62 protein-coding genes and 1 pseudogene (2 of these 63 only partly in view) are annotated in these 55,099 nt (G+C 56.8%); 28 read left to right on the top strand and 35 right to left on the bottom strand.

Annotated features, from left to right (window positions below; genetic code table 11):
- The 7 genes from mrdA to lipA form a co-directional block, all read left to right on the top strand.
- Positions 1-1,652, top strand: partial view of a peptidoglycan DD-transpeptidase MrdA gene (mrdA, locus tag AC6I8I_RS05310; RefSeq protein WP_312053668.1) — the 3' portion only. The gene continues 253 nt to the left of window position 1, outside the view; only the last 1,652 of its 1,905 coding nucleotides appear in the window; its start codon lies off the left edge, out of view; its stop codon occupies positions 1,650-1,652.
- Positions 1,653-1,660: 8 nt separating this feature from the next.
- The gene (mrdB, locus tag AC6I8I_RS05305; RefSeq protein ID WP_046288546.1) at positions 1,661-2,773 is read left to right on the top strand and encodes a peptidoglycan glycosyltransferase MrdB; all 1,113 of its coding nucleotides are present in this window, start codon (positions 1,661-1,663) and stop codon (positions 2,771-2,773) included.
- Between the two features lie 10 nt (positions 2,774-2,783).
- Positions 2,784-3,863 (top strand): endolytic peptidoglycan transglycosylase RlpA, encoded by a 1,080-nt coding sequence (gene rlpA, locus AC6I8I_RS05300; RefSeq protein ID WP_497828403.1) that lies wholly within the window; start codon positions 2,784-2,786, stop codon positions 3,861-3,863.
- Positions 3,864-3,985: 122 nt separating this feature from the next.
- On the top strand, positions 3,986-5,197 hold the full coding sequence (dacA, locus tag AC6I8I_RS05295) for a D-alanyl-D-alanine carboxypeptidase DacA (protein ID WP_031377759.1): 1,212 nt from the start codon (positions 3,986-3,988) through the stop codon (positions 5,195-5,197).
- Positions 5,198-5,297: 100 nt separating this feature from the next.
- Positions 5,298-5,561, top strand: a complete 264-nt coding sequence (gene ybeD, locus AC6I8I_RS05290) for a DUF493 family protein YbeD (RefSeq protein WP_031377758.1) — start codon at positions 5,298-5,300, stop codon at positions 5,559-5,561.
- 81 nt (positions 5,562-5,642) lie between these two features.
- Positions 5,643-6,302, top strand: coding sequence for a lipoyl(octanoyl) transferase LipB (lipB, locus tag AC6I8I_RS05285; RefSeq protein WP_497819756.1), 660 nt, complete (start codon positions 5,643-5,645; stop codon positions 6,300-6,302).
- A 169-nt stretch (positions 6,303-6,471) separates the two neighbouring features.
- Positions 6,472-7,437: a lipoyl synthase gene (gene lipA / locus AC6I8I_RS05280; RefSeq protein ID WP_046288462.1), complete on the top strand. Its 966-nt coding sequence runs from the start codon at positions 6,472-6,474 to the stop codon at positions 7,435-7,437.
- 125 nt (positions 7,438-7,562) lie between these two features.
- Here lipA and tatE read toward each other — a convergent pair whose 3' ends face one another.
- From tatE to AC6I8I_RS05250, 6 genes are all read right to left on the bottom strand, one after another.
- Positions 7,563-7,766, bottom strand: a complete 204-nt coding sequence (tatE, locus tag AC6I8I_RS05275) for a twin-arginine translocase subunit TatE (RefSeq protein ID WP_031377756.1) — start codon at positions 7,764-7,766, stop codon at positions 7,563-7,565.
- Positions 7,767-7,873: 107 nt separating this feature from the next.
- A complete protein-coding gene (locus AC6I8I_RS05270; protein ID WP_497828402.1) occupies positions 7,874-8,644 on the bottom strand; it encodes an amino acid ABC transporter ATP-binding protein in 771 nt (256 codons plus the stop codon).
- On the bottom strand, positions 8,641-9,597 hold the full coding sequence (locus tag AC6I8I_RS05265; RefSeq protein WP_312053657.1) for an amino acid ABC transporter permease: 957 nt from the start codon (positions 9,595-9,597) through the stop codon (positions 8,641-8,643). The genes AC6I8I_RS05270 and AC6I8I_RS05265 overlap by 4 nt, the downstream gene beginning before the upstream one ends.
- A complete protein-coding gene (locus AC6I8I_RS05260; RefSeq protein ID WP_312053655.1) occupies positions 9,594-10,481 on the bottom strand; it encodes an ABC transporter substrate-binding protein in 888 nt (295 codons plus the stop codon). Before AC6I8I_RS05260 ends, AC6I8I_RS05265 begins: the two co-directional genes overlap by 4 nt.
- Before the next feature lie 24 nt (positions 10,482-10,505).
- Entirely contained in the window at positions 10,506-11,294 is a 789-nt protein-coding gene (locus AC6I8I_RS05255; protein WP_312053745.1) for a deaminated glutathione amidase, read from the bottom strand.
- On the bottom strand, positions 11,294-12,259 hold the full coding sequence (locus AC6I8I_RS05250) for an ABC transporter substrate-binding protein (protein WP_312053654.1): 966 nt from the start codon (positions 12,257-12,259) through the stop codon (positions 11,294-11,296). Before AC6I8I_RS05250 ends, AC6I8I_RS05255 begins: the two co-directional genes overlap by 1 nt.
- 129 nt (positions 12,260-12,388) lie before the next feature.
- On the opposite strand from AC6I8I_RS05250, the gene AC6I8I_RS05245 reads away from it, so the two are divergent.
- Positions 12,389-13,744 (top strand): aminotransferase-like domain-containing protein, encoded by a 1,356-nt coding sequence (locus tag AC6I8I_RS05245; protein WP_497828401.1) that lies wholly within the window; start codon positions 12,389-12,391, stop codon positions 13,742-13,744.
- On the opposite strand, the gene AC6I8I_RS05240 is transcribed toward AC6I8I_RS05245, so the two are convergent.
- Both AC6I8I_RS05240 and cspE read right to left on the bottom strand, forming a co-directional pair.
- Positions 13,722-14,153: a GNAT family N-acetyltransferase gene (locus tag AC6I8I_RS05240; RefSeq protein ID WP_312053651.1), complete on the bottom strand. Its 432-nt coding sequence runs from the start codon at positions 14,151-14,153 to the stop codon at positions 13,722-13,724. The genes AC6I8I_RS05245 and AC6I8I_RS05240 overlap by 23 nt on opposite strands.
- A gap of 237 nt (positions 14,154-14,390) precedes the next feature.
- Positions 14,391-14,600 carry a transcription antiterminator/RNA stability regulator CspE gene (gene cspE / locus AC6I8I_RS05235; protein WP_006118399.1) on the bottom strand — a complete coding sequence of 70 codons (210 nt, stop codon included), beginning with the start codon at positions 14,598-14,600 and terminating at the stop codon, positions 14,391-14,393.
- A gap of 752 nt (positions 14,601-15,352) precedes the next feature.
- Between cspE and AC6I8I_RS05230 the strand changes: the two genes are divergently transcribed.
- Positions 15,353-15,550 carry a hypothetical protein gene (locus AC6I8I_RS05230; RefSeq protein ID WP_312053649.1) on the top strand — a complete coding sequence of 66 codons (198 nt, stop codon included), beginning with the start codon at positions 15,353-15,355 and terminating at the stop codon, positions 15,548-15,550.
- 37 nt (positions 15,551-15,587) lie between these two features.
- On the opposite strand, the gene AC6I8I_RS05225 is transcribed toward AC6I8I_RS05230, so the two are convergent.
- A complete protein-coding gene (locus AC6I8I_RS05225; RefSeq protein WP_019105993.1) occupies positions 15,588-15,671 on the bottom strand; it encodes a small membrane protein YohP in 84 nt (27 codons plus the stop codon).
- A 256-nt stretch (positions 15,672-15,927) separates the two neighbouring features.
- Here AC6I8I_RS05225 and AC6I8I_RS05220 point away from each other — a divergent pair, with 256 nt between their 5' ends.
- Positions 15,928-16,173: a hypothetical protein gene (locus AC6I8I_RS05220; protein ID WP_031377748.1), complete on the top strand. Its 246-nt coding sequence runs from the start codon at positions 15,928-15,930 to the stop codon at positions 16,171-16,173.
- Between the two features lie 129 nt (positions 16,174-16,302).
- Positions 16,303-17,385 (top strand): malate/lactate/ureidoglycolate dehydrogenase, encoded by a 1,083-nt coding sequence (locus tag AC6I8I_RS05215; RefSeq protein WP_497819753.1) that lies wholly within the window; start codon positions 16,303-16,305, stop codon positions 17,383-17,385.
- Between the two features lie 51 nt (positions 17,386-17,436).
- Here the strand turns inward: AC6I8I_RS05215 and gntT are convergent, their stop codons facing one another.
- Positions 17,437-18,753 carry a gluconate transporter gene (gntT, locus tag AC6I8I_RS05210; RefSeq protein ID WP_233984943.1) on the bottom strand — a complete coding sequence of 439 codons (1,317 nt, stop codon included), beginning with the start codon at positions 18,751-18,753 and terminating at the stop codon, positions 17,437-17,439.
- A gap of 292 nt (positions 18,754-19,045) precedes the next feature.
- On the opposite strand from gntT, the gene AC6I8I_RS05205 reads away from it, so the two are divergent.
- Positions 19,046-20,194 carry an iron-containing alcohol dehydrogenase gene (locus AC6I8I_RS05205; protein WP_497828400.1) on the top strand — a complete coding sequence of 383 codons (1,149 nt, stop codon included), beginning with the start codon at positions 19,046-19,048 and terminating at the stop codon, positions 20,192-20,194.
- An 84-nt stretch (positions 20,195-20,278) separates the two neighbouring features.
- On the opposite strand, the gene AC6I8I_RS05200 is transcribed toward AC6I8I_RS05205, so the two are convergent.
- The 3 genes from AC6I8I_RS05200 to AC6I8I_RS05190 all read right to left on the bottom strand — a co-directional run bounded on the left by AC6I8I_RS05200 (position 20,279) and on the right by AC6I8I_RS05190 (position 23,594).
- Positions 20,279-21,115 (bottom strand): Cof-type HAD-IIB family hydrolase, encoded by an 837-nt coding sequence (locus tag AC6I8I_RS05200; RefSeq protein ID WP_312053743.1) that lies wholly within the window; start codon positions 21,113-21,115, stop codon positions 20,279-20,281.
- A 200-nt stretch (positions 21,116-21,315) separates the two neighbouring features.
- Positions 21,316-21,810 carry an RcnB family protein gene (locus tag AC6I8I_RS05195; protein WP_312053639.1) on the bottom strand — a complete coding sequence of 165 codons (495 nt, stop codon included), beginning with the start codon at positions 21,808-21,810 and terminating at the stop codon, positions 21,316-21,318.
- 686 nt (positions 21,811-22,496) lie between these two features.
- Positions 22,497-23,594 carry an ABC transporter substrate-binding protein gene (locus tag AC6I8I_RS05190; protein WP_497828399.1) on the bottom strand — a complete coding sequence of 366 codons (1,098 nt, stop codon included), beginning with the start codon at positions 23,592-23,594 and terminating at the stop codon, positions 22,497-22,499.
- A 114-nt stretch (positions 23,595-23,708) separates the two neighbouring features.
- Here AC6I8I_RS05190 and AC6I8I_RS05185 point away from each other — a divergent pair, with 114 nt between their 5' ends.
- Complete coding sequence (locus tag AC6I8I_RS05185; protein WP_497819750.1) at positions 23,709-24,224, top strand: 2-thiouracil desulfurase family protein; 516 nt, start codon at positions 23,709-23,711, stop codon at positions 24,222-24,224.
- A gap of 5 nt (positions 24,225-24,229) precedes the next feature.
- Here the strand turns inward: AC6I8I_RS05185 and AC6I8I_RS05180 are convergent, their stop codons facing one another.
- A complete protein-coding gene (locus tag AC6I8I_RS05180) occupies positions 24,230-25,519 on the bottom strand; it encodes an HAAAP family serine/threonine permease (protein ID WP_497828398.1) in 1,290 nt (429 codons plus the stop codon).
- Between the two features lie 378 nt (positions 25,520-25,897).
- Between AC6I8I_RS05180 and AC6I8I_RS05175 the strand changes: the two genes are divergently transcribed.
- The gene (locus AC6I8I_RS05175) at positions 25,898-26,425 is read left to right on the top strand and encodes a hypothetical protein (RefSeq protein WP_312053632.1); all 528 of its coding nucleotides are present in this window, start codon (positions 25,898-25,900) and stop codon (positions 26,423-26,425) included.
- 220 nt (positions 26,426-26,645) lie between these two features.
- On the top strand, positions 26,646-27,839 hold the full coding sequence (locus AC6I8I_RS05170) for a zinc-dependent alcohol dehydrogenase (RefSeq protein ID WP_497828397.1): 1,194 nt from the start codon (positions 26,646-26,648) through the stop codon (positions 27,837-27,839).
- 49 nt (positions 27,840-27,888) lie between these two features.
- On the opposite strand, the gene AC6I8I_RS05165 is transcribed toward AC6I8I_RS05170, so the two are convergent.
- Together AC6I8I_RS05165 and AC6I8I_RS05160 are read right to left on the bottom strand one after the other, a co-directional pair.
- Positions 27,889-28,101, bottom strand: a complete 213-nt coding sequence (locus tag AC6I8I_RS05165; protein ID WP_312758112.1) for a hypothetical protein — start codon at positions 28,099-28,101, stop codon at positions 27,889-27,891.
- Positions 28,102-28,274: 173 nt separating this feature from the next.
- Positions 28,275-28,751, bottom strand: a complete 477-nt coding sequence (locus tag AC6I8I_RS05160) for a DUF2938 domain-containing protein (protein ID WP_497828396.1) — start codon at positions 28,749-28,751, stop codon at positions 28,275-28,277.
- A 76-nt stretch (positions 28,752-28,827) separates the two neighbouring features.
- Here AC6I8I_RS05160 and AC6I8I_RS05155 point away from each other — a divergent pair, with 76 nt between their 5' ends.
- Positions 28,828-29,262 carry a helix-turn-helix domain-containing protein gene (locus tag AC6I8I_RS05155; RefSeq protein WP_497820654.1) on the top strand — a complete coding sequence of 145 codons (435 nt, stop codon included), beginning with the start codon at positions 28,828-28,830 and terminating at the stop codon, positions 29,260-29,262.
- 19 nt (positions 29,263-29,281) lie between these two features.
- Here the strand turns inward: AC6I8I_RS05155 and AC6I8I_RS05150 are convergent, their stop codons facing one another.
- A complete protein-coding gene (locus AC6I8I_RS05150; RefSeq protein ID WP_312053626.1) occupies positions 29,282-29,974 on the bottom strand; it encodes a DUF421 domain-containing protein in 693 nt (230 codons plus the stop codon).
- Between the two features lie 5 nt (positions 29,975-29,979).
- Here AC6I8I_RS05150 and AC6I8I_RS05145 point away from each other — a divergent pair, with 5 nt between their 5' ends.
- The gene (locus AC6I8I_RS05145) at positions 29,980-30,231 is read left to right on the top strand and encodes a hypothetical protein (protein ID WP_312758115.1); all 252 of its coding nucleotides are present in this window, start codon (positions 29,980-29,982) and stop codon (positions 30,229-30,231) included.
- Positions 30,232-30,586: 355 nt separating this feature from the next.
- Positions 30,587-34,357, top strand: a complete 3,771-nt coding sequence (locus tag AC6I8I_RS05140; RefSeq protein ID WP_497828395.1) for an FAD-dependent oxidoreductase — start codon at positions 30,587-30,589, stop codon at positions 34,355-34,357.
- Positions 34,358-34,377: 20 nt separating this feature from the next.
- On the opposite strand, the gene AC6I8I_RS05135 is transcribed toward AC6I8I_RS05140, so the two are convergent.
- Entirely contained in the window at positions 34,378-34,704 is a 327-nt protein-coding gene (locus AC6I8I_RS05135) for a hypothetical protein (protein ID WP_497819743.1), read from the bottom strand.
- A gap of 353 nt (positions 34,705-35,057) precedes the next feature.
- On the opposite strand from AC6I8I_RS05135, the gene AC6I8I_RS05130 reads away from it, so the two are divergent.
- Complete coding sequence (locus AC6I8I_RS05130; protein WP_312758121.1) at positions 35,058-36,287, top strand: AI-2E family transporter; 1,230 nt, start codon at positions 35,058-35,060, stop codon at positions 36,285-36,287.
- A 63-nt stretch (positions 36,288-36,350) separates the two neighbouring features.
- On the opposite strand, the gene AC6I8I_RS05125 is transcribed toward AC6I8I_RS05130, so the two are convergent.
- The 3 genes from AC6I8I_RS05125 to AC6I8I_RS05115 form a co-directional block, all read right to left on the bottom strand.
- The gene (locus AC6I8I_RS05125) at positions 36,351-36,668 is read right to left on the bottom strand and encodes a KPN_00521 family repetitive protein (protein ID WP_312053619.1); all 318 of its coding nucleotides are present in this window, start codon (positions 36,666-36,668) and stop codon (positions 36,351-36,353) included.
- Between the two features lie 140 nt (positions 36,669-36,808).
- A complete protein-coding gene (locus AC6I8I_RS05120) occupies positions 36,809-37,234 on the bottom strand; it encodes a DUF4186 domain-containing protein (protein ID WP_312053617.1) in 426 nt (141 codons plus the stop codon).
- Between the two features lie 18 nt (positions 37,235-37,252).
- On the bottom strand, positions 37,253-37,525 hold the full coding sequence (locus tag AC6I8I_RS05115; protein WP_312053615.1) for a cupin domain-containing protein: 273 nt from the start codon (positions 37,523-37,525) through the stop codon (positions 37,253-37,255).
- Between the two features lie 160 nt (positions 37,526-37,685).
- Here AC6I8I_RS05115 and AC6I8I_RS05110 point away from each other — a divergent pair, with 160 nt between their 5' ends.
- Positions 37,686-38,582 carry a lipid kinase gene (locus AC6I8I_RS05110; RefSeq protein WP_312053613.1) on the top strand — a complete coding sequence of 299 codons (897 nt, stop codon included), beginning with the start codon at positions 37,686-37,688 and terminating at the stop codon, positions 38,580-38,582.
- Between the two features lie 35 nt (positions 38,583-38,617).
- Here the strand turns inward: AC6I8I_RS05110 and AC6I8I_RS05105 are convergent, their stop codons facing one another.
- The 7 genes from AC6I8I_RS05105 to AC6I8I_RS05075 all read right to left on the bottom strand — a co-directional run bounded on the left by AC6I8I_RS05105 (position 38,618) and on the right by AC6I8I_RS05075 (position 44,925).
- On the bottom strand, positions 38,618-38,851 hold the full coding sequence (locus AC6I8I_RS05105; protein ID WP_031377290.1) for a hypothetical protein: 234 nt from the start codon (positions 38,849-38,851) through the stop codon (positions 38,618-38,620).
- A 235-nt stretch (positions 38,852-39,086) separates the two neighbouring features.
- Positions 39,087-39,536, bottom strand: a complete 450-nt coding sequence (locus AC6I8I_RS05100; RefSeq protein ID WP_312053610.1) for a DUF421 domain-containing protein — start codon at positions 39,534-39,536, stop codon at positions 39,087-39,089.
- A 12-nt stretch (positions 39,537-39,548) separates the two neighbouring features.
- Entirely contained in the window at positions 39,549-40,058 is a 510-nt protein-coding gene (locus tag AC6I8I_RS05095; RefSeq protein WP_312053608.1) for a hypothetical protein, read from the bottom strand.
- A gap of 68 nt (positions 40,059-40,126) precedes the next feature.
- On the bottom strand, positions 40,127-41,059 hold the full coding sequence (locus tag AC6I8I_RS05090; RefSeq protein WP_312053606.1) for a cytochrome d ubiquinol oxidase subunit II: 933 nt from the start codon (positions 41,057-41,059) through the stop codon (positions 40,127-40,129).
- Positions 41,060-41,068: 9 nt separating this feature from the next.
- Positions 41,069-42,433, bottom strand: coding sequence for a cytochrome ubiquinol oxidase subunit I (locus tag AC6I8I_RS05085; protein WP_312758130.1), 1,365 nt, complete (start codon positions 42,431-42,433; stop codon positions 41,069-41,071).
- A gap of 388 nt (positions 42,434-42,821) precedes the next feature.
- A complete protein-coding gene (locus AC6I8I_RS05080) occupies positions 42,822-43,787 on the bottom strand; it encodes a magnesium and cobalt transport protein CorA (protein ID WP_031377295.1) in 966 nt (321 codons plus the stop codon).
- Between the two features lie 103 nt (positions 43,788-43,890).
- On the bottom strand, positions 43,891-44,925 hold the full coding sequence (locus AC6I8I_RS05075; RefSeq protein WP_046288469.1) for a DUF481 domain-containing protein: 1,035 nt from the start codon (positions 44,923-44,925) through the stop codon (positions 43,891-43,893).
- A gap of 238 nt (positions 44,926-45,163) precedes the next feature.
- Between AC6I8I_RS05075 and AC6I8I_RS05070 the strand changes: the two genes are divergently transcribed.
- From AC6I8I_RS05070 to AC6I8I_RS05055, 4 genes are all read left to right on the top strand, one after another.
- Positions 45,164-45,490, top strand: a complete 327-nt coding sequence (locus AC6I8I_RS05070; RefSeq protein WP_031377297.1) for a four-helix bundle copper-binding protein — start codon at positions 45,164-45,166, stop codon at positions 45,488-45,490.
- A gap of 167 nt (positions 45,491-45,657) precedes the next feature.
- Positions 45,658-46,092, top strand: coding sequence for a MarR family winged helix-turn-helix transcriptional regulator (locus tag AC6I8I_RS05065; RefSeq protein WP_497828394.1), 435 nt, complete (start codon positions 45,658-45,660; stop codon positions 46,090-46,092).
- 24 nt (positions 46,093-46,116) lie between these two features.
- Entirely contained in the window at positions 46,117-46,848 is a 732-nt protein-coding gene (locus tag AC6I8I_RS05060) for an NADPH-dependent F420 reductase (protein WP_497828393.1), read from the top strand.
- Between the two features lie 107 nt (positions 46,849-46,955).
- Positions 46,956-47,081, top strand: coding sequence for a hypothetical protein (locus AC6I8I_RS05055; RefSeq protein ID WP_497828392.1), 126 nt, complete (start codon positions 46,956-46,958; stop codon positions 47,079-47,081).
- Positions 47,082-47,086: 5 nt separating this feature from the next.
- Here the strand turns inward: AC6I8I_RS05055 and AC6I8I_RS05050 are convergent, their stop codons facing one another.
- Entirely contained in the window at positions 47,087-47,683 is a 597-nt protein-coding gene (locus AC6I8I_RS05050; RefSeq protein WP_497828391.1) for a DUF1349 domain-containing protein, read from the bottom strand.
- 349 nt (positions 47,684-48,032) lie between these two features.
- Between AC6I8I_RS05050 and AC6I8I_RS05045 the strand changes: the two are divergent.
- From AC6I8I_RS05045 to AC6I8I_RS05035, 3 genes and pseudogenes are all read left to right on the top strand, one after another.
- Positions 48,033-48,422 (top strand): annotated as a pseudogene (locus AC6I8I_RS05045) (LysE family translocator); the annotation flags it as partial.
- A gap of 262 nt (positions 48,423-48,684) precedes the next feature.
- A complete protein-coding gene (locus tag AC6I8I_RS05040) occupies positions 48,685-48,921 on the top strand; it encodes a DUF2171 domain-containing protein (RefSeq protein WP_312053593.1) in 237 nt (78 codons plus the stop codon).
- 887 nt (positions 48,922-49,808) lie between these two features.
- Complete coding sequence (locus AC6I8I_RS05035) at positions 49,809-49,958, top strand: hypothetical protein (RefSeq protein ID WP_497828390.1); 150 nt, start codon at positions 49,809-49,811, stop codon at positions 49,956-49,958.
- A gap of 83 nt (positions 49,959-50,041) precedes the next feature.
- On the opposite strand, the gene AC6I8I_RS05030 is transcribed toward AC6I8I_RS05035, so the two are convergent.
- From AC6I8I_RS05030 to AC6I8I_RS05005, 6 genes are all read right to left on the bottom strand, one after another.
- The gene (locus AC6I8I_RS05030; RefSeq protein WP_312053591.1) at positions 50,042-50,323 is read right to left on the bottom strand and encodes a hypothetical protein; all 282 of its coding nucleotides are present in this window, start codon (positions 50,321-50,323) and stop codon (positions 50,042-50,044) included.
- Positions 50,324-50,449: 126 nt separating this feature from the next.
- On the bottom strand, positions 50,450-51,595 hold the full coding sequence (norW, locus tag AC6I8I_RS05025) for an NADH:flavorubredoxin reductase NorW (protein ID WP_312053590.1): 1,146 nt from the start codon (positions 51,593-51,595) through the stop codon (positions 50,450-50,452).
- Positions 51,596-51,599: 4 nt separating this feature from the next.
- Positions 51,600-53,075, bottom strand: coding sequence for an anaerobic nitric oxide reductase flavorubredoxin (gene norV / locus AC6I8I_RS05020; RefSeq protein ID WP_312053588.1), 1,476 nt, complete (start codon positions 53,073-53,075; stop codon positions 51,600-51,602).
- A gap of 199 nt (positions 53,076-53,274) precedes the next feature.
- Entirely contained in the window at positions 53,275-53,640 is a 366-nt protein-coding gene (locus tag AC6I8I_RS05015) for a TehB family protein (protein ID WP_312053586.1), read from the bottom strand.
- A gap of 13 nt (positions 53,641-53,653) precedes the next feature.
- Positions 53,654-53,887: a DUF2526 family protein gene (locus AC6I8I_RS05010; protein WP_312053584.1), complete on the bottom strand. Its 234-nt coding sequence runs from the start codon at positions 53,885-53,887 to the stop codon at positions 53,654-53,656.
- A gap of 4 nt (positions 53,888-53,891) precedes the next feature.
- Positions 53,892-54,149: a hypothetical protein gene (locus tag AC6I8I_RS05005; RefSeq protein ID WP_312053583.1), complete on the bottom strand. Its 258-nt coding sequence runs from the start codon at positions 54,147-54,149 to the stop codon at positions 53,892-53,894.
- A gap of 151 nt (positions 54,150-54,300) precedes the next feature.
- Between AC6I8I_RS05005 and norR the strand changes: the two genes are divergently transcribed.
- Positions 54,301-55,099, top strand: partial view of a nitric oxide reductase transcriptional regulator NorR gene (gene norR, locus AC6I8I_RS05000; protein ID WP_497828389.1) — the 5' portion only. 722 nt of this gene lie beyond the right edge of the window; 799 of the gene's 1,521 nt are visible here — the first part of the coding sequence; it begins with the start codon at positions 54,301-54,303; the stop codon falls past the right edge of the window.

Raw genomic sequence — 55,099 nt, 5'->3', positions numbered from 1 at the left:
CCATCTATCAGGCCGAACTGGTGCCGGAAAAAGTCGATAATCTGCAACAGACGCTGGATAATCTGCGTCCGATTCTCGAACTGACCGACGACGACCTCGAAAACTTTCAAAAAGAGCGTAAACGCTCGCGTCGCTTTACCTCTATTCCGGTAAAAACCGGCCTGAATGAAGTTCAGGTCGCGCGCTTTGCGGTGAATCAGTACCGCTTCCCCGGCGTCGAAGTCAAAGGGTATCAGCGCCGTTACTATCCGTATGGCCAGACCCTGACGCACGTGGTCGGTTACGTATCCAAAATTAACGATCGTGACGTTGCTCGCCTCGATAAAGAGGGAAAATGGCCTAACTACGCCGCGACCCACGATATCGGCAAACTCGGCATTGAAGCCTATTACGAAGATCTGCTGCATGGCAAAACCGGCTTTGAAGAGGTTGAAGTGAACAACCGTGGCCGGGTGATCCGTCAGCTGCATGAAGAGTCACCGCAGGCCGGTCGTGATATCTATCTGACCATCGATCTTAAGCTGCAACAGTATATCGAAACGCTGCTGACCGGCAGTCGCGCCGCGGTAGTGGTCAGCGATCCGCGTACCGGCGAAATTCTGGCGATGGTTTCAACGCCGAGCTACGACCCGAATCTGTTTGTCGACGGTATCTCCAGCAAGGATTATCGCGGCCTGCTCAGCGATGAAAACCGTCCGCTGTATAACCGCGCCATCCAGGCCGCTTATCCACCGGCCTCAACGGTCAAACCGTACGTTGCGGTCTCTGCCCTGAGCGCCGGCGTGATTAACCGCAATACCAGCCTGTTCGATCCCGGCTGGTGGCAGCTGCCCGGCTCTGAGAAGCGCTTTCGCGACTGGAAAAAATGGGGCCACGGCCGCCTGAACGTTACCAAAGCGCTGGAAGAGTCCGCCGATACCTTCTTCTATCAGGTCGCCTATGACATGGGCATCGACCGGCTGTCGGAGTGGATGAACAAATTTGGTTACGGCAGCCGCACCGGCATCGATTTGCCGCAGGAGAGCGCGGGCAACATGCCGACCCGTGACTGGAAGCTCAGACGTTTCAAAAAGCCGTGGTATCAGGGCGACACCATCCCGGTGGGCATCGGTCAGGGTTACTGGACCGCGACGCCGCTGCAGATGAACAAAGCGATGATGATCCTGATTAACGATGGCGTTATCCGGGTGCCGCATATGCTGCGCGCCACCCGTGAAGGACGCACCCTGGTGCCTTATCGCCAGCCGCCTGCGGCGCCGATTGGCGACATCCATTCCGGCTACTGGGAAATTGCCAAAGACGGCATGTATGGCGTGGCGAATCGCCCTAACGGAACCGCGCACAAGAGCTTTGCTGACGCGCCGTATAAAATCGCCGCCAAATCAGGGACGGCGCAGGTGTTTGGCCTGAAAGAGAATGAAACCTATAACGCACATAAAATTGCCGAACGATTACGCGACCATAAGCTGATGACCGCGTTTGCTCCTTATGACAAACCTCGGGTCGCGGTGACCATTATCCTGGAAAACGGCGGCGCCGGACCGGCTGTCGGCACCGTGATGCGCCAGATTCTGGATCACATCATGTTAGGTGATAACAATACAGTCCTGCCGGACGCAGCCCCGGTGCCGCCCGGCTACGAAGGTGAATAAACATGTCGATGAACGATAGTCCGCAGAAACGATCGATCTGGATGCGCATCCATATCGATCCGCTGTTTATGCTGGTGATTCTCGGCCTGCTGATTTACAGCGCCGTGGTGATCTGGAGCGCCAGTGGCCAGGACCCGGGCATGATGGAGCGTAAAATCGGCCAGATCGCCATGGGGCTGGTGATCATGATTGTGCTGGCGCAGGTGCCGCCGCGCGTCTACGAAGGCTGGGCGCCCTATCTCTATATCATCTGCGTCATTCTGCTGATTGCGGTAGATGCGTTCGGGCAGATCAGTAAAGGCGCTCAGCGCTGGCTTGACCTCGGTATCGTCCGCTTTCAGCCGTCAGAGATCGCAAAAATTGCCGTGCCGCTGATGGTGGCACGATTTATCAACCGCGATGTCTGTCCACCGACGCTGAAAAATACCGGCATCGCGCTGATCCTGATTTTTGTGCCCACCCTGCTGGTGGCGGCTCAGCCCGATCTCGGTACTTCGATTCTGATTGCCGCCTCCGGACTGTTTGTGCTGTTCCTGTCCGGCATGAGCTGGAAACTGATTGGCGTCGCAGTGCTGCTGGTGGCGGCGTTTATCCCGATCCTGTGGTTCTTTCTGATGCATGACTATCAGCGTGACCGCGTGATGATGCTGCTCGATCCGGAAAGCGACCCGCTGGGTGCCGGTTACCACATCATTCAGTCGAAGATTGCGATTGGTTCTGGCGGCCTGCGGGGTAAAGGCTGGCTGCAGGGCACCCAGTCACAGCTGGAGTTTTTGCCGGAACGCCACACTGACTTTATCTTCGCGGTTCTGGCGGAGGAGTTAGGGCTGGTTGGGGTACTGGTGCTGCTGGCGCTTTATCTGCTGCTGATCATGCGGGGGTTGATTGTTGCAGCCCGCGCCCAGACCACCTTTGGCCGGGTAATGGCGGGCGGTTTAATGCTGATTTTATTCGTTTATGTTTTCGTTAACATTGGTATGGTTAGTGGTATCTTACCGGTAGTTGGCGTGCCGCTGCCGCTGGTCAGTTATGGCGGCTCCGCGCTTATCGTGCTCATGGCGGGATTTGGCATTGTGATGTCGATCCATACTCACCGAAAAATGTTATCTAAAAGTGTTTAAGAGGCTGCAGATGCGTAAGGAATGGCTTGGCGTTGCACTGGCATCACTGGTTCTGGCGGCCTGTACCACGCCCGAACCCCAAAATACCGCGCCGCCGCAACCGGCCTATAATGGCCCGGTGGTAGAAATACCCGGCGTTGAGCCACGCTATGAGCCAATCAATCCCGGCACCAGTCAGGATTACAGCGTCAACGGCAAAAATTACCGCATCATTAAAGATCCGTCGAACTACAGCGAAGTCGGCCTCGCCACCTGGTACGGCGAAGAGGCGCAGGGCAACCGCACCGCCACCGGCGAAGCTTACGATCCTGATGCCCTGACCGCCGCCCATCCGACTTTGCCGCTGCCGAGCTACGTGCGCGTCACCAATATTGCCAATGGCCGCCAGATTGTGGTGCGGGTCAACGATCGTGGCCCGTACACGCCCGGCCGTATCATCGACCTGTCGCGCGCCGCCGGCGATCGTCTGAACATCTCCAATAATTCGCGGGTCCGGGTCGATTACATTAAGGTCGCCCCGGATGGTTCGCTCTCCGGTCCCGGCACCATCGGAACGGTGGTGGCGAAACAGAGCTATTCTCTGCCGGCCCGCCCGGATCTTAGCGGCGGCTCGGTGATGAGCGGCGGCAGCGCAGCCGCTTCTCAGCCGGTACCACAACAAAATGTTGAGGCGATCAGCAACAGCACCTTGCAGAGCAGTGACAACATGGGCGCGCCGGTGCAGAGCAGTGGTTTTCTCGGCGCACCCCAGCCGTTAGCCAGCGGCGTACTGGAAAGCAATGAAGCGGCGGCCAGCGCACCCGCCGTGACGGCCGCGCCTGCCAGCACCGCCCCCGCCGCTACCAGCCCGGCGCAGACGGCCACCGGCTATGTGGTGCAGGTCGGCGCGCTGAACGATCCGGCGCGCGCGCAGCAACTGATGGAAAGCCTGAGCCAGCGTTATGGCGTGCCCGGCAAAGTGGAGACGGCGGGCAATGTGTATCGTGTCCAGCTCGGCGGTTATCCGACCCGTGCCGAAGCGGCCGCGCTGCAACAGCGCCTGAGCAGTGACGGCCAGGCTGCCTCATTTATTACCAATACAGCTCGCTGATTGAACGGTTACCGTTACGTCTGCTAACAACCCAATCATCATGCCCGATGCCGGAAAACCAGCCATTGGGTATGATGAGTGACTTTTTAAACCTCAAAACCACGGATGTTGTAGTCCTACACATGAACACGCTGAAATCATCTCGTTTGCTGAAACGCCTGACAGTGGGATCACTGATCGCCTTCTCTCTCAGCCATGCCGCTATTGCTGATGACGTCAATCTCAAAACCATGATTCCGGGCGTACCGGACATTGATGCCGAAGCGTATGTCCTTATCGACTACAACTCGGGCAAAGTGCTGGCCGAGAAAAACGCTGATGCACGCCGCGATCCCGCCAGTCTGACCAAAATGATGACCAGCTACGTGATTGGTCAGGCGGTCAAAGCCGGCAAAATCCATCAGGACGATCTGGTCACCGTCGGTCCGGATGCCTGGGCTACCGGTAACCCGGTGTTTAAAGGTTCATCGCTGATGTTCCTCAAGCCAGGCGATCGGGTGCCGGTTTCTCAGCTGACGCGTGGGATTGTGCTGCAGTCGGGTAACGACGCCTGTGTCGCCATGGCGGACTATGTCGCCGGCAGTCAGGATGCATTCGTTAACCTGATGAACAACTACGTTAAAGCGATTGGCCTGCAGAACACTCATTTCCAGACGGTACACGGCCTGGATGCTGAAGGTCAGTACAGCTCGGCGCGCGACATGGCGCTGATTGGCCAGGCGCTGATCCGCGACGTACCGGAAGAGTACGCCGTCTATAAAGAGAAAGAGTTCACCTTCAACAACATCCGTCAGATGAACCGTAACGGTCTGCTGTGGGATACCAACCTGAACGTGGATGGGATTAAAACCGGTCATACCAATGCAGCAGGTTACAACCTGGTAGCATCGGCTACCGAAGGCCAGATGCGTCTGATCTCGGCGGTAATGGGTGGTCACACCTATAAAGGCCGCGAGACCGAAAGCAAAAAACTGCTGACCTGGGGCTTCCGTTTCTTTGAAACCGTGGCACCGCTGAAAGCGGGCAAAGAGTTCGCCTCTGAGCCGGTATGGTTTGGCGACAACGATCGCGTCCAGCTTGGCGTTGAAAAAGATGCCTACCTGACCATTCCACGCGGCCGGATGAAAGATCTGAAAGCCAGCTATGTGCTGAACAACACCGAACTGCACGCGCCGCTGAAGAAAAATCAGGTGGTCGGCAGCATTAACTTCCAGCTGGATGGCAAAACCATCGAACAGCGCCCACTGGTGGTGTTGAATGAGATCCAGGAAGGCGGATTCTTCAGCCGCATCGTTGACTACATCAAACTGATGTTCCATCACTGGTTCGGCTAAGCGTGGCGGGTGATTGAAAAGTCACCCCATCGCCCCCATTACAGGTTATTATGATGCTCCCGCTCAGGCGGGAGTCTGTTTTTTATGCACCGGAGTTAATATGAAAACCAAACTGAATGAACTGCTCGAATTTCCTACCCCGTTTACCTATAAGGTAATGGGTCTGGCGCAACCGGAGCTGGTTGATCAAGTGGTTGAAGTGGTGCAACGCCATGCGCCCGGCGACTACAGTCCTGAAGTTAAGCCGAGCAGCAAGGGCAACTATCACTCCGTCAATATCACCATCACCGCCACCCATATTGAACAGGTTGAACGCCTGTATGAAGAGCTGGGTAAAATCGAAATCGTACGCATGGTGCTCTGATTTGCCGGGTCGGCGAAGCGCCCTTTCCTGACGGTTTGCCGACATTATTCTCAGCTTACTTTGTTAAAGCGAGCCATCGTTTTGTCAGTTGATACCCTTCTCGTCCGCCGGTCAGGTTTACGCGACTGGCAAACCGTCTCCGATGCCATGCATCACTACACCGATCGGCGCGACAGCCTGAGCCGTGATGAAATCTGGCTGGTTGAGCATCCTCCGGTTTTTACCCAGGGCCAGGCGGGCAAGGCGGAACATCTGCTGATGCCCGGCGATATCCCGGTGGTGCAGAGCGACCGCGGCGGTCAGGTCACCTATCATGGGCCGGGTCAGCAGGTGATGTACGTGCTGATCGATATCAAACGACGCAAAATTGGCGTTCGCCAGCTGGTGACGGCGCTGGAAGAGACGGTGATTGCTACGCTGGCCGGTTTTGGTGTCAGCGCCCGGGCACGAGCCGACGCGCCAGGCGTTTATGTCGGCGAGCAAAAAATCTGCTCACTCGGGCTGCGGATCCGCAAAGGCTGCTCGTTTCACGGCCTGGCGCTGAATGTCGCCATGGATCTGGCCCCCTTCTCGCGCATTAATCCCTGTGGCTATGCCGGTATGAGCATGACCCAATTGCAGCATTTTCAGCCGGACGTACGGCTGGAACAGGTGCAGGCCCCGCTGGTAGCGGCGTTTGCCCGCCTGACAGGGTATGAAAATGTTCAATGGACAGACCAAGATTTGCCGCTTCAGCCTTAACGCTGAATGCGAATTTACAAATATGTAACCTATCCGCGCTGACGGTGGCTGCTTCCCGGGCGATGAGATGATATAATTTTTGCACTTTTTTCAAATAAAGTTGAAAGCACCCTTCTCGGGTTGAGTGAGAACGCTTTCAAATCGCAATCCGACCGGAACCTGCTGATTTATGAGTAAACCAATTCAGATGGAACGCGGCGTCAAATATCGTGACGCAGACAAAATGGCGCTGATCCCGGTGAAAACCGTGGCCGTTGAACGGCAAGAGATGTTGCGTAAGCCGGAATGGATGAAAATCAAGCTGCCTGCTGACTCCAGTCGTATTCAGGGCATTAAAGCCGCGATGCGAAAAAATGGACTTCACTCAGTCTGTGAAGAGGCCTCCTGTCCTAACCTGGCCGAATGCTTCAACCACGGCACCGCCACCTTTATGATCCTCGGCGCTATCTGTACCCGCCGTTGCCCATTCTGCGATGTGGCGCATGGCCGCCCTAACGCACCCGATGCGAATGAGCCCGGCAAACTGGCGCAAACCATCGCCGACATGGGCCTGCGTTATGTGGTGATCACCTCGGTTGACCGGGACGACCTGCGTGATGGCGGTGCTCAGCATTTTGCCGACTGTATCAGTGCGATCCGTGAAAAGAATCCGACCATCAAAATCGAAACGCTGGTGCCTGACTTCCGCGGCCGGATGGATCGGGCGCTGGACATTCTGACCGCCACCCCGCCGGATGTGTTTAACCACAACCTGGAAAACGTGCCGCGCGTTTACCGTCAGGTTCGTCCGGGTGCTAACTATGAGTGGTCACTGAAGCTGCTGGAGCGTTTCAAAGAAGCGCACCCGCATATTCCGACCAAATCAGGTCTGATGGTGGGTCTGGGCGAAACCAATGCGGAAATCGTCGAAGTGATGCGCGATCTGCGTCGTCACGGCGTCACCATGCTGACGCTCGGCCAGTATCTGCAGCCCAGCCGTCACCATCTGCCGGTTCAGCGCTACGTCAGTCCGGCGGAATTTGACGAGATGAAAGAAGAAGCCATGGCGATGGGCTTTACCCATGCGGCGTGCGGTCCGTTTGTCCGCTCTTCTTATCATGCGGATATGCAGGCCAAAGGGCTTGAAGTTAAATAAGCCGGCTGCGCTGTTATGTACGACAGCGCCAGTGCCTGAAGACAAAAAAACCAGACTGACAACAGTCTGGTTTTTTAATGTCGCTCTGACATAAAACGTAACAATTATTTTCAGCAAATAACTGATTAGTCTTTATGGACGACGCGTTCAGCCGGGACTTCTTCAGCCGGAGTGCGGGCTGCGCTGGTGTCTTCATCTTTCATGGCTTTCTTGAAGCCCTTGATTGCGGAGCCCAGATCGCCACCCAGAGAGCGTAACTTATTGGTGCCAAAAAGCAGTACGATAAGCGCACCGATGATCAGCAGTTTGGCAATACTGATACCTTCCATATTTAACCTTTCAACTTCAGCGAATAACGGTGACTGTTATTTACGCGCAGTTTGCGTGCTGCCACAACTGCAATCTGTAACAGAGTAAGATCGGAGCGGCGATCTTATCAGATAAAACGGCTGAGGAAAGCCTGAGTACGCGGATGCTGCGGATTAGCAATCACCTCATCCGGTGTCCCCTGCTCCACCACCACGCCGCCATCCATAAACACCACCCGGTCGGCCGCCTCACGGGCGAAGCTGATCTCATGGGTTACCACAATCATTGTCAGTCCCTGATCGGCCAGCGTCCGCATGGTCGCCAGCACTTCACCCACCAGTTCCGGGTCCAGCGCCGACGTTGGTTCATCAAACAACATCAACTGCGGCTTAATGGCTAAGGCGCGCGCAATCGCCACACGCTGCTGCTGGCCGCCCGACAGATGGCGTGGCCAGGCATCCGCCTTATCGCTCAATCCCACCGTTGCCAGCAGTGACCGGGCATGCGCCAGAGCCTGCTGACGCGGAAATTTATGCACGCCGATAGGTGCCTCAATAATATTTTGCAGTACCGTCATGTGGGGATAGAGGTTGAACTGCTGAAACACCATGCCAATCTTCTGGCGCTGGCGGGCGATCTGGCGCGAGGAGAGGCGATGCAGCAGGTTGCGTTTCAGCACGTAGCCGATCTGCTGATCGCCGACCCGTATCGATCCGCCATTCATCTCTTCGAGATGGTTGATGCAGCGCAGAAAGGTCGATTTACCCGAGCCTGAAGGTCCGAGGATCACCACCACCTCACCGGGCCAGACATCAAGATCGATCCCTTTCAACACCTGATTGTCGCCATAACGCTTCTGCACGTTACGGGCGCAGACTAACGGCTCAGCCTGGCTCATTGCTCCTCCTTCTGTTGCTGTGCGGTGGCCGCCAGCGCGCCTGGGCGCTTCGCCACGCTGGCCACCCGCCGGGTGCCACGCGCGTAATAGCGCTCAATGGCGGACTGACCGAGGTTGAGGATTGAGGTAATCAGCAGGTACCAGATTACCGCGACCATCAGCATTGGAATAATTTCAAAGGTGCGGTTGTAGATCGCCTGCACCGAGTAGAGCAGATCGCCCATGGCAATCACGCTCACCAGCGAGGTCGCCTTGATCATGCTGATCAGCTGATTACCGGTGGGCGGGATAATCGAACGCATCGCCTGCGGAATAATAATCCGCCGCAGCGCCCGCGCCCGGCTCATACCAAACGCCTGGGTGGTTTCAACCTGGCCGTTATCCACTGACAGCAGGCCGGCGCGGATAATTTCAGCCATATAGGCGGCTTCGTTGAGCGCCAGCCCGGCGATGGCGGCGGTCAGCGGGGTAATCAGATCGTTGGTATTCCAGCGCGCCAGCGTAATGTCGGTCCACGGCACCGTCAGGGATAACTCAGGAAACAGAGTTGAGAGGTTGTACCAGAAGATCAGCTGCACCAGCAGCGGCGTTCCGCGAAAGAACCAGATATAAAGCCCGGCAATACCGCGCAACAGTCGGTTGTCCGACAGCCGCCAGACGCCTAACAGCAGCCCCAGCAGCGTACCCAGTACCATCGAAACCAGCGTCAGCCCCAGCGTAACCTGCAACCCTTTCAGCACCGAGCCTTCGGTGAACCACTTCAGCACCACCTGCCATTCAAAATTGGGGTTGGTCATCACCAGCCATAGCAGGTCAGAGCCGACCACCAGCACCACAATCCAGCTGATCCAGCGTCCATAGGCCGGCGCGCTGCGGGCGAAAGCCACGTCGCGCAGTTGCGCCTCATCACGCTGCGGTTCCCCGATCGGCGAATCGTGGCGGCTCAGGCTCATTTAGCCTCCTGTTTTGCCAGGTTCAGCCCCGGCGCGGCGGTCATGTTGTCCTCCAGCTGCCATTTCTTCATGATGGCGGCATAGGTTCCGTTCTGATAGAGCACCTTATAAGCATCCAGCACCACGCCGCTTAACGGCGATCCTTTTGGCACCACGGTGCCCTGGAAAATGTCACCGAAGCCATTCTTATGCCCTTTGCCCGCCAGCTCGAGCTGGCCTTTGGCCTGATTAACAAACCAGGTCAGCGGCGCCTGGGAGGAGAAAAAAGCATCTGAGCGTTTCGAGCGCACCGCGAGGATCGACGAAGGCTGATCGGTAAATGCCTGCACCGTGACTGCCGGTTTGCCGGCGGCGGTACAGCGCGCCGATTGTTGACGGATTACCTGCTCCGCAGAGCCAGCCGCCATCACCGCGATCCGTTTGCCACAGGTATCATCAAGCTGGTTGATCTGCGCCGGGTTGCCCTTCTGGACGCCGAACACCACGAATTCCTGCACAAAATCGATGAAGTCCACCTTCTGCTGACGATCCGGATAGTCGCCTATCGGGCCAATCGCCAGCTGATAGCGGCCTGCGTTAATGCCGGTCAGCACGCCGGACAGGCCACTCACCGTGGCGTGATCGATCTTCACACCCAGCAGCTGCGCCAGTGCGGTCGTGAGATCCGCCGATGCGCCCTCCATCGAGTGCGGGCCATTGACGATCTCATACGGCGGGAAAGATCCATTGTTGACCGAAATCATCCGGCCCGCTTTTTTGATCTGATCGGGCAGACGGTCATGTAAAGCCTGATCGACAGTCTGGGTCGGCAGGGTGTCGGCAGCCTGCGCCAGACTGGCAGCCAGACTCAGCGCCAGCGTTAAGGCGGTTACGCGGTTAATCATGGTTCCTCCTCCAGGGTCAGGGTGTCAGTTCAGCTCGGGACGGGCGAAACGACGATTCTCCAGCACCGGCAGCACGCGGCGGGCGTAGGCGATGCGTTCAGGATCGATATCGGCAAACATCAGCGTCGGCGACTCTGCCGCATTAGCGATCACCACGCCCAGCGGATCGACCACCAGGCTGTTGCCGATATTGCGCGGACCACATTCCCCGACGGCCACCACGTAGCAGGTATTTTCCAGCGCCCGGGCGCGGTTCAGCAGCTCCCAGTGCATCTCTTTCAGCGGTCCTTTAACCCACGCGGCAGGCAGCACCAGCAGGTCTGCGCCATCCAGCACCAGCCGGCGCGCCAGCTCCGGGAAGCGCACGTCATAACAGGTCATCAGACCAACTTTTAACCCTGCCACCTCGACCAGCGGCGGGATGAGATGGCCCGGATTGACCCGCTGCGACTCCTGCATGGCGAAGGCGTCGTAGAGATGCAGTTTTTCATAGGCCGCAATGATTTCGCCGTTGCGAATAGCGATCAGCACGTTAAGCGCCTTTTGCTCTCCGGCGGGAACGTGCACGCTCATCATGGTGGTGAGCGCGTTATGCTGGCTGGCCGCCAGCAGCTGGCTGACAAACGGACCGTCCAGCGGTTGCGCCGCCTTGAGCACTAAATCGGGATCGGTAATATCACGCGCCAGTACCCCTTCCGGCAGCACCAGCAGATCGGCACCGCCCGCAGCGGCCCGCTGCATTAACGTCAGGCAGAGGGTGGCGTTCTCCTGCCATTCACGGCTGACGGCAAATTGTCCCATCGCAACTTTCATCATTTCTCTCCTCCTGCCAGCGGAAATATCGCTTCCGGCGTCAGTAATCTGTGGGTTAATCCCTGCTGGAACAGTTCACGGCCAAAATCCGCAATCATCTTTCTATTAGCGGCAAAACCATTCTGATTCCAGCTGGCCGGTAATTCCTGCGCGGTCCGTCGCAAATCGTCCAGCAGCCACGGCGTGGTGTCGGCATATTTCTCCCTTTTCTGCATCCACAAAGCATAGGAGCGATCGATCACTTCACTGAGTGCGGCAGGCAGCCACGGATGCTGCGCCGCCAGCGCCGGTTTTATCGCCAGAATATGAATGCCGGGCACATAGCCGACGCGGTTGAAGTAGGCCCGCTCAGCCTGATAGAAGTCAGGCTGGAGCTGACGCAGACCGGACGCCGGCAGGAAAAAGCCTTCCGGCATAAACGGGGTAAACACCGCATCCAGCTCACCCGCTTTCAGCAGCTCAATCAGGGGGCGCTCGTCTGGCGCAGGCTCAATCCGGCCCGGTCGGCCAAAGCCCGCCAGCCGGTCGACAATCGGATGATCGGCTGTCAGCCGCCCGGCAAACCAGCGGACGTCATCAATCCCGACTCCCGCTTCGCGCAGCACCGTACGCGTCCAGGTATTGCCCGAATCCTGCCAGCCGGTAACCCCGATTCTTTTGCCCTTCAGCTCTGCAGGCGTGGTGATGGGACTCTCCGCCGTGGTAATGATGCAGCGCTGACGAAAACCGCGCATCAGGAAGTGCGGCAAGCCCAGCAGTGACGCATCGTCTCTGGCCCGCGCCTGGGCGTAACGGCTGAATGACACCTCACCGGCGTCATAATCGGGGCTGCTGGCGAGGTCATTAACCAGCGTTCCGACCCGATCGATCTGCAGATCAAAGTCGTCCGGTGTGATATCGCCCAGCGCCAGGGGCGTAAAGTAGTCCCAGTCGCGCACTGCCAGTCGGATACTCAGCCTTGCCATGATCTCTCCGTTTACGCCGTGCCGCGAGGCCGGGCGGGTTAATGCATCAAATAGTGCTTGAATTTGATACTAGATCCGGAATACTGACCTGAACAATCATTAATTTGTTACTGAACAAAGTATTTTCTTATGACGCAAATGGTCGACCTGAACTGGTTTTGTAATCAGATAACGACGCCTTCGGTAAAAGGGATTGCTCAGGTGGCATCAGGCCTGATTCGTGACGGGCAGATTGCCGTCGGGATGCAGATGCCGGCGGTGCGGGAAATCGCGGAGCGGCTGGGGATCAGCCCGGCAACCGTTTCTGCTGCCTGGTCGCGGCTCAGGCAGCAGAAAGTTCTGGCGGGTAAAGGACGCAGTGGTGTCTGGGTCAGCGGCAATAGCGACATGCCGCGACCGATCCGCTTTGAAAAAATCGGCAATTATGGCGAGCACATTCGCGCCGATCTGGCGATGGCCTCTCCCGATCCCGCGCTGTTACCCGACCTGCAAAACGCGCTGCAGGCGGCGTTGCGATCGCCGCAGCTGAACAGCTACACCCGCGAAGCCATTTCAGCGCCGCTGCTGCAGGCGATAACGCCGCGCTGGCCTTATCCGGCGGAAGCCTTCCTGGCGACCGATGGCGGTTTCGATGCGATGAATTTGCTGGTGCAGACGCTGGTTTCGCCTGGCGATCGGGTGATCATTGAAGATCCCACCGCCACTCGCCTGCTGGATATGCTGGATAATGTCGGCGCTGAAATTTTGCCGCTGGCCTGTGATGACGAGGGGCCATTGCCTGAAGTGTTAAGCACCCTGCTGACTCGCGCGCCGGTGATGCTGATTTATCAGCCGCGCACCCATTCGGCCACCGGGCGGACCATCAGTGTGGCGCGGCGTCTGGCGCTGGCACAGGTACTGGCAAACAGCAGCACGCTGATTGTGGAGGATGATGGCATTGGTGATCTTTCGGCTGCGCCGAGCTGGAGCCTGGGGACGCAGTTTCCCGAACGTACCCTGCATGTCCGCTCCTTTTCCAAAGCCTACGGGCCCGATTTGCGGCTGGCGGTGTTATCCGCCACGGCGGAAATGGTAAAGCGTATTCAGGCGTGGCGAAACTTTGGCGTCAGCTGGACCAGCCGTATTTTGCAGGATGCGGTGGCGTGGCTGCTGGCAGACGAGGCGACCCAACAGCAGATTGCCACGGCGCGCGAAGTCTATCATCAGCGTCGCGATCAACTGCGCCAGGCGCTGGCGCAGCGCGGGCTGGTGCTACCGCCACGGGATGGACTGAGCCTCTATATTCCGGTGGTCTCAGAGCAATTCGCCATGATTACGCTGGCCGCGCGCGGTATCGCCGTGTTACCCGGTGAGCGTTGCCGGCTGGGGCCGACCCAGTTTATCCGGGTCAGTATTGCCAGCCTGAAAGATCAGCAGCGTGAGATGATCGCCGACGCGCTGGTCATCGCGTCCGGCCGGGAGGCTAGCGTGCGGGCAGATCTTTAACGTGATAGCGCGGCGATTCAACGTAACCCTCACGGGCATAAAACTGATTCGCCTTGAGGCGGGATTGATGGCAATGCACTTCCATCCGATCGCATCCGCGCGCTGCTGCCAGCGACTCGGCGTGCTGTAACAGCTGCTGGCCAACCCCTTTACTGCGCTCACCTTCCGCAATGCAGAAATAGCTGATGCGCGCGAAGTCCCCGGCCAGCGCCAGCTGCGGTATAAAATGCATCGATAAAAAGCCGAGCACCTGATTACCGAACTCGGCTACCAGTAATGCTTCGCTGGGATCGCTGCTTAACTGCGCCAGACGCTGCTCAATAAAATTTTCCGTGCCGCCGTAGCCTAACTCGCTCAGCAGTGCACTGAGCGCAAAACTGTCTTTTAAATCCGCCTGACGTATATTCATCCTGTTTCCTCAGTCGCCCGATGCCATTATGTTGTTATATAGCGTTGGACAACAAAAAGCTGTAAGTAAGGTTGTTAGAATTATGTTACGAGGATTTATTGTGAAGCGCCGCGCAGTTTGTGCGGCCAGCGCGCCAGCGCAGGGGCGTTTGCAAGAGGGTTGAATGCAGAGGTATCACGGATGACAGCCATAAAAAAACCCGCCATCAGGCGGGTTTTTAGAATTCTGACTGTTAACTTACAGACTGATAACGTTAGCAGCAGATGGGCCTTTCGCGCCGTCGGTGATTTCAAACTCAACGCGCTGACCTTCAGCCAGAGTTTTGAAGCCGTTGCTCTGGATTGCAGAGAAATGTACGAATACATCTTTGCTGCCATCTTCAGGAGTAATGAAACCGAATCCTTTGGATTCATTAAACCACTTAACGTTACCTTTGATCTTAGACATCTATATTACCTTTACATGAAAAATGGACACTAAACTGTGTCGCCATCTAGTACAGCAATTGCGGAGGGATTTGTCCAGTGCGATTTGATGAAAAAGTGATAAATTTCGACTTTCTGCTTACCCATCACACTTTCCTACTTTTAACCTTGCCAAAAAACCCTTTTTTGTTGCAGGGCAATTATCTGCAGGATAAAGGTAACCCGCTGGAAACTGGGTGCTTTTTAGCTCAGTCAGTCAGGCTGGCTTCAGGTTAAGCGATAAAATCTGATTTGCCGATAAGCCGGCTATCCTGCGCTAAAAATCGCATTTCATCGCCATTTTAGCGGATAGCAAGCTCGCCGCTCAGGACATTTTTGTCATTTTTATCCGTCGTTCAGCCCGTTTTTGCTCCCTATTCCGCCTGCGGCATACGCTACGCATCAGGCAAGCGCCTGATGCGTCGGCGTCACTGCCGGTTAAATCTGCTTTTTACCGGCTGCGAGTCGGGCTGCTTTAGCGCTTAAGGCGCGGCAGACCGCTCGCCTGCTCATATTTAAGGCTAAAGATAAAAAACATTGATTCAAATCAAAGAAATGCCTTTTTACCGTCAGATACGCATTTGGCAACAAACAATAGCGGAGATAAGTCACTATTTTTTTGTGCGCCCGAAAAGATAATATTGGCAGGCAATAAATAAGGAATATTTACCTGTCAGATTGATCAGCGGCTAAACCCATTTTCATGACTTACAGGGAGATAGCATCAGGATGGTAATGAAAATTCGTTGTAACCAATGCGGCAGTGCCCGGTTTATTTTTACCGAACGCGATGGTGAAGCTTTCACTTTCCACGGTGCCTGTTGTGCACACTGTAAAAAACGGCTGGAGGCCAAAGATCTGCTGCCTGAAACATCAATGGACCCGATCGCACATTGCCTGATCGATCAGAATAAAAATGCGTCGGGCACCTGAATAAGGTGCCCGCTGAAGCTGAAACCGACCAGCACGATCAGAAAATCAGTTTGAAGACCCCTGTCAGGGTGAGCAGACCTACGATAAAAATAATGGCAATAATCCACAGAATAATTTTCATTTCCTTCTCCCTCACCAATAAAAAAACCTTTCCCCTAAACAGTATAGCCAAAAAAAACGCCTATGCCGCTTCCCTTGCCGGCGAGGAAATCTGACCGCTGGTTATCGCTTCGCTAATTAAAATTCTGCGAACCGGATCGCATCCCGCAATTTTCGCCGCGGCTGATTTTCGATTTGCAGAAAATTCCTGGCTAAAATTTAACCGGCAAGGCAGGCCTCTTTGGTTATGACCTGAATATGCTTAGCTAGGAGATCTTATGACCACCATTAATACCAGCATGGGCCGCTACAGCCTTAAGGCAAAAAATAGCGGCGACCACATCAAAGGCTCTTTCGCCATCAATGATGAGGGCGGTACTCAACTCACGATGCAGGAGTTTGAGGAGCATTACCTTGATGATGTAGTGAATAACGTGATTTATCCGGTTACTGGCGGCAATCGCGAAATTGCGCGTGCGCTGCGGGAACAGATGATTAAAGCCGGTTTTGAACAGCCACATTAAGCTGTTCTGCCACATTCTGTCAGCGAAATTCCGGGCCGCGCACTGCGGCCCTTTTCCTGCTTAAAAACTGACTTGCCGTGCTTCCTTTTTCGCCGCAGGATGAGCTATCCCACTGAAAAGGAGTACAACGTGAGCAGCCTACTTCACATTAATGCTACGCGTCTGCATCAGTTCACCGAAGCAATCTGGCTTGCTGCCGGCAGTCAGCCGGAAGAAGCGCGTCTGGTGGCCGATCACCTGGTGGCTGCCAACCTCGCCGGGCACGATTCGCACGGCGTTGGCATGATCCCCAGTTACATGGCGTCGCTGAAACAGGGACATCTGCAACTCAATCAGCATCCTACCCTGGATAAAGACAACGGCGCGGTGCTGACGCTGAATGCCCATCAGGGCTTCGGACAGGTTGCCGCCTGGCAAGCGATGAAGCTCGGCATTGAGCGGGCGCAGAAACTGGGCATCGCCGCGGTCGGTCTGCACCATTCGCACCACATCGGCCGTATCGGTCACTGGGCCGAGCAATGCGCGGCGGCGGGTTTCGTCTCCTTCCATTTCGTAAATGTGATGGGTGACCCGATGGTGGCGCCATTCGGCGGCAGCGATCGGCGCTTTGGCACTAATCCGTTTTGCGCCATTTTTCCGCGCCCGCATGCCCGGCCGCTGCTGCTCGATTTCGCCACCAGCGGCATCGCCTATGGCAAAACCCGGGTGGCATGGAACAAGGGTGTCGAAGTCGCACCGGGTTACCTGATCGATGCGCAGGGTCAGCCGACGACTGACCCCGGCGTGATGCACCAGTCACCGCATGGTTCACTGCTGCCCTTTGGCCTGCACAAGGGCTATGCGCTGGCGACGCTGTGTGAAATTCTCGGCGGCGCGTTGTCGGGTGGACGCACCACGCATCAGGCCACCTTGCAGAGCGGCAATGACGCCATCTTTAACTGTATGACCACCATTATCCTCAATCCACAGGCGTTTGATGCCCCCGCGATGCAGGATGAGGCAGAAGCCTTTCTTGACTGGGTTAAAGCGTCGCCACGCAGCGGTGACGCGCCGATTCAGGTACCGGGTGAATGGGAAGAGAGCAATCGTATCATCCGCAGTCGTGAGGGCATTCCGCTGGATAGCACCAGCTGGCAGCAGATCTGTCAGGCAGCCACAGAGGCAGGGATGTCGGCGGAGGAACTGGCGGCTTTCCGCGCGCTCGCAGTGTAACGCAGGCGGGAACAGTCAGCCGCTGGCAGATTGCCTGCCAGCGGCTACGGGTTAAATCACCATCGACAGCAGTAAGCAACCGATCAGGCCACAGACGGAAATGATGGTTTCCAGCGCCGACCACGAACGAATGGTTTCACCGATCGTCAGGTTGAAATACTCCTTAAACAGCCAGAAGCCAGGATCGTTGACGTGAGAGAAAATCACGCTGCCTGAACCAACCGCAATCACCATCAGTTCCGGGCTGGCACCGCTGGTGACAATCAGCGGCGCGACAATGCCACCGGCGGTGATCGCCGCAACCGTTGCCGACCCCAGCGCAATGCGCAGTACCGCCGCAATCGACCACGCCATAAAGATCGGTGACAGCTGGGTAGAGTGCATCATGTTAGCGATATATTTATCCACGCCGCTGTCGACCAGCACCTGCTTAAAGGCACCGCCACCACCGATGATTAACAGCATCATGGCGATGATTTTGATCGAATCGCTCAGGGTCTCCATCACCTGATCCATGCTGCGGCCACGGTTCAGACCGAAAGTGAAGATCGCAATCAGTACCGCAATCAGCGTAGCCATCACCGGATCGCCGAAGAACTCGGCGTAAGGCAGCAGCGCATGGCCTTTCGGCAACAGCATCTCGGCCACCGCACGCAGCGCCATCAGCACTACCGGCACCAGTGAGGTCCAGACGCTGACGCCAAAGCCTGGCATCTCTGCTTCGGTAAAGGTTTTCGGGTTATAAAGCCCCTGCGGGATCGGCTTATCAATGCCTTTCAGGAAGCGGGCATAGACCGGACCGGCCAGAATCACGGTAGGAATGCCGAGCAGCGTACCGAACAGCAGCGTTTTCCCCATATCCGCGTTGAACAGCGTGGCAATGGCGGTCGGGCCCGGATGCGGCGGTAAAAAGCCGTGCGTCACCGAGAGCGCGGCGGCCATCGGCACCCCGACATAGAGCAGCGGAACGCGCGCCGATGCGGCCACGCTGAACACCAGCGGCAGCATCAGGACAAAGCCCACTTCATAGAACAGCGCAAAGCCGACGATAAAACCGGTCAGCACCAGCGCCCACTGAATATGCTTTGTGCCGAACTTTTCGATTAAGGTGGTGGCAATCCGCTGCGCGCCCCCGCAATCGGCCAGCATCTTACCGAGCATGGCACCAAAGCCCATGATCAGCGCCAGGCTGCCGAGCGTGCCGCCCACGCCAGCTTTAATCGAGGTAATCACTTTATTGACCGGCATGCCCTGCATCACACCGACCGCCAGCGCCACCAGAATGAGCGCGATAAATCCATTAAGCTTAAAGCGAATCATCAGCAGCAGCAGTAACGCGACGCCGATCGCCACATAGAGTAATGGCATAGGTTTTCTCCACCTTACGCACTGAACGGTGTTCAGTGCCGGTTTGTTATCATCATCCCCTGGGGGCTACAAAACAGTGCGCTTGAAAGAGTTTTTAACATTCCGACAACCGCTGTTACCGATAACATGTTAAGGGTAACATCCGCAGGAAAGCACCACCCCGCCGCCAGTGAATTTCTGTTTTGCGAAGGTGATCAACTTTTTGCCACGGCGTTATCAGAAAGTTTGCCAGTGCTGGCGGCGCGCTTTTCGTTACACTCAGATTTTAGCGAAAATGTAAAAGGATGCGCTGGTGAGTGAGAATCTGAGTGAGCTGTACAGTAATCAACGAACTCTGTTCGGACGCGGCAGTCTTGATAAGCTGGTGCCGCTGCTGGCTGCGCAGTCTCAGCCTACCCTGCTGTTTTGTGGACAATCGTTTTTACAGAGCGCGGCTTATGACCGCCTGAAAGCGGATCTTAACCGTCAGATTATTGGCTATGAGATTGTCAGCCATGAAGCTTCGCCGGCTGACATTGACGGCTGGGTCGCGCGCTGGCGCGGCCATGTGGACCGGGTGGTGGCGATTGGCGGCGGCAGCGTGCTGGATGCGGCCAAAGCCTTCAGTGCCATGATGCAGCATCCTCTGCCGACCGCCCGTTATCTGGAAAAAGTCGGCGACACGCCGGTCCAGCCGGTGACGCTGCCGCTGATCGCCATCCCGACCACCGCCGGAACCGGCAGTGAAGTGACGCAAAATGCGGTGGTCACCGACCAGCACGATATTCAGGTGAAAGCCTCACTGCGCCATGCGGTGTTTGTGCCGCAGGTGGCAATTCTTGATCCGGACCTGCTGAAAGGCACGCCCGACCCGATACTGGCGACCTGTGGCATCGATGCCTTTACCCATCTGTTTGAAGCCTGGCTTTCCAGCAAAGGCAATCTGTTTACCCGCCAGCTGGCGCTGACCGGCTTGCGCCAGTTTGTTCAGGCCTGGCCCAACCTCAACCGGCAGGACGCCGACGGCGACCGGGCGCGTGAGGCGATGATGATGGCGTCATGGCTGGGCGGCGTCAGTCTCAGCAGCGCCGGGCTGGGAGTGATCCACGGTATTGCCGGCGAACTGGGGGCGATCAAACCGTTTCATCATGGTGAAGTGTGTGGACGCCTGCTGTTTCCGTTCCTTAACCAGCTGGCTGACAGTACCCATCCGCAGCAGCGTGCATTAATGGATGAGCTGCATCAGCAGCTTTTTAGCGAGCCGACCGACTCAGCGGCCAGCTTCCTGAAGCAGTGGCTGCAGCAGCAGGCGATTACCCCGTTCTGGCACGGAGGGCCCAGCCTGACCGCCGACGAGGTGGAGTGGGTACTGGCACGCGCTAACAGCAAAAATTCGCTGGTAAATTACACTCGCGAACAGATGCATGCCATGCTCGCCCAGGCGTGGACCCTGACCCACTGATCCACTGATCCACACAGCGTGGCTTGCCTTTCCCGGCCACGCCGCGCCTGACCGGCCAGCGGTGACCGCGCCCTGGCCGCGCTGTTAGCCCGCCGGGCCGGCAAACGGCCCCTCACCCGCCAGCATCTGCTCAATCACCTGCAGCACCCCCTGCTGATTATTGGTCGGGGCCAGGTAGCGGGCAGCCCTTTTCACCCGCTCCGGCGCGTTGCCCATGGCAAAGCTGAAGCCCGACTGTTTCAGCATTTCCAGATCGTTACCACCATCGCCAAACGCCAGCACCTGGTCATGATGGATGCCCCAACGCTGTGCCAGCAGCTCCAGGCCATGGGCTTTGTGATTGCCCGGCACAATCAGGTCAACCGAACCATGCCCGCTGGAAGTCGCCGCGACTTTGCCCTGGTGTAACCGTTCGATATCGGCCATCAGCGGTTCGATGTAGTCATCCGACAGATTAAGCGCGAACTTAAAGAGCCGGTCGTCTGCGGTCTCCTCCAGGCTGCGAATCGGCTTGAGCCGGTGACAGTAGTGCCGCATCTTAACCAGCCACGTCTCTTCCATACCCTCAAAGTAATAGGCGCTGTTACGCCCACACAGCAGATAACGCAGGCCGGGATAGTGACCGTTTTGCAGCGTGCCGATTACCGCATTGACATCGCTACGGTCGAAAGCGCCGCAAAACAGCTCTTCGTCACGATCGATTATCCATGCGCCATTCTCCGCCACAAAAGCAATTTCGCTGGCGATCTCCGGGAAGAAGGATTTGAGCTGGTAATACTGATTGCCGCTGGCAACGACAAATTTTATCTCGCGGGCGGTGAGCTGCTGATAGCAGTCGAGAAAGCGGGATCGATTGTACTGCTTCTGGTCATCCAGAAAGGTGCCATCCATATCTACCGCAACCATCTTAACCGTCGTCATCATGACTCCTTACACGCCAGGGTTCTGTGAGTGGACTGTCAGGATAGCCGCTGACGCGACAAAACGGAAAGTGTAAACCAGGGCCGCAGCCATCCATTACGTGCCCTTCCCTGGGCACCGTGGGTTGCAGAATGTTCGGGGGGCCGGTGTCTGCATGACGTTTATTATGAGACGGTTATTGCGTAACTTTGGTTACGGGATCAGTGGAATGCGCTGCTGAGGATCAGTGAGGTAATCACGCCCGTGGCGGCAGCAATCAGCACATAGTTGCCGTCGATGTAGGCCCAGTGTTCGCCGCGCGGCGGTTCACGTAAACCCCGGTCGTGCCAGTCGTTGATGCGGTAGCGATCGCTGCGATATTCCGCCGGAATCGGATGGCCGCGGCGGAAATCGTGACCGTTCCAGGCGAAGTGATCGCGATCGGCGCGCGGGCCGTCGTTATGCCAGCCCTTATTACCGCGATCGTCGTGTCCTTTGTCGCGGTCATGGTCGCGGTCGTGGTCGCGGTCATGGTCGCGGCCGCGCTCATCGTGTCCCTTGTCACGGTCGTGGCCGCGATTGTCAGCGTGCGATTGTTCGCCCTGCTGCCATCGCTGACCGTGGCCGTCGCCCTGGCCATCTGCCAGTGCGGTATGAGAAAAGAGCGTGCTGTATGCAAAAAGTGAAGCGATAACGGTTAAAGTTGTTTTTTTCATGGTACTGCCTCCGAAGATAACGGTAATTCAGGCACCGTTACGCATCATAGTGGCAATAATCTGGCAGACCATCATCAGTAAAAGTCTTAAAAACCGGTAACTTACACACAATTACGCTTGCTTAGCGCTTTCTTAACATCCGCCCGATTTGTCTCCATATTCTGACCATTTCCTTATTAGCCCACTATTAATCTGTTATTAACGCTCAAACAGCGGATAACCGGTCTGTGCCGGGATAACTTAAGAAAAATCTTAATTAACAGACCCAAAGAAAATCAGTAGATTATATAAAGTGCGCTATTAAGCCGAAGCGTAAATTATGCTAGGAGGATGATCCCTATATAAAAAAAACCGATCGTGAACGATCGGAAATTAACCTGCCACACCAGAAGACGAGGTGAAACCCTTAATAAATAAAGGGAAAACCAGAGCACGCAACACCACATCACCAGCGCTGCCCGACTAACATAGCATTGTCTGGCTAATATGATCGTGAAAATAAATCCTGATTTACAAAACATTGTTTAATTTCATCAGCGCTTTTTAAATTAATATTTCGACAGGTTAAAAAGTCAGGAATAAGGACAAACGTCTGGCAGAAATGAGGATGGAAATAGATCGCGATGCTGACCTGTTCAGGTCCACCAATAAGCAGGGCAGCCACTGCCGCCCTGTTGCGTGCTGTGTCAGGGGGTGCTCAGCACGATCGGCGCGTCGGGTAAGCCGGTAAAGTGGCTCACGATATGATGATAATCGGCGGTCGGATCGAGCTCGCTGAAGGTCTGCGGATAGAGATCTTTCGCCAGGATCTCCATGCCAATAATGTTATACGGATGGTTGTAGAAATGATGATAGACACCGTAGACCCGCTGTTGCTTCACCGGGGCGATCTGCGCCAGCCCGGTACGGGACAGCAACCGGCTGAAGGTGGCGTTAATTTCTGGCTGGCTGGTGCCGTAACCAAACGGCAGCACGTTACTGTTGGGGCGTTTTGAGCCGGTCATGATGTAGGCATCCGGCTTCATGGCGATGATTTTTTCCAGTGAGACGAAGCCGGAACTGCCTGGCAGCAGCGCTGAGCCGATATTTTTGCCGCCCACCGCTTCCACCAGCGCGCCCCAGCCGTTGTGACCGTGGGTGAAGCAACAGTTATCGCTGTTGCCGGCTATCGGCTCGATAAACACCGTCGGTTTGTGCTGCACCTGCGCCACGCCCTGCTGAATCCGCTGCCAGCGCTGCTGATAAAAATCGGTATAGGCTTTGGCCTCGGCTTCGCGGTTCAGTACTTTACCAAGCAGGGTGATGCCCGCCACCGTGTTCTGCTTCGGCTGCAGCTCATCGTCGAGGAACAGCACCGGAATATGCAGATTTTTTAAGGTTGCCAGCACGCCCGACTGGGTCAGCGCCGGTTTGGCTCGCAGCTGAGCGATCATCAAATCGGGCTGCTTCGCCAGCACGCTTTCCAGGTCGACCTGCCCCTGATCGTTAAAGCCCATATCAACAATGGAAGTGGCCTGCGGCCAGCGCTGCTTTAGTAGATCCCAGGTTCGGGTGTCCTGCTTTTTGGGCAGGTTATTCCACGCCACCACCCGCTGAAACGGATTTTGCCGGTCCAGCAGAGCCAGCGCCAGAATGTCGCGTCCATCCTGCAAAATCACATGCTGCGGCTCTTTTTGCAGCGTAATGGTTTGCCCATCAAGATCGGTCACCGTGACCGGATACGTAGTGGCCGCGCAGGTGGTTGACAACAAAATTGTGGTGGCAGCAAGCAGCCTGGTTTTCATTTTTTTCAGCACCCGGTTAAGGAATAATAATTATTCGCGTTAACTCTAACATGCTAATAAGTAACAAAAGTTAACCATTGCTGAATAGATACGTCAGCCCGGAGGGCGCTGAGCATGCAGAAGCGCGGTGAAAAAATATTGATTAGCGCCTGCCTGATGGGCTTTCGGGTGCGCTACAACGGCAGTGACAAAAAGCAGGTGCTGGCCGCGCTGACGCAGTGGCAGCGCGAGCAGCGGCTGGTGCTGCACTGCCCTGAGCTTGCTGCCGGTTTACCCACTCCGCGCCTGCCGGCTGAGATTGTCGGCGGCAGCGGTGCCGATGTGCTGGCGGGACGGGCCAGGGTAGTGGAATCAGACGGGCGGGATATGACGCAGACTTATCTGCTGGCCGCGTGGCTGGCACTCGAAACTGCTCAGCAGGAAGGATGCCGCTTTGCCCTGCTCAGCGATGGCAGCCCGACCTGCGGCAGTCAGGCCATATACGACGGCAGCTTCAGCGGCCAGCGCCAGCCCGGAGCGGGTGTCGCGGCCGCCCTGTTACGCCAGCACGGCATTGCGGTGTTCGCTGAACAGCAGGCGGGCGAACTGCTGGCCCACCTCCAGCGGATTGCGCCGCAGCTACCGGATTAAACCGCTCAGTGCGCCAGTGAGTAGAAGATGGCTGAGATGGCGATCAGGCCGGTCAGCATCACAAACAGATTACTGATTTTGCCACTGTACTGACGCATCGCCGGGACTTTCTGAATCGCGTACATCGGCATCAGGAACAGGATCATCGCAATCACCGGGCCGCCGAGGGTCTCAATCATCCCGAGAATGTTGGGATCGAGGGTGGCCACCAGCCAGGTGGTGAGCAACATAAACAGTGAGGTCAGGCGGTTCAGCCGGGCGGGCGCGATCCGTTTGCCGCGGCTGCGCAGCGCCTTATTCACCATGCCGTTAAAGCCTTCACGCGCGCCCAGATAGTGCCCGAGGAACGATTTGGTGATCGCCACAATCGCAATTATCGGGCCAAGCCAGGCGATCACCGGCACCTGAAAATGGTTAGCCAGATAGGAAAGAATGGTGATGTTCTGCGCCTTGGCGGCGTGCAAATCGGCGGGCGACAGGCTCAGTACGCAGCTGAAGACAAAAAACATCACCGTTACCACCATCAGCAGATGGGCGCAGGCCAGAATGCGGGAACACTTCTTCTCAGCCGCCGCGCCATACTCTTCACGCTTCGCCACGGCAAACGACGAGATGATCGGCGAATGGTTGAAGGAGAAGACCATCACCGGGATCGCCAGCCACAGCGTCATCCATAAACCGTTGCCGCCAGGCGCAGCGCTGCTCAGGGTGGTCAGCGCGGCCCCGTGCCAGTGCGGGATCAGATAGCAGGCCATCAGCATCAGAACCGCCACAAACGGATAAACCAGCACGCTCATCGCTTTGACGATCATCTGCTCACCAAAACGCACAATCATCATCAGGCCGACAATCAACAACAGCGACAGCAGGATGCGCGGTGGCGGCACCAGTCCCAGCTGATTGACCATCAGGCTCTCAACCGTGTTGGTAATGGCAACGCTGTACATCAGCAGAATCGGGTAGATAGCAAAGAAGTAGAGCAGCGTAATCAGCTTTCCGGCACCGATGCCAAAATGCTCTTCGACCACGTCGGTGATGTCACCCGCCGGATTTTTTCCGGAGAGCACAAAGCGCGTCAGGGCGCGGTGCGCAAAGAAGGTCAGCGGAAAGGCCAGGATCGCCATAATGATCAGCGGGATCAGTCCACCCACGCCGGCATTAATCGGCAGAAACAGTACGCCGGCACCAATCGCAGTGCCGTATAAGCCCAGCATCCACATGGTATCGGTTTTGCGCCATGCCGTATCGACGTCACTTTCAAGCGCGCCCAGCGTGCCTGTTTGCGTGGTTTTCATCTGCCCTTCCCGTTTAAAAGCCGCCAGTCATCTGACTGCCAGAGCAGAAAGCGTCAGCTTGCCGCGTCCGCTCCGGGCCAGACATCACTGCGTCAGCATTTTCGCCAGGATGGCTTCCTGACCCGCTGACGCACAGGTAATCGATTGCGTGCGCCTCTTTTTACACTACCTGACGATAAAAGTTCAAGTTATGCGGTTTTATACGCATAAATCGCTGAAAAAACCGTCAGGTTGCGCGCCGCGTCACTGCCCGATAATGCCACTTTTAACGATGTTTTACCGCCCTGACATCGCCTGATAGCGCGATGAATGAGCCGGACGGGCTACGCTTTGGCTATGCTTCAGGCGTGACGCTGACACACGACACAGGAGAACAGAATGAAAATTGCCTGCCTTGGCTGGGGCTCGCTGATCTGGAAATCGGGTGCGTTGCCGGTGGCCAGCCCCTGGCATCGCGATGGTCCGCGGGTGCCGATTGAGTTTGTCCGCATCAGTGAAGGAGGTGAACTGGCGACGGCCATCTGCCTCAATGCTACGCCGGTACCGGTGTTGTGGGCCTGGCTGAATACCGCCTCACTGGCGACCGCCTGCCGCGCGCTGCGTGAGCGGGAAGGCATTCCGGAGAGCCGGGAGGATGGGCTGGGCATTCTGACGGTTACCGACACCTCAGCGGGACCGCTGGCGGACTGGGCGCGAGCCAGAGGCATTGAAGGTTTGATCTGGACCGCGCTACCCGCCTGCATGGCGGGCGTCGAAGGCCGTATTCCTGCCCTTGATGAGGCGGTGGCATACCTGCAGCGGCTGGAAGGTGACACGCGTGAACATGCGCGTCGCTACATTGAACAGGTGCCGCTCCAAATCGACACCGCTTACCGACGGGCATTCGCCGCCCTGCCCGGATGGTAACGCATCATCCCGGACTGAGCGGCTATTTCGCAGCGCGATCTATAACCTTATCAAGCGGGTCGGACCGGCGCATCTGACCCTGCCGCTCTGCTTACTGGCGGGATGCTGGCTACACTTCAGGCAGGTTTCGGTTTCAGGTTTCAGGTTTCCTGAATCTCCCCGCTTAGTTGCCGCGTGCCAGCACGTGGTTACCGTCCACTAGCCCGCAGGAGCTTAACAGATGAAAGCATTAACCTATCACGGTCCGCATAAAGTCAGCGTTGATAACGTGCCCGATCCGGGACTTGAAGCCGCCGATGACATTATTTTGCGCGTCACCGCCACCGCGATTTGTGGCTCCGATCTGCACCTCTATCGCGGCAAGATCCCCGGCACCGGCCATGGTGATATTTTCGGTCATGAGTTTATGGGTGAAGTGGTGGAAACGGGCAGCGCCGTTACGGCCGTTGCTAAAGGCGATCGGGTGGTGATCCCGTTTGTTATCGCCTGCGGTGACTGTTTCTTCTGCCATCTGCATCAGTATGCCGCCTGCGAAACCACCAACAGCGGCCGGGGGGCGATCCTTAATCGTAAAAACATCACTCCACCCGCAGCGCTGTTTGGTTACAGCAAACTGTATGGCGGCGTGCCGGGCGGACAGGCGGAATATGTTCGGGTGCCGAAAGCTAATACCGGCCCGTTTAAAGTACCGTCACTGTTGTCAGATGAGAAAGTGCTGTTCCTCTCCGATATCCTGCCTACCGCGTGGCAGGCGGTTAAAAATGCCGACGTTAAACCGGGCTCCAGCGTGGCGATTTTTGGTGCCGGTCCGGTGGGATTACTCAGCGCCGCCTGTGCCAGCCTGGAGGGAGCCGAACAGATCTACATGATCGACCATAACGACTATCGCCTGAACTTTGCCCGCGATCGCTACGGGGTGATTCCGATCAACTTCGATCAGATCGACGATCCGGCCGGCTGGATCATTGAACACAGCGCGGGCCACCGTGGGGTCGATGCGGTAATCGATGCGGTCGGGTTTGAGGCCAAAGGCAGCCTGACGGAAACCGTGCTCAGCAACCTCAAGCTGGAAGGCAGCAGCGGAAAGGCACTGCGTCAGTGTATTGCGGCGGTACGGCGTGGCGGGATCGTCAGCGTGCCGGGCGTCTACGCTGGTTTTATTCACGGCTTCCTGTTCGGCGATGCGTTTGATAAAGGGTTGACCTTTAAGATGGGCCAGACCCACGTTCACGCCTACCTGCCCGACCTGCTTAAACTGATCGAACAGGGTCATCTTAAGCCGGAAGAGATTGTTACCCATCATCTGCCGCTGGAAGACGCCGCCCGGGGTTATGAGATTTTTGAGAAGCGACAGGAAGAGTGCCGCAAAGTGATTCTGGTGCCCGGCATGATGGCCACCCAGGCCACCCTGTAACCCGCACGCCTCGGCGCACCGGCTGCCTTCTCGCCGGTTGCGCCGGACGCTACATCCGCCACGGCCTGGATTGCAGGCTGACCCGCCGCTCCGGCCGCTCCTGCAGATGTTCATCCGGAGTATCGGCGGTATCCGCCAGGCTCCCCTGCTCCAGTAACCGTGCGCTGTGTGCGTGAGGATGACTCTCACTCATCACCTGCTGTGAAAACGCGCCAAACGATAACAGCAAAAACAGTAACGCACTGGCCAGCCTGCGACTCATCGGTGACTCCTGAAGGGGGATGGAGGTCGCTATGCTGCCCGAATCTGTTTGATTTTCTGTCAGTGGCAGGCAAAGTTATGTGGTAACCGGAAAGATGTCGCGACCGGTTTAACCGCCGTTCAATCACAATAGATCCAGCAAAAACGCCTCCTCAATACCTGTTTTGCTGCGGCTCAGGTCAGTGACTGTAGCCCGACAGCAGCTATATAAAGTCCCAGCCCGTAAACCAGATGAGTCACAGCGCTGTTCAGCCTGGCTTTGCCCGGCACGGGCGTCTTCGACGCGGCGATCCCCCACCCGAGGGCGGGTTGCATGATGAAAAAGGGAACCATCAGGCTAAGAAGGCCGCTTATCACTGCGCTTAATAGATCGGGATGTTCTGGCCACTGCTGGCCTTGCCAACACAGCGGAATAAAGGCAAAAGTCATTCCTGTGAGGTAGTGGACGGCCCATCCTGTAACGGTTTCGCCTTTGACTGCAGGCGTATCGTGAATGGTGTGATGAAAGTAACGTCCTTTACTCATCCACAGTATCCAGCGGCCAACGAGGGCGTAATTAAGGGAAGGTACCGCGAACAGGTAGCGTCGGGCCAGGCTCCAGCCATCCATAATAAGGGTGGCCAGCAGCCCGGTAAGCAGTATCTCAGTCACGTGAATTCTCCTGTGATAATCGTCTGATGGTATGCTGATTCAGAGGATGCAACGTGAAGTGAGGTTTAAGTCAATGATAAAAGAACTCGATATTGCTGATGTCGCCGATCGCAGCGGGCTTGCGCCTTCAGCGCTGCGTTTTTATGAAAAGAAGGGGCTGATCAAATCGATCGGCCGCAAAGGATTACGTCGGCAATACTGCGCCAGCGTGCTTGAAAAACTGGCGCTGATCACACTGGGCCGCAGCGCCGGTTTTACTCTGGATGAGATTGCCAGTCTGTTTGATGCACAGGGTAAACTCTCACTGGATCGGCTCTTGCTCATCGCTAAAGCCGACGAGATCGATAACACGATTCGTCAGTTGAAAAAGGTCCGTGATGGTTTGAGACACGTCGCGCACTGTCCTGCCAGCGATCACCTGCTATGCCCGGAATTTCAGAAAATTGTCCGGCGTATGCAATCCCGGTCAGATCGCACAACGGGTTATCACTCCAGTTCATCCGCAGCCTGACCTGACCTGACGCCCGCCGTCAGTGCAGGCGGCGGGTGTTCAGCGCGACCGACCAGCGCTGGCGCTGGCAACGCGGGCAGACCGCTTGCTGCTGACCGGCGATCTGCTGCGTCTGGCCGCAGTGAGTACAGGCATAGAGTCCGCTGTGCGGCACGGTATCGAAATCCTGGCGGTGTTCTGGCGGTAATACGCTTAACCCGGCACGCATCTCATCGTCGTTGTAAAAGTAGATGCTCAGCTGACCATCCACTTCCACCAGCGCCAGCCGGATCTGCCCCAGATGCTCTACCCCACTCTGCCGCAACTCCATGTAGAACTCATCTTCTGAAATGTTCAGATGATCGAGGCTCTCCAGCACATACAACCCCTGTTTGATCAGCGTAATCACATCGCCCTGAATCAGTCGTGAAAAGCGCGGGCTGCGCGCAGTCAGCAGGGTGGTCAGCCGGTAGAGCGTCAGCAACACCACAAACACCATGATCACCGGCAACACCGGCACATCGTCATAGAAAGTGACATCACCCGACGCGGAGCCAAGCGTCAGAATGACCACCAGTTCGAACAGCGACAGCTGTCGCACCCCGCGGCGACCCGAGACTTTCAAAAAGGTGAACACCACCAGATAAGCGATCATCACTCTTGCCACCACCTCAAACAGAAAAGTGGCGGGTTGATCGTTGAGTAAGAAACGGTGCCAGTCGAATGAAAACATAAGCAGTGAAACATCCTGTCAGTCAAAAAGAGCCACGATGCCTCGGCTGGCCGGTAAACCGCCTGCCGATCGAGGCCAGTGATAAATTAATCATGCTGCTGGAAGATGAAAAGGCAAGCGAAGCAGCAGCTTTGTCGGCCGCTGAGTCTGCCCGGTTTGCATCTCATGGAAAAGGTTCACAAAGCTTAAAATGGCCCGTTACCGGTGACGTTTCGCTTATCGTCGGGCGTGAAATTTTAAAAGTTAAATTTTCCTGATTTATAACGGCCATAATTTACCGCTGTGCTTTTTCTTTTTACATCAATGCATTGCGAAGAAGCCGACCTTACCTATACTTTCCAGTAAGGCTTCCATAACCTTCAGTAACTCAACGAGAAGCCAGCAATTTTTCCCGCCGATAGCGCCGCGTGTTGCTACCCGCTATCCCTCACTCGTCGTCAATGCGCCAGGCCCTGCTGCCTGCAACGCCGCGTCGGCTGATTCTGGCAAGGAGCGCCCGCCAGTACAGAGTGGCCAGACCAGCCAGTCTGCTTTACATATTGCCCCTGCCACCTGACCCGTTCCCCCACGGCTTGTCAGCGGGATAGGTGTTGCTGTTTACCGGGAGATGCCATGACCCCTTTTACCAGTTTCTGGCAGGCCGGCTATGAAGGTGCCGATCACATCAATCCTGCAGGCGTTGCGCTGTCGATGAACGACCTGAATCAACACCAGGCGCGTGCGGCAGAGGATTATGCTGCACTGGCGCCGTTCGCTATCCGAACCGTGCGCGAAAGCGTCGGCTGGCGACTGTGCGAACGGGATGGCCGCTACGACTTTTCGACCGTCGCCGCCCGGATGCAGGCGGCACAACAACAGGGCATCCAGCTCAGCTGGACCTTCTGCCATTACGGCTGGCCCGACGACCTGGACCTGTTTGACCGCGACTTTGTCAGCCGTTTTGCCGCCTTTTGCGGCGCGCTGGCGCGCTTTCTGGCGCCCTGGTATCACAGCGCGCCGGTCTATTCGCCGATGAATGAAATCTCTTTTCTCAGCTGGGGTATCTCGGTAGGCGTATTCGCCTGCGCCAGTTGCCCGCAGCCGGATCGCGCCGATGCCGCTAAACAGCAGCTGGTGCGGGCCACGCTGGCGGCCTGCGATGCGATCTGGCAGGCCGATCCCCGGGCGCGTCTGCTGCACTGCGATCCGCTGATCCACATCGTTCCCGATCCGGCCGATCCCGGCAGCGTTCAGACCGCCGCGCTGATGCGTGAAACCCAGTATCAGGCGTGGGACATGCTGAGCGGCAGGCTGCATCCTGAACTCGGAGGAGCAGAACGCTATCTCGACCTGATTGGCGTGAATTACTACCACGATAATCAGTGGCAGCAGGGATCGAATCAGCGCCTCTATTGGCACCTTGGCGACCCCCGTCGTGCGCCGTTACATCAGCTGCTCCGGCAGGTCTATCAGCGCTATCAGCGCCCGCTGCTGCTGGCGGAGACCAGTCACGTCGGCAGCGGACGCGGTGCCTGGATCGGCCAGATTGGCGCCCAGGTCGCGCAGGCGCTGCTGGCTGGCGTCGACCTGCTCGGCATCTGCCTCTATCCCATCCTTGATCGTCCTTTATGGGAGCAACCCACCTTCTGGACCCGCAGCGGCCTGTGGGATCTCGATCGGCTGGGACCCGATCCTTACGCCCGCCAGTTACAGCACCCTTACGCTGACGCTTTGCGCCAGGCGCAGCAATCGTTGCAACACATCCAACAATCACAACGGCATTGTCAGGAGTCCGCTATGAATAACCCGCCTGTACTCATTGTTTTCAGTCATCTACGTTGGGGATTTGTCTTTCAGCGTCCGCAGCAGTTGCTGACGCGCCTGGCGCAGCACTATCGGGTGCTGTTTGTTGAAGAGCCGGTCTGGCAGGCCGGGCCGCCAGGGCTGCATCAGAGTCAGCCAGCCGCCAATATTACGGTGATCCAGCCGCATACCGATATTCAGGCTGCCGGATTTCACGACAGCCAGATCGCCCCGCTGCAACTGCTGCTGGCCCCCCTGATGGACGAAGATGAACAGCCGCTGGTGTGGTTTTATACGCCGATGGCGCTGCCGTTGCTGACGCCGTTTAATCCGGCGCTGGTAATTTACGACTGCATGGATGAGCTTTCTGCTTTTCACAATGCCCCGCGCCAGCTTCAGCAGCGCGAGTCAGCGCTGATGACCCGTGCCGATCTGGTGTTTACCGGCGGCTCCAGCCTGTATGAAGCCAAACGCGATAAACATCCGCAGGTGTACTGCTTCCCGAGCAGCGTCGATGCGGTTCATTTTGAGCAGGCGCGCGATCGCAGCAACCGCCATCCGTTGCAGGATTCGATTCCCGCCCGGCGTCTTGGCTACTATGGCGTGCTGGATGAGCGCATCGATCTGCCGCTGATCGCCGCGCTGGCTGACAGTCATCCCGACTGGCAGATTATTATGGTCGGCCCGGTGGTGAAAATCGATCCGGCCAGCCTGCCGCAGCGCGACAACATTCACTGGCTCGGCCAGCAGCCTTATCAGGCGCTGCCGCAGTTCCTCGCCGGCTGGGATGTCTGCCTGATGCCATTCGCGCTCAACGCTTCGACCCGCTACATTTCGCCGACCAAAGTGCTGGAGTATATGGCGGCGCAACTGCCGATTGTCAGTACCGCCATCACCGATGTCGCCCGCCATTATGCCGATGAGGTCGCCGTCGCCGGTGATCATCAGCAGTTTATCGCCGCCTGTGAACGGGCAATCGCCCTTAGCGCTGCCGACCGGCTGGCGCTGGCGGGGAAAATGCAGGCAAAAGTCGCTGCCACCTCCTGGGACCGTACGGTGGAACAGGTATACGAGTTGATCCAGCAGGCGCTGACCCGCAAACAACCATACACCGCGGCCAGCCTGCCGCTGACCGAACCGCAGCGAACCAACGTCAGCGCCCTAACCCCGGCGATGCTGGAGAGTGCCGCGGTGGAGTGCCTGATTATCGGTGCCGGGCCGACCGGCCTGAGCGCCGGTTATCACTACGGTGAAAGCGCGGTGCTGCTGGAAAAAAATGCCACACCTGGCGGCTGGTGCCGGTCGGTTGAGGATCAGGGCTTCACCTTCGATTACGCCGGCCACATTATGTTTTCGCAGGACCCTTACGTGCTGCAGCTGTATCAGATGCTGCTGGGCGACAACCTGCACTGGCAGGCGCGTGAAGCCTGGGTCTACACCGACGGCGTCTTTACCCGCTATCCGTTCCAGTCAGCGCTGCATGGTTTGCCGGTTGAGGTGGTGAAGGAGTGCGTGCTGGGGGCGATTGAAGCGCGTTATGGCGAAAGTGCGCCGGTCGCCGTGCCGCTGGAGCGGGCGCGTCAGCGGCGTGACTGCTGCGCCGACGGGGCGCTGCCTGATGAGGGCAACGACGTCGGCGAGGTGCAGGATCAGGAAGATTTCCATCACTTTATCCTGCGTACCTGGGGTAAAGGCATCGCACGACACTTCGCCCTGCCCTACAACCAGAAGCTGTGGAAAGTGCCGCTGACCGAAATGGAAACCTCGTGGCTGGGCGGACGGGTGCCGTTGCCGGATCTGGCGCAGATTATTGATGGCGCGCTGCAACCGCTGGCGAAACCGGTCGGTCCGAATGCCCGCTTTGGCTATCCGCTGCGGGGCGGCTTCCAGGCTTTAATGTCCGGCTTTCTGCCGCATCTGAAGTGCCAGCTTGAGACCGGGGCGCGCTTGATCCGGCTGCATCCGCAGGCGCACGTTGCGCTGCTGGCCGACGGACGCCACTATCGCTATCACCAGCTGATCAGCACCATGCCGCTGCCGGAGCTGATTAAACTGATGGGCGATGAGGTGCCGGACACGGTGCAGCAGGCGGCGCAGCAGCTGCAGTTTGTTTCGGTCCGCTGCGTCAATCTGGGGATCGGTCGCACCGGGCTGACCGATAAACACTGGATTTACTATCCCGGCGATACCCTGTTTCATCGCATCTTCGTGCAGGGCAATGCCAGTCCGCACTGTAACCCGCCCGGCGGTTTCGGCTTAACCTGCGAGATCACCTACAATGCCGCCAACCCACTGCCGCTGGAGGGCGAAGCGCTGATTGAGCGCTGCCGTCAGGACTGCATCCGGGTCGGAATGATCCGCGAAGACGATCGGCTGCTGTGCGCGTCGCAGGTTGATATGCCCTACGCCTATGTGGTGTATGACCATGCGCGCAGCCGCAATGTGGCGCTGATCCGGCAGTGGCTGCTGACCCAGGATATTCACTTATCCGGCCGTTACAGCGAGTGGGAGTATTACAATTCGGATCACGCCTTCCTCGCCGGTAAACGCGCGGCGGAAAATGTCAGGATGCAGCACCTCAGCCAGCGCACGCGCGGCTAATCTCTCAGGCAGCCAGTGGCTCAGGCCACGCGCTGGCTGCATTTTGCGGCTTTCAGCGACTGCAACTGCTGCAGTCGCGTATCCGCTCTATGGCTGGCGTTGTGCTTCGCAATGCCGTTACCGATACCAAAATCCCCGATAAAGCCCATCACGGTCAGCGCATCGAAGCGGCCGGTTTGATCAATCTCACTCTGCACGTGGTGGGCTTTAACGATCGCCTGATCCAGCAGTTTACAATCCAGCACCGCCGTCTCTTCAGGCGTTACCGCAGACGCCTGCGGATACTGTTTGGTGGCGCAGCCGCTTAACAGCATCAGCAGCACGCCTGACATCACTATTCTGTTCATTATTCACCGTCATCGTTTCATTGCGCTTTGAGGATTATCGGCAGCGCCGCCCGCGAGCGTGAATCTGTTTGCTACCAATAATCGGTGAAACCGCTACGCTAGTGTAGGATTTAGCGCGTCGGCAAAGCGCTAAGCCCTGCGCGCAGCTCAGGTCAGGCTGCGGGCGGCATCGGCTGGCTGATAAGCTGCGCCTTATTTTTCAATTTGTTAGCCAAAAATCGTGCGGGTACTGGCACTTTTAACAGCGTAAAACCTGACGCAAAAGCTGACCGCTCGCGCTCGTGTGAACGAGACTACGCGCAGAACACGCGGCAATCAGGATTATCAGGGGACGTTTACCATGAGGTTTTTCCATGCGTTTTAAAGGATTGAATATCGGTTTTTTCATTCTGATTCTGGCGATTGCCACCCTCGCCTTTTTTGAGGTGCTTTCACCCTATTTCTCGCCAATTTTATGGGCGGCGATTCTGGCGGTGATTTTCCATCCGCTCAAAACCTACCTGCGGACCCGACTGGGCGAACGTAATGGCCTGGCGGCGTTGCTGACCCTGCTCTGTATCTGCCTGATTGTGTTCACGCCGCTGGCAATTATCGCCTCCTCGCTGGTGGTCGAAACCAACGCGGTTTATCACAAGCTCCAGACTAACTCGGCGCAGTTCCCGGTGGTGTTTGCTGACCTGTTACAGCATTTGCCGCGCTGGGCGAAACATTTCCTCGCCGAAAATAATCTGGATAACGCCACGCAGATTCAGGAGAAGCTCTCGTCATTCGCCCTGAAGGGCGGCCAGTACGTAGCAGGCAGCGCCTTCATCATCGGTAAAGGCACCTTTAGCTTCACCGTGGGCTTTGGCGTAATGCTCTATCTGCTGTTTTTCCTGCTGAAAGATGGCTCATACCTGGTGCATCTGATCCTGGAAGCGCTGCCACTGTCGACCTACGTTAAGCACCACCTGCTGGTGAAATTTGCTGCGGTCGCACGTGCCACGGTGAAAGGCACGGTGGTAGTCGGGGTGGTTCAGGGGATACTCGGCGGTCTGGCGTTCTGGTTTACCGGCATCGACGGCAGCCTGCTGTGGGGTGCGCTGATGGCGTTCCTGTCACTGATTCCGGCGGTCGGTTCCGCCATCATCTGGGTACCGGCGGCGGTGTTCTTCTTTGCCACCGGCGCGCTGTGGAAAGGCCTGTTCCTGGTCGGCTTCTTTGTGGTGATTGTTGGCCTGGTGGATAACATTCTCCGTCCGCTGCTGGTCGGCAAAGATACCAAAATGCCTGACTACCTGATTCTGATCGCCACGCTGGGCGGCATGGAAATCTACGGCATTAATGGCTTTGTCATCGGCCCGGTGATCGCCGCGCTGTTTATCGCCTGCTGGAATCTGCTGTCAGGCCGCGATAACCGCGAAAACATCGAAGAGATTGATGAAGAGGTGATCGAGGAAGGCAAGAAACAGTCAGATACCGCGGCCGAAGCGGCGGCTGAAGCCGCCGCCGCTGCAGCGGATGCAGCAGCTGAAGCCGAAATCAAAGTCTCGGCATTAGCCGCCGCCGAGGCGGAGAAAGCCGCCAGCACCAGCAAAAAGTAAATAAAAAACCCACCTGACGGTGGGTTTCTTTTTCAATCTGTTCTATCCGGCAAACAGGGCGGCTTAGTTAGTCGCTTTGTTTTTCAGATCTTCAGCACCCTGCTTGGTTTTATCCCAGCCTTTCTCGGTGCCTTCTTTGGTCTTGTTCCAGCCTTTCTGCGCGCCTTCCGTCACTTTGCTGCTGGTGGCATCGCTTTTGCCTTCAGCCGCATGCTCGGACTTGAGTTTTAACTCTTCGCCCTGATGCTGGGTCTGATGCAGCTTTTCTTTCGCGGTATCCGCGCCTTTATGCGCTTCTGCAACGGTGTTGTCTGTGGTGGTCGCGGCAAAAACTGGCGAAGCCAGTAAAATAGCAGACAGTGCAATAATTGTTTTCTTCATAATTCCCTCTGTTTTGAATAGTTGCCGTGTCAGGTTTTAATCCTGGCATAGCGCGGCCAGGAAAGATTTAAGAATAAACCAGGAATGAAAAAGGGCCAGTTTCCGCCAGAAAAATCGCTATCCGCCCGATATTCACGCCCTCACCATAATGCCAGTTGCGGATCGTCATCCGGTTTTGCCTTCGCTTTCTGCGGTCGGGCAGGCGGTGCCGGTCGTTGCATCTGCTGGTCAATCCACTGCAATAACACCGCCACCAGATACGCCTGCTGCCCGGCGCTCAGCGGCTGGCCCGGCGCAATGTGGTGCCATTTACTCAGGCAGCCGCGGCAACAGATGGCGGTGGCATGCTGGGCGATAAACACCGGATGGCCGCGCATCGGTGTCTGTTTGCCGTCATTGGCCGGCCGGGCCGGGGCCAGCCGCTGGGCGATAAACTCCGCCGCATGCTGGCGCAGCACCGCCTCGCCTTTGCTGCTGGCGTAGTCATATTCTGCCCGTCCCAGCCGGAAACGCTGGCGAAACGGCGACTGTGCCAGACGGGTAAAAAGATCGTCAGAAGAGGTCATAAAGTTTCAGATTGGGCCTTAATCGTATTTGCGCCCCGCCAGATAACGCACGCCCTGCGGACCGAACGCCTCACGGTGCAGTTCGTTGGGCTGAAGATGGAACGTCTCTCCGGGGTGATAGGTGATGTCACTCTGCTCGGTGCTGATGGTGATGTCGCCACTGAGAATCAGGGCCAGCGCCTCAAAGGGATGGACATGATTATCGAGCTGGGTGGCGGCGGCGCGCTCAACCAGTACCGGCTCATCAAAACCCTGTTCGGCTAACAACGTTCTGAATTCGTGTTCCGTCATTGTTCCTCCTGCGTATGGACCTGAACATTAGCAGTGTAGACGATCTTTATTATCTGTCGGTACGCCTGTCGCGCTGCGTAAAGTAGCGCAAGGCCGGTTGTGAGTCGGCAGTGCCAGTGCTGTACTTGCCGGCTCGTTACCACCAGGAGAGACCACAGGTATGTCTGCACCGTTTAACACCGCCCTGCTACTGATCAATCAGCGCTCGCGTAAAGGGCGAACCGACGCCAGCCGGGCAAGATCGCTGCTTGCCGATGCCGGTATCACCCTGCTGCAGCCGCCCGCCGAGGATACGCGCAGCTACCCTGAGCTGATTAGCGCTTACGCCGATCGCGTTGATGCGGTGATTGTTGGCGGCGGCGACGGTACGCTCAATGCTGCCGCGCCCGGCCTGATGCAGACCGGCCTGCCACTGGGAATTTTACCGCTTGGCACCGCCAACGATTTCGCCCGCACCCTCGGTATCGGTGCCGGCCTGGAGCAGGCGGTGAAGATTATTGCTGACGGTCAGCTGCGCCCGGTCGATCTCGGTGAAGTGAATCAGCACCTGTTTCTTAACGTCTGCAGCATCGGCTTTTCAGCGGAACTGGCGCGCAATCTGACGGCGGAATCGAAAAAACGCTGGGGCATCGGCGGCTATGCGCTGGCTGCCCTGCGGCTGTTGCGCCAGAGTCGCCCGTTCAGCGCCACGCTGATCCATCAGGGCGAGCGAACGCCGATCAAAACCGTGCAGGTGTCGGTCGGCAATGGCCGATTTTATGGCGGTGGCATGACGGTGGAACAGCGCGCGACCCCGGATGACGGCCTGCTGGATGTTTACAGTCTGGAGTTGCAGCGAAGCTGGCAGCTGATCGCCCTGCTGCCCGCGCTGCGGCGCGGCACCCACGGGCGCTGGCGTAACGTGCGGGCGTTCAGTACTACCGAACTGACCATTGAGACGCGTCGTCCTCATTACATCAATGCGGACGGCGAGATTATCGGGCAGACGCCGGCGCATTTTCGCCTGATTGCGCAGGCCCTGCGGGTTTATGCACCGTCCGCTGGAGCGGTAAAATAGCGGCTCATGCTTAACCGCCAGCCCCCTCGTCCGGTTCAGGACTCTGTTGCGTGTTGTTCAGCATAATCAATGTGTTCCGACAGATTAACCACCAGCTTTTTCGCCATCTCCAGGGTCATGCCGAAGTAGAGAGATTCCTGCTGACGTTTGGTGAACGGGGCTTTGGGATCGTGGTAGCCAAACTGCAGCACCAGCGCCTGATGACCGGTAAGCGGCCCGATGTGCCAGCCAGTGACCGGATAGAAGGTAAAACTGTTAAATTTATTCACTTTGAACCTGACCGTGAAAGCATAACGCTGATTGGGAGTCAGGCCAGCTCTGGTTATAAAAACGTGAGTGGAGAGCTGAGTCTGAACTAAATCCGCAAAATCACAAGGGGAACGGCAGAATAAGCGAAGCGTGACGCTCGCCGGGCAGGTATACGCTAACGCGCTGACCGGACAGGAAAAATCACCTGCAGACGCCGGACCGCAACGCCTGCAGGGCCTGACAGCGCGCTGCCAATTATTTTTGCGGCAGCGGAATAATTGAAATGTGGCCGTTTACCTCCAGCACCGCATATTTAATCTGGTCAAAGCGTTCCAGTCCCTGACTCGATCGTGCCGCTTCCAGCACATCATCGGGGCTGATGCCGGTCATTTTCATCCGTTCGGTCAGTAAATTGCCATTCTCCACCAGAATCACCGGCCCGCCATCAATTGCCTGTTCGACCACCGGAAAACGGTTTTTCAGTTTCCCCAGTAAAATATCGATGGTTACCAGCGTGATAATGGTCAGGGCGGCACCGGTCACTGAAAAATCGTCACCCAGCAGCGCCTGCTGGGTTGCTTCACTGATGATCAGCAGCAGGATTAAGTCGAACGAGGTCATCTGCAACAGCGTGCGTCTGCCGGCGATTTTAATCACCACCATCAGCACCAGATAAATACCCGCCGCACGTAAAACCGTTTCCATAAAGCACTCCTGTCAGGGATAAATCCATTGGGTGAAACGGGCCGGCGGATGATCGCCGCTGCTGACGCTGACGGCAATACGGCCGGGACTGCGCGGCTGCAGGCCAAGCCAGATGGCGTGATCCGGACCGGAATCGCGCGACGAGAAGGTCAGCCGCAGGTCGCTGCCGAGGGTAATCGCCTCCAGCGGCTGCGGCTGTAGCGTCTGAATTTGCAAATTATCCAGCGCCCCCTGACCGAGGGTGACGCTGAACCGCTCCGCCGTCGGTGATTTGATGCGGATTGTCATGTCCATATTGCTCTGAACCCGGCCAAAACGTTCATATTCCACCTGAATCGCGCCATCCGGCGACACGGCGCTGCCGTTACTCAGCACCCCTTTGGAAAACAGTCCGCACGCGCCGAGAATCACCAGCAGGATCAGGAGATACTCGCCGACGCGCTGAATCAGCCATTCACGGCGTATCCAGCGGACATTTTCTTTTATCGGGTAATCCCGACTGCTGATTTGTTCTTTTTTCACCGTTGCCTCGCCTCCTGTCAGCCACACCCACCGAACGGCACCCTGCCTAAAGCATAGCGGGCGTCGGTTTATTTACCGCGTCGTTCAATCCAGAACGACCAGCTGTGGTAAAGCAGCGTCAGCGGCATGGCAATGGCCGCGCCCACCAGCACAAATCCCTGGGTAACCGGTGATGACGCGCTCTCACTGAGGGTGAAATGGTGCGGCACTAACCACGGATAAAGGCCGCACAGCAATCCGATAAACACTGCGCCAATCAGCGTCAGCGTCACCAGAAGCTGCATCAGCGGCCGGGCGCGCCACAGCGCCAGCGGCAAGGCGATCCACAGGATGACGATCGCCACGCCAGCCACTTTACCCAGCGGGCGCTGCCAGCTTTGCTGCCAGAGGTCGGCGTTAAGATAGAGTTCGACCAGAAACACCAGCAGCGCCAGCAGCCACCACAGCCAGCTTTGCGCTTCGGCCAGCGGCTGCACCTTGTCGCCAATCCGCCAGCCGATCCAGCAGCAGGCCAGCAGTGAATAGATTGCCATTAAGCCCACGCCGCTGATCAGCGGCACCAGGCTCAGCCCATCGGGCAGGCCGCTCGGCTGCGCGCTGATGATCATTCCGCCGCACCAGCCCTGAATAAAGGTCGCCAGCGCTGAACTGCTGGCCATAATGCGGTCCAGCCAGTGACGTAAGCGGGTGCTGCTCTGGGCGCGATACTCCAGCGCCATCGCCCGCACCACCAGCGCCAGCAACATGGCGAACAGCGGCGCGCTCAGCTCACTGAGCAGCAGGCTGTAGACCGGCGGAAACAGCGCCAGCAAGCCGCCCGCGGCCAGCACCAGCCAGGTTTCATTGGCATCCCAGACCGGCAGAATGCTGTGGGTCATCAGTTCACGCTGCGGGTCGTCGTGAAACCAGAAAAACAGCATCCCCACGCCGAGGTCGGTGCCATCCAGCAGCAGATAGAGCAGCAGCGAGAGACAGATGATCAGCGCAGAAAGATCGGCCATGGCGGACTCCTAATTGGGCGTTTTCAGCTGAATAACCACCGGTTTTCCCGACGGCAGTTCACCCTTAATCCGGCGCAGCAGATAGTGTAAGCCGAGGGCGAATACCAGCCCGTAGATCAGCAGCACCGCCAGGAAAATGCCGAGAGTGGTGCTGAGCGCCAGCGGCGACACGCTCTGTGCGGTGCGCACCATGCCATAGACCGTCCACGGCTGCCGCCCGACTTCGGTCACCACCCAGCCTGACAGCAGCGCGACAAAGCCGGCTGGCGAGAGCCACGTCAGCCAGCGCAGCAAGCGCCCTGAGACCGGTAACCGGCCGCGCCAGCGCTGCACATTGGCCACCAGCGTGGTCAGCAGGATCACCCCGCCTAAGCCGACCATCAGTCGAAAAGCGAAAAACACCGGCAGCACCGGCGGGATCGCATCGGCGGGAAATTCGCTCAGACTTTTGATGTGGCCGGTAAGGTTATGCCGCAGATAGAGCGAGCCGAGATTGGGCAGGCTAATCTCCAGATGATTGCGCTGCGCCTGCTGATCCGGCAGCGCAAACAGCCGCAGCGGTTCGCCCTCGCCGGGTGCCGGCGGATGCCAGCCGCCTTCGATAGCCGCCAGTTTGGCCGGCTGATAGTCACGGGTATTTTCACCATGCAGATCGCCCAGAACCATCTGCAGCGGCACGGCAAACAGCAGAAAGGTCAGCGCACTGTTGAGCATCAGGCGCGAAGCAGCCTCAGCTTTAAAATGGCGCAGCCGCCAGGCCGCCACGCCCATCACCAGTACCGCCACGGCAATCAGTGATGCCATCACCATATGGCTGAAGCGCCACGGGAAAGAGGGGGATAGTAAGATCGAACGCCAGCTTTCGGCCAGAAACACGCCGTTCTCATCACGGCTGAAACCGACCGGCGTATGCATCCACGAATTAGCCGCCAGAATCCAGAAGGCGCTAAGAAACGCCCCGGCCGCCACCAGACAGGTCACCGCGAAATGCACTGCCGGACGAATTTTATTGAAGCCAAACAGCATTACGCCGGTCAGCGCCGATTCGAGAAAAAAGGCGATCAGTACCTCATAAAACATCAACGGCCCGATAACGCCGCCGACCTGATGTGAAAAGCGCGCCCAGTGAGTGCCGAACTGAAACTCCATTACCACGCCAGAGACCGCGCCAATGGCCACCGTCAGGGAAAAGATGGTCAGCCAGAAGTGCAGCGCATCGCGGGCGGCCTGCTGTTTGCCCCACAGCCAGCGCGCTTCAAACCACACCAGAAAAGGTGCCAGCCCCAGCGTCAGCGCCGCGAGGGTAATGTGCATGCCCATGGTCAGCGCAAACTGCGTGCGGGCAATGATTAAAACCCAGTCGCTGTCAGTCACAATCGGGCTTACCCCTGCTGCCTCGCACAGGGCGCGGTAGACGAGCGTCAGACGTTAAAAAGCGCGGAGGATTAGTCCGTTCTGTCATCGGTATTTCTCCGGATATAAATGCGTCGCCGCATATCAGCGCTGCAAATCAGCCGTGCAAATTCTATTTCGCCAGGGCGGCGGTGTTATACGATTGTATTATCAGCGTAGCGAACAAATAAAAAAGCGGCCAGTTAAGCCGCGCACCGGTTAGAGAAACAGCACCAGGCCACTCTTATTTCCACTGCAGAATAATCTGGCCTTGATGAAAGAAATGCTTATTATTCGCCTTTATTCTCGCTGCGCTTAAATAAGCCTAAGCGCAGCGCGTAAATAAGCCACTGGATAATTATCCGCAGCGTTACAGCCAGCCTGAACGGCGTAATTTCGCCCACAGCCCGCCGCAGGCCAGCAGGGTGATGCCGACCGCCAGCGGATAGCCATACAGCGACTTAAGCTCGGGCATATGTTCGAAGTTCATGCCGTACATGCTGAATATCACGGTCGGGATCACCAGTATCGCCCCCCAGCCCGCCAGCTTTTTCACCACCTCATTCTGCTGTACCGTCACCAGCGCCAGGTTGACCTGCATGGCGCTGGTCAGCATCTCGCGCATATCCTCGGCGTCGGTCACCACATGACGGGCGTGATCCTGCACGTCACGGATATAGGCCCGCAGCGGGCGCGGGATCAGATCTTCATGCAGGTGAATCAGCTGATTACAGATCTCCTCCAGCGGCAGCGCGGCATTGCGCAGCGTCAGCAGATGACGGCGCAGGGTGTAGACCGCCTGCACCGACTGACGATCAAATTCGCTTTTGAACAGATCGTTCTCCATCTGGCCGACCCGTTCATTCAGTGAGGTCGAGAGTTCCGCATAGCGATCGACAATAAAGTCGAGCAGGCAATAGAGCGGGTAACCCGGTCCGAGCTTAAGCAGCGCCGGGTTTTCTGCTGCCCGCTCACGCACCGGTGAATAGCTTTCTGACGCGCCGTGACGGATGCTGATCAGGAAATTTTTCCCGACAAAGAAATGGGTTTCGCCGAGTTCGCAGCTGTCATCTTTTGCCCGCACCGTCTTAACCACAATAAACAGCGATTCGCCGTAATGCTCAATCTTGGGCCGCTGATGGGCATAGAGAGCATCCTCGACTGCCAGTTCGTGCAGCCCGAACTCCTCTTTGATTTTCTCCATGAACGCCGGATCGGGCTGCCACAGGCCAAGCCAGATAAACGCATCCGGCTGCTTAATCACCTCACTGATTTTCTCGACATCCACCTCTTCGCCCGCACATCCCGGACGATAGACCCTGCTGCTTACGATCATCTTCTGCACTCTCCCTTTGTCGGTATCAGCAGCTTAGTCAAAGCCGTGCCGGGATCGTAAGAAAAACGGTAAAACTTTGCTGCAATCTCCCCTGCCCGATGCCTTACCACTTCACGCCCAGGCCGGTTGAGAAAGTCCCTTCGTTGAGGGTATCCGGCGTGCCGTTCACCAGGTTGCGGTGATAGCCGAGATGCAGGGTTGACCACGAGGTCAGGGTGTAACGCAGGCCGACTTCGGCATCCAGGGTAAAGACGCCATCGTCATCCAGCGAATGGCCAACGTCACCGTTGCTGTAGAGCGTGACCGATTTGCCCAACAGATAACGCTGATAGCTCCAGCGTACCGAGGCACCAAAGTGTTTCTCTTCCCGCCCGTCGCTGTAGCCATAACCAAACGCCCCGCCCAGTATCGATACCGAGAAGGAACTGAGTTCGGTATCCCACAGCTGGTAGCCCGGTCCGGTGCCTATCAGCGCCTGACGCGACAGATCTTCGACCCAGTCGCGTTTGTAGGTAGCGCGGGTTTGCCAGAAAAATTGCTCCCGGAACAGGTAATCAAAAGCATAACGCAGGCTGTAGTTGTCGGTATTGACGTCTTCATTCTCCTGCTCGCGGTTATAGGTCGCGCCGATATCGTGACGCCATTTGCCCTGCGCCAGTTTGGTATTGAGGGAGAAATTGTAATCGTCGGTTTTGGTCGAGGCTTTTTTGACCTTCATGCCGGCGTCGATGTTGCCGGTCCACGACAGCTGATCGGTGCGGACTTTGGCTTTCATAAACTCGTCGATACGCTTTACCGAGATCTTCTCTTCACGCTCATTGCGCTCCACCCAGATATAGCCGGGATCGGAGGCGGAGAGCCGGACCTGATAGCGCTCGCCGGTTTTCTTGTTTTCGACATTGACCGGATTTTCGCTCGCCAGGGTACTGACCACGTTCCAGTCGAGGGTGACCGTTCCGGCATAGGCAGTTTCTATCGCCAGTTTGCCATCGCTCAGGTAGCGCACCGTGCCGGTCAGCCGGTCGCCATTGTTCAGCCAGACGGTATCAGCAGCGGCCTGGTCTGCCCATCCGAGCGCGAGGCCGACCGTCAGTAGCGGACTGATCAGGTGTCGTATCGGGCCGATGGTGCGATGCATAGCGTTCCCTGTTAAGGCGTCGGTCGTCTTCCACGGGCAATAAGGCACCGCTGATTGAGGCTTAATAATTAAGACTATAACGGGCAGATATGCAATGCCGGTCAGCGCACACCGGCTCAGAATGCTGCCCGCGCGCTGGAATAAGCGAAGTGCGGAAAAGATGATTAACTTATTCGCTGTTTGCATAATCAGGGTTCTTTTCCAGGCTTAAACAGGCAAACCCACATAAGGAGGCAACATGAACGACGAATTTAAAAAGTGCATTGAGGCCTGTTATCTGTGTGCCGCAGCCTGCGATCACTGTGCGGCATCCTGCCTGCAGGAAGAGAACCTGGAGATGATGCGCAACTGTATCCGGCTGGACATGCAGTGTGCCAGTCTCTGTCGGCTGGCGGCGCAGTTTATGGCGCTGCAGAGCGAATCGGCCCGCCCGCTTTGCCAGCTGTGCGCCGACCTGTGTCAGCAGTGCGGCGACGAGTGCGGCCAGCACCAGCACGATCACTGCCAGCAGTGTGCCAAAGCCTGCCATCACTGTGCTGAAGCGTGCCGCCGCATGGCCGCCTGACAGCCCCGACATCGCTCCCGCTGCCCGCCTGTCGGGGGTGATGTCGGCTCGTCCCGATCCCGCAAAGGCGAAACCGCACAAATTACCTGCTGTCAGCGCTTTAAACGTGGCATCTATTACTCTACACTTTTATCTGTTGCACTAGATAATCAAACACAAGGTAAATCATGAGTCGCGAGTCACCTGCCGACATCGGCAAACAACTGTCGTTCGCCCTGTATGGCGCCGCCAGCCGGATGAACCGGATGCACAAACCTTTCCTGGATCCGCTGGGCCTGACCTTCCCGCAATATCTGGTGATGCTGGAGATGTTCAGCGAGACGCCACGCAGCGTCGGCGATCTCGGCAACCGGCTGGGCATGGATACCGGCACCATTACGCCGGTACTCAAACGGCTGGAAGCGGCCGGCCGGATTGTCCGCACCCGCGACCGTAATGATGAACGACGGGTGTTGATCACCCTGACCGCCCAGGGTGCCGCCCTGCAGCAAACCTTGTGGACGATTACCGACAGCATTAAATCTGCCTGCAACCTGTCGGATCAGGAGCTGGCCGCGCTGCGCGACACCCTGCTCGACTTCGCCCATCCGGCGCAACAATAACGCCCATCGACAAAGAGGTAACAGATGAACATCAGCATCATTGGCGCAGGTAATATCGGCGCAATTCTGGCACGCAAACTGGCCGCCGCCGGTCACACCATCCGACTGGCAAACTCACGTGGTCCTGACTCGATTCAGACGCTGGCCAGAGAAGTGGGTGCCACGGCGGTAACCCGCGAAGACGCCGTTCAGGACGCCGAAGTGATCATTTTGGCGATACCTTTCGATAAGCACCCGACGCTGGCCAGCCTGTTAAACGCTGCACCTGCGGAGGCCATCATCATTGATACCAGCAACTACTATCCGTTCCGCGACGGCGATATTGCGGCACTGCAGCAGGGGCAGACAGAAAGCCAGTGGGCCAGCGAACAGCTGCGCCGTCCGGTGATTAAAGCGTGGAATGCGGTACTGGCGGCGACGCTGGCCGAAAAAGGCCAGCCGGCAGGTCAGCCCGATCGTCTGGCGATACCGGTTGCCGGTGACGATGCGCAGGCGAAAGCCGTAGCAATGACGCTGGTCGACGTGACCGGTTTTGATGCGGTTGACGCAGGTTCGCTGAGCGACTCATGGCGTCAGCAGCCGGGTACGCCCGCCTACTGCACTGAACTGTCCCGGCCCGCGCTGATAAGCGCGCTGCAGGCGGCCGACCGCGACCGCGCGCCGCACAACCGCGATGCGCTGATCAACGAGTTCATGTCAGCCGGAGAGCTGACGCATACGGCAATCGTGGCGCGCAATCGTGCCGTCACCGCCTGAAAAAACGCTAAGCAGCAGACTCCTGCACACCGTCCGACACCGGTGAGCTAAGTTTCAGGCAGACGGGGCGGCAAAGTCGCTGTTACCGTCGATCCCTGCCGACGCCGGTGCCTCAGCAGATACTGCGATCGGTGCGGGAGGATGCCCGGGGCGCGCCGTCGGACGGCAATACTCAGCCGTGGGAGGTGATCTCAGCCACCCGGTCACCTTTCACGGCTAAGCGCCGTTTATGACATGTTTATGATAGATCGTGCAGCGCTTTGCCGAGTGGCGGGCTGAGCGTGAAGTGTGCGATGCGAATCGCCAGCCCGGCGCGTTCGGGTGAGCAGCCCATCACCCCGACAAAGCGCCGCCCACGGCCGGGCCACGGACAGAGGCGTAGCAGCGGCCAGTGCTCTCCATCGGTTGAGTACTGAATGCGCAGCGCCTCATTAACCAGCGTAGCCCGCAGCCAGAAGCTGCGCGGATCGCCGGGGAACAGGCCGGTTGACCAGTCGGATCTCTCGCGCGTCACCACACAGCCTATCGCCGGCTGGTCATCATTAAATTCAATGCCCGCCTTGACCCAGTGGGTCTCGTCATCCTGAATAAACAGTCCGGCCTGATCGTACAGCTGGCTAAACTCTGCCCTGACCTGCACCTGTACCGTGAAGTCCTCATCGATCCAGAAGCCATAAGCGTGCCCGCTGTGACGCTCAAAACCGTACCAGGTGCGCTGCCAGAAATCGCTGTTAAGCGCCGTCTCAAAGCGCAACTCATCCTGCTCAAGATGATGGACCGGCGGCGGATTAATCCAGACGCCGCCGTCGGTGGAAACTGAATCGATCGCTGTCATAGCTTCTCCTGTGAAGGTTGCACCTGTTGCCGGCTGATGCGGCCTGATTTGACCAGCATAGCGCGCTTCCCGGGGACGCGGCGACGACAGGAAGCGTATTTAATAGCGAAACGCCTTCTGGCAATAATTTAAACCCGTGCCGATACACAGCTATTCAGGCCGGGAAACAGGCGGCGCGCCCGGCAATATAATCGGTTTATTAACGCTATTTTTGGATAACAAGACATCCAGACTTTAATAAAAACCATACCGTCATAAGTCATAATCACGGTAAACGAGGCCGTGCCCCACAACGGATTAAATAAGGCGGTCACAGCCCGCAGGTTATTTTTACTCAACTTAAGCTGAAGCGGCAGCGCTCTATCATTGCGTCCTTACCTGGCAGTTCTGGCATTATGTTCCGCCCGCCATCAATATCGACCAGCAGGCGAGCCGAAAAGCGCTGATTTCGGCCTGGCTATCAGGCCTGACTATTACGCTGGGTAATCCCAAAACCTTTGCCTTTTATCTGGCTATTCTGCCACTGGTCATCTCCGTGGACAGGGTTTTACTGCACAGCTGGGCGATGATGCGGGTGCCGTTGACCATTCTGGTGCTGCTGGTGGGCACGGTTTTTATACTGGCTGCACTGCGGATTCGGCACTTTTTAACCCGCCCAGGCACCCAGCGCGTTTTGTTTCGTTCTGCGGGTATCATTATGTTACTGGCGGCCACCGGCATGGTAGCAAAATCCGTCTGAACGCCGACCGCATCTGCCTTTCAGCGCGCCGCGAGCCTGGGTTACGCCACTGGCTAGCGACAAAACCAAAAAAAACTTTGGCGCTACGCCAATCCGGACCCTGATTACCCCGCTGATTCAGTCAGCTGACAACGCCACTAATTTAACTGGCAGCAGAGTAAAATATTTCATTTTGTTAATATGCTGGCGTAATTCACCGTTAGCAACCAGGCTTAATTCGTCTGAGGCAATGACCTCACAAACGAATAAGGAGAAAATCACCATGGTAGATAAATCACAAATTTTAGACCACGCTCAGGTCGTTGATGTAAATGGTGAGCACGTAGGGATTGTTGATCACTTTGAAGGCGACGATAAAATCAAGCTGGCAAAAAGCGATCCTGAAGCGGGCGGAAAACACCACATTATTCCTTTCAGCTGGGTTAAAGAGGTGGATGATAATAAAGTCATTCTCTCTAAAGCGAAGGCAGATGTCGAAAGTGAGTGGCAGTCTGCATAGTTTTATGGCCGTGGCGCACGCCACGGCTCTGTTTTACCCGTTCACTTTCAGGCAATTAATTTCCAGGCTATTAATTTTCAGGCAATGTATCTTCAGACCGTTTTCGTTCAGTCAATCAACCTTTCAGTCAATCAGCACAAACACTCAACGTCCAGGCTAGGTTTTTCACCTCCCGCCGCCCTGAATAATTGCACTGAAAAAAATAATCCCCTCCGGCATTATTCACGCTAATTAGTCAGGCTGAGAACACACTTACTCCAGCGGCATTGTTACTGCAAGCTGACAGGTAAAATATAACTCTGCGGTGTAGATTGTTATCACCTGCGCCGCGCCGAAGCGTTGATCTGACAGGGTACAATCGTCCGGCAAAACGCCGTTATGACCGGTTCCTTATCGACTGTTCCTTATCGACTGTTCCTTATCGACGGTTTGCTTCATCCGGCGTCAGCGAAAAAGTCAGGGTGTCATAACGTTCACCGTGGCAGACAGGCAGCGATCGCGGTTCCGCGGGATGTTCAGCCGCAACAATATCGTGATGGCTGCTCCACATGCCGCCGCGACGCGACAAAATGCCGTCAATAGATGGCGGCCAGCGTGGAATGGCTGAAACGATTATGTGAAACCCGTATTAAACCTGAAACGGCATCCCCCTAACCTTCCCCGACCTCAGCCGGTCTGCACCCTGACTGAATCGTGAAGGAACTGAGCAGAGAGTTAACCGGATGGCAGATAAAAAAGGCGTAACGAGAGCGAAGCGGAATATAAAAATGCAGTAAATATCGGGAGATCGATTAGCAATGTGATCGGGCGGGAACGTTATCCATCGGAAAGCAGGCCACACCGCTCAGGCTGCGCGTCAGCGATTCGGACGGTTAAGAAAAGAGAAGATGAATGCAGCGGCCAGCCTGAAGATAAACGCGCGCCAGCCGCCGCATCTGCCGAAAAGCAGACGCCGCGCGGTGGTCGGCAAAACCCCCACCTGCCCGGCTAACTCGCCACAGCGTAACCGCTGCTTTCACTGGCGCGGCGCTGGCTGAGGCTCACATCTGAGCGGCGTTAATAGCGGATGCCCGCCGGGCAGCGCCACACTGGCGGCTTCTCAACCGGACGCAGAACCGGCTTACCCGCGCTCCATCACTTTAATCCCTTCTGCCGGCTCCCATACCACCCAGATTTGCCAGAATAAATCGTTCACCGTTTCTTTCAGCGTTTCCGGGTGAAAGCGGGTGCTGTGATAAACCGAACCGAACCTGGCATCAACGTGCGCGTCACCGTTAGCGGTACCAATATTCATCGCAAAGGAATCGCAGTTCATCGAGAGCCAGATGATGCGGGCACAGGTACAGGAGGGAGGATTGTGCAGCGTAATATGGCTCACCACTGCGTCTTCAGAACTCTTCATAACAGGACCTATTTTGTATGTTAAATGACGGCCAGAAGCCGGCAGGATCGCCTGTGACATCCGCTGCATCGCAGGTAGCGTGCAGCGGATGGCAGCAGATGAATCGTGCCGGCGTTACCGCCAGGGTTAAGTGGCTGCAGGCACGTTCAACGTCTTCAGCAGGCTGAACGCCATCTTCATCTGATCTTCACTGACCACAAAGGCGCGCAGAACCCCATCCGGGTCATACCCTTTTGCCACCAGGCCAGCTGCAGAGAACGCCATCTGCCAGTGGTACGCCGGATTCGCCGGATCGCCCGCCAGCTGCAGCGGCATATCCGGGGTTTTGACCTTGATCAGCATCGGAGGCAGCGTCAGACTGGCTGCCTGTCCGGTCAGATTTTTGGCCAGGGTCATCGCTGCCAGCGTGGCTGGCTGCAGGTAAGGCATCAGTTTTCCGTCTATCTCCGCGCAGTCGCCCAGCGCATAAATATCGGCAACCGAGGTGGCGAGCGTGCGATCAACGACAATACCCTGACGCACCTCGATACCCGCGCTTTTTGCCAGCCCTGAATCGGGACGTAAACCAATGGCGCAGACCACCGCGTCAAAACGCTTTTTCTCTCCGTTGCTGAAGGTGGCCTCAACAGAATCTGCCTGGCGGGCAAGTTCAGTCACTTCAGTCTGGAACAGCATCTGCACGCCGTTGCGGGTTAATCGCTGTTGCAGACGACCACTGATTTCCGCCGGTAGCAGCGCGGCGAGCAGGCCCGCACTGCGATCAATAATCGTCACCTGTTTACCGGCACGATTCAGATCCATCGCCAGTTCGGTGCCGATCAGCCCGGCCCCGATAATCAGCACCCGTGCCGCGTTCATCAGCTCGCTGGCGCACTGGCGATATTCCTGCTGGCTATTGAGCGTGTAGATCAATTCGCTGCCCGGCAGCGCCGGAATAATCGGCCGGGCGCCGGTGGCCAGCACCAGCTTCGCGTAAGCAAAATCGCCTGCGCTGCTCTTCACCCGGTGCGCCACCGTGTCAATCTCGCTAACCCGGGAGCAAGGATGCAGCATGATGTTCTGGCTTTCTGCCCAGTCGGCTGCCGTCTGGCGGGTTAAGTCATCGGCCGCACAGCGCATGCTGACCACATGGCTCAGTTCAGGCTTGTTGTACTCATCGCAGCTGTCGGCCGCGATTACCCGAATCGGTCGCGTCTTATCCTGCTGACGAAGGTGCTTAACCAGCTGCCGGGCGGCGAACCCGGAGCCGATAATCACAATATCTTCAGACATTGGCTTAGCCCTCGAAAGGATCAAACACTGATTTACCTAATGCGCATCCCGGGCATAAGAAATCGTCGGGTACATTTTCCCATGCGGTGCCTGGCTCGACGCCCTGATTCGGTTCACCCTCTGCCGGGTCGTAGACCCACTGGCAGACGGTACAGATCATTTTCTGATCGCTGCCTTCGCCCGCTTCAGCCATCGCCACGCCATCACGGTTTACCGCTGCGGCGGCCGCGATAGCGGCAGGCACCTGTTCATTCGCAGGTTTAGGGGCTGAGTCAGGCAGCGGAGAGAGCGCCCATTCACGGGCGATTTTGCGGCCGTGTTCGCGACACGCTTCCAGCGCGGAGAGATCGGGACGCCATTTCGCTTTAAGCGCGATGGTCATATCGAAGCCGGCATCCTGCAGTCGGGTAGCAACCCGGTCCACTGCGCCGCCGGTCCAGCCATAAGAACCGAACGCTGAGGCACGTTTATTGCGGAATTTTAAGCCGGTCATCTCCTCCAGCATGCCGGCGATTTTCGGCATCATCACGTTATTCATGGTGGAAGAACCGACCAGAATGCCTTTTGAGCGGAAGCAGGAGGTGATGATTTCATTTTTATCGTGGGTCGAGACGTTATAAACCTTCACCGCCACCCGCGGATCGGTTTCGCGGATGCCTTCGGCAATCGCGTCAGCCATCATGCGGGTATTATTGGACATCGCGTCGTAGAACAGCGTGATGCGATCTTCCTGATAATCGGCCGCCCACTTCAGATACAGCTCCACAATCTGTACCGGGTTGTCGCGCCACACCACGCCGTGCGAGGTCGCAATCATGCTGACCGGCAGGCCGAAGCCGAGAATCTCGGTGATTTTCGCGGTCACCAGGCGGGCGAACGGGGTCAGGATGTTAGAGAAGTAGCGCTGGCACTGGTCGAATAATTCGTTCTGATCAACTTCATCGTTGAACAGGTGTTCATCGCAGTAATGCTGGCCAAAGGCATCGTTACTGAATAACACCGCATCTTCCGTCATGTAGGTCATCATGCTGTCTGGCCAGTGCAGCATTGGGGTTTCAATGAAGATCAGCTTTTTGCCGTTGCCGATATCCAGTGAGTCACCGGTTTTAACAATGTTAAAATTCCATTCAGGATGGTGATGATGCCCGTTGATCGAGTCGACGCCGTTTGCCGTACAGTAGATCGGGGTACCGGGGATCAGCGCCAGCAATTCGGCCAGCGCGCCACAGTGATCTTCTTCGGCGTGGTTAATAACGATGGCATCGATTTTTTTCAGATCGATCTCTTCTGCCAGGTTTTTGACAAAATCGGAGCGGAACCGGAGATCAACCGTATCGATCAGCACCGTCTTTTCTTCACGAATCAGGTAGCTGTTATAACTGGTGCCACGCTGCATTTTGTACTCTTTACCGTGAAAATGTTCGACTTCCCAGTCACGTTTGCCAACCCAGGAAATGTTATTTTTAACATGGATGTTCATCAGAAATTCTCGCAGTGTAAGTGATAGTCCCGTATCCCTTTGCATCTGCCGTGCCAACTTTTAACGTATTGTTTTTAATAGAATTAAATAAGCATCATTGTTTTAAAGACATGCACTGAAATTGTTTAACGTACAATTAATTGTTTTAATGACAATGCCGCAGGCAATAAAAAACCCGCCGTAGCGGGTCGGGTGATGATTAATTTTTTGACCGGGGCGGGATATGCACCTCGCGCTCAAATCCGTTGCCGGTTAAGGCGACATCCGGATCGGCAAAAAAATCAATATTGAAGCGGGTATCGTCGGTTAAAAGCTCAATCCGATGCCAGTATTGCGGCGGGCTGATACCAAACTGCCCGGCGTTAATCGTGACTTCCATTTCGTGAGTTGTCTCATTTTCACTGGCAAAGCCAAAATATTTTACCGCACCGCACATTACCGAGAGACGGCCATAGACGCCTGCGCGGGTGTTGTGATGAGTTAACAGTGCTTTTGGCACGTTTTCCCGATTCCAGAACGGCGTGGAGCGGGTATGAACAAAATGTTGTGGGATGGTCTGGGTCATAACAAATCTCCGGTTAGCCAATGATTCCGCCGCGAGTAAGCCAGATACGGCGCTGTTCAGCGAGTTCCTGTTTTTCGGTGCTGTGTTTAAACACCGCCATCCGCAGGCGCTGTTGCTGGCTATAGCGCTCTTCCCGGCTCAGTTCGGGATCTTCACTCAGCGCACACAGCAGCGTATTCATCTCGCGAATGACGTTGTTGGCTAAGGCAGCCTCAACCGCCCTGTTCACCTCTTCTCTATGGTTCATGGCATTACCCCATATAAGTATTAAGCTGTTGGAGCAGCAGTGCGCCTGCAACGATAAGCGACACCGGCGTGTAGGGAATATCTAAATCCACCCAGGCTTTGCGTCCGTTATACACCGTTTCGAAATGTAGCCGGTCCGGGGCACTCTGGCGGTAGGTAAATACCGGTCCCCGCGGACCGCCGAAGGCCGCCCAGCGCAATGAGTTGGCGGCGGTTTCGAGCTGTTCTGCGGTAAGCAGGTGCGTTGTTTTCAGGTCGGACATGATTTTGCTCCAAAAAAAAGTCTCTGTGTGAGATAGAGCAAACTTTGTGCCATTTTTTAAGTGCTTGATATTACTGGTCAGGGCAACGTGTTATTGTTTTTGAAACAACGCAAAACCTTGTTATTAAGACAACCCGTGTTCAGGTGACTATATGGCTTTATCTGTTGAAACGCTGGCTGGGCTGGCGGTGGATATTCAAAAAGGCGTAAGCGGCCGCGACCGTTTTAGCCAGATGATTAAGAGTATCCACACCGCGCTGCGCTGCGACGCTACCGCGCTGTTACGCTATGAAAAACAGCAGTTCAGACCGCTGGCCACCGCCGGCCTGGCACCTGACGTGATGGGACGACGGTTTAAACTTGATGCCCATCCCCGGCTTGAGGCGATCGCCCGCGCCGGTGATGTGGTGCGTTTCCCGGCCGACAGCACGCTGCCCGATCCCTATGACGGCCTGATCCCTGAACAGAGTGAATTACATGTGCATGCCTGCGTCGGGATGCCGCTCTTTTCAGGACAGCGGCTGATCGGGGCGCTGACCCTCGACGGCATCAACGCCACCCAGTTTGATAATTTTAGCGATGAAGAGCTGCGCGTGCTGGCAAGCCTGACCGCCGGTGCGTTAAATAATGCCCTGCTGATGGAGCAGTTAGAAAAGCCGGCTTCCTCTTTTACCCCGCTGCCCTTCCGGCCTGAAGAGGATCGGGAGATGCAGATCATCGGTGAATCTGCCTCGCTGCTGCACCTGAAAAAAGAGATTGGCGTGGTCGCACCCTCTGACCTCAGCGTGCTGATCATGGGCGAAACCGGCACCGGCAAGGAGCTGATCGCACAGGCGATTCACCGCCATTCTCATCGCGCGGCCCGGCCGCTGATCTATCTCAATTGCGCTGCGCTGCCGGAAACCGTGGCGGAAAGTGAGCTTTTTGGTCACGTAAAAGGGGCCTTTACCG

This window comes from Pantoea sp. X-Soil-YNGN-775 (genome assembly GCF_059730575.1).
Note: the sequence above shows the minus strand (reverse complement) of the source record. Positions and strands in the feature narration are given on the sequence as shown.

Bases quoted from the DNA above. Each gene is read 5' to 3' on its own strand.
- dacA (WP_031377759.1), top strand. From the start codon at position 3,986: ATGAACACGCTGAAATCATCTCGTTTGCTGAAACGCCTGACAGTGGGA.
- AC6I8I_RS05050 (WP_497828391.1), bottom strand. From the start codon at position 47,683: ATGACAGCGATCGATTCAGTTTCCACCGACGGCGGCGTCTGGATTAAT.
- AC6I8I_RS05165 (WP_312758112.1), bottom strand. From the start codon at position 28,101: ATGAGTCGCAGGCTGGCCAGTGCGTTACTGTTTTTGCTGTTATCGTTT.
- AC6I8I_RS05265 (WP_312053657.1), bottom strand. From the start codon at position 9,597: ATGAGCCTGAGCCGCCACGATTCGCCGATCGGGGAACCGCAGCGTGAT.
- AC6I8I_RS05010 (WP_312053584.1), bottom strand. From the start codon at position 53,887: ATGAACCATAGAGAAGAGGTGAACAGGGCGGTTGAGGCTGCCTTAGCC.
- AC6I8I_RS05040 (WP_312053593.1), top strand. From the start codon at position 48,685: ATGGTAGATAAATCACAAATTTTAGACCACGCTCAGGTCGTTGATGTA.
- AC6I8I_RS05175 (WP_312053632.1), top strand. From the start codon at position 25,898: ATGAAAATTGCCTGCCTTGGCTGGGGCTCGCTGATCTGGAAATCGGGT.
- gntT (WP_233984943.1), bottom strand. From the start codon at position 18,753: ATGCCATTACTCTATGTGGCGATCGGCGTCGCGTTACTGCTGCTGCTG.
- AC6I8I_RS05130 (WP_312758121.1), top strand. From the start codon at position 35,058: ATGCGTTTTAAAGGATTGAATATCGGTTTTTTCATTCTGATTCTGGCG.
- tatE (WP_031377756.1), bottom strand. From the start codon at position 7,766: ATGGAAGGTATCAGTATTGCCAAACTGCTGATCATCGGTGCGCTTATC.
- AC6I8I_RS05065 (WP_497828394.1), top strand. From the start codon at position 45,658: ATGAGTCGCGAGTCACCTGCCGACATCGGCAAACAACTGTCGTTCGCC.
- AC6I8I_RS05120 (WP_312053617.1), bottom strand. From the start codon at position 37,234: ATGACCTCTTCTGACGATCTTTTTACCCGTCTGGCACAGTCGCCGTTT.
- AC6I8I_RS05115 (WP_312053615.1), bottom strand. From the start codon at position 37,525: ATGACGGAACACGAATTCAGAACGTTGTTAGCCGAACAGGGTTTTGAT.
- AC6I8I_RS05080 (WP_031377295.1), bottom strand. From the start codon at position 43,787: ATGATCGTAAGCAGCAGGGTCTATCGTCCGGGATGTGCGGGCGAAGAG.
- AC6I8I_RS05245 (WP_497828401.1), top strand. From the start codon at position 12,389: ATGACGCAAATGGTCGACCTGAACTGGTTTTGTAATCAGATAACGACG.
- AC6I8I_RS05220 (WP_031377748.1), top strand. From the start codon at position 15,928: ATGACCACCATTAATACCAGCATGGGCCGCTACAGCCTTAAGGCAAAA.
- AC6I8I_RS05170 (WP_497828397.1), top strand. From the start codon at position 26,646: ATGAAAGCATTAACCTATCACGGTCCGCATAAAGTCAGCGTTGATAAC.
- AC6I8I_RS05225 (WP_019105993.1), bottom strand. From the start codon at position 15,671: ATGAAAATTATTCTGTGGATTATTGCCATTATTTTTATCGTAGGTCTG.
- AC6I8I_RS05195 (WP_312053639.1), bottom strand. From the start codon at position 21,810: ATGAAAAAAACAACTTTAACCGTTATCGCTTCACTTTTTGCATACAGC.
- AC6I8I_RS05070 (WP_031377297.1), top strand. From the start codon at position 45,164: ATGAACGACGAATTTAAAAAGTGCATTGAGGCCTGTTATCTGTGTGCC.
- rlpA (WP_497828403.1), top strand. From the start codon at position 2,784: ATGCGTAAGGAATGGCTTGGCGTTGCACTGGCATCACTGGTTCTGGCG.
- AC6I8I_RS05250 (WP_312053654.1), bottom strand. From the start codon at position 12,259: ATGGCAAGGCTGAGTATCCGACTGGCAGTGCGCGACTGGGACTACTTT.
- AC6I8I_RS05230 (WP_312053649.1), top strand. From the start codon at position 15,353: ATGAAAATTCGTTGTAACCAATGCGGCAGTGCCCGGTTTATTTTTACC.
- AC6I8I_RS05150 (WP_312053626.1), bottom strand. From the start codon at position 29,974: ATGTTTTCATTCGACTGGCACCGTTTCTTACTCAACGATCAACCCGCC.
- lipA (WP_046288462.1), top strand. From the start codon at position 6,472: ATGAGTAAACCAATTCAGATGGAACGCGGCGTCAAATATCGTGACGCA.
- AC6I8I_RS05005 (WP_312053583.1), bottom strand. From the start codon at position 54,149: ATGTCCGACCTGAAAACAACGCACCTGCTTACCGCAGAACAGCTCGAA.
- AC6I8I_RS05255 (WP_312053745.1), bottom strand. From the start codon at position 11,294: ATGAAAGTTGCGATGGGACAATTTGCCGTCAGCCGTGAATGGCAGGAG.
- AC6I8I_RS05075 (WP_046288469.1), bottom strand. From the start codon at position 44,925: ATGCATCGCACCATCGGCCCGATACGACACCTGATCAGTCCGCTACTG.
- AC6I8I_RS05110 (WP_312053613.1), top strand. From the start codon at position 37,686: ATGTCTGCACCGTTTAACACCGCCCTGCTACTGATCAATCAGCGCTCG.
- AC6I8I_RS05200 (WP_312053743.1), bottom strand. From the start codon at position 21,115: ATGACGACGGTTAAGATGGTTGCGGTAGATATGGATGGCACCTTTCTG.
- AC6I8I_RS05270 (WP_497828402.1), bottom strand. From the start codon at position 8,644: ATGAGCCAGGCTGAGCCGTTAGTCTGCGCCCGTAACGTGCAGAAGCGT.
- AC6I8I_RS05185 (WP_497819750.1), top strand. From the start codon at position 23,709: ATGCAGAAGCGCGGTGAAAAAATATTGATTAGCGCCTGCCTGATGGGC.
- AC6I8I_RS05240 (WP_312053651.1), bottom strand. From the start codon at position 14,153: ATGAATATACGTCAGGCGGATTTAAAAGACAGTTTTGCGCTCAGTGCA.
- AC6I8I_RS05015 (WP_312053586.1), bottom strand. From the start codon at position 53,640: ATGACCCAGACCATCCCACAACATTTTGTTCATACCCGCTCCACGCCG.
- AC6I8I_RS05125 (WP_312053619.1), bottom strand. From the start codon at position 36,668: ATGAAGAAAACAATTATTGCACTGTCTGCTATTTTACTGGCTTCGCCA.
- AC6I8I_RS05190 (WP_497828399.1), bottom strand. From the start codon at position 23,594: ATGAAAACCAGGCTGCTTGCTGCCACCACAATTTTGTTGTCAACCACC.
- mrdB (WP_046288546.1), top strand. From the start codon at position 1,661: ATGAACGATAGTCCGCAGAAACGATCGATCTGGATGCGCATCCATATC.
- AC6I8I_RS05060 (WP_497828393.1), top strand. From the start codon at position 46,117: ATGAACATCAGCATCATTGGCGCAGGTAATATCGGCGCAATTCTGGCA.
- AC6I8I_RS05035 (WP_497828390.1), top strand. From the start codon at position 49,809: ATGAATGCAGCGGCCAGCCTGAAGATAAACGCGCGCCAGCCGCCGCAT.
- AC6I8I_RS05100 (WP_312053610.1), bottom strand. From the start codon at position 39,536: ATGGAAACGGTTTTACGTGCGGCGGGTATTTATCTGGTGCTGATGGTG.
- AC6I8I_RS05180 (WP_497828398.1), bottom strand. From the start codon at position 25,519: ATGAAAACCACGCAAACAGGCACGCTGGGCGCGCTTGAAAGTGACGTC.
- cspE (WP_006118399.1), bottom strand. From the start codon at position 14,600: ATGTCTAAGATCAAAGGTAACGTTAAGTGGTTTAATGAATCCAAAGGA.
- norW (WP_312053590.1), bottom strand. From the start codon at position 51,595: ATGTCTGAAGATATTGTGATTATCGGCTCCGGGTTCGCCGCCCGGCAG.
- AC6I8I_RS05135 (WP_497819743.1), bottom strand. From the start codon at position 34,704: ATGAACAGAATAGTGATGTCAGGCGTGCTGCTGATGCTGTTAAGCGGC.
- AC6I8I_RS05140 (WP_497828395.1), top strand. From the start codon at position 30,587: ATGACCCCTTTTACCAGTTTCTGGCAGGCCGGCTATGAAGGTGCCGAT.
- ybeD (WP_031377758.1), top strand. From the start codon at position 5,298: ATGAAAACCAAACTGAATGAACTGCTCGAATTTCCTACCCCGTTTACC.
- norV (WP_312053588.1), bottom strand. From the start codon at position 53,075: ATGAACATCCATGTTAAAAATAACATTTCCTGGGTTGGCAAACGTGAC.
- AC6I8I_RS05260 (WP_312053655.1), bottom strand. From the start codon at position 10,481: ATGATTAACCGCGTAACCGCCTTAACGCTGGCGCTGAGTCTGGCTGCC.
- AC6I8I_RS05030 (WP_312053591.1), bottom strand. From the start codon at position 50,323: ATGAAGAGTTCTGAAGACGCAGTGGTGAGCCATATTACGCTGCACAAT.
- AC6I8I_RS05090 (WP_312053606.1), bottom strand. From the start codon at position 41,059: ATGGCCGATCTTTCTGCGCTGATCATCTGTCTCTCGCTGCTGCTCTAT.